Source organism: Flavobacterium sp. PS2 (genome assembly GCF_046250155.1).
In the GTDB taxonomy this organism is placed as follows: Bacteria; Bacteroidota; Bacteroidia; order Flavobacteriales; family Flavobacteriaceae; genus Flavobacterium.
Genome location: NZ_CP176426.1, coordinates 5,017,422 through 5,075,092, shown reverse-complemented (window position 1 = coordinate 5,075,092; position 57,671 = coordinate 5,017,422). Strand labels below are relative to the sequence as shown.

Annotated in this window: 45 protein-coding genes and 1 tRNA gene (1 of these 46 only partly in view); 15 read left to right on the top strand and 31 right to left on the bottom strand. The window is 31.0% G+C overall.

Annotated elements, in window-relative coordinates:
- The 4 genes in view from ACJ6WR_RS21920 to ACJ6WR_RS21905 are tightly spaced (at most 60 nt apart) and all read left to right on the top strand, a layout consistent with a single transcriptional unit that may run on beyond the window.
- Positions 1-600 carry the end of a zinc-dependent metalloprotease gene (locus ACJ6WR_RS21920; RefSeq protein ID WP_409416500.1) on the top strand. 1,998 nt of this gene lie to the left of the window's left edge, so the window shows 600 of its 2,598 coding nt (coding positions 1,999-2,598); its start codon lies off the left edge, out of view; the stop codon is at positions 598-600.
- A gap of 27 nt (positions 601-627) precedes the next feature.
- Positions 628-3,966 carry a SusC/RagA family TonB-linked outer membrane protein gene (locus ACJ6WR_RS21915; RefSeq protein WP_409416499.1) on the top strand — a complete coding sequence of 1,113 codons (3,339 nt, stop codon included), beginning with the start codon at positions 628-630 and terminating at the stop codon, positions 3,964-3,966.
- A gap of 10 nt (positions 3,967-3,976) precedes the next feature.
- Positions 3,977-5,296: a RagB/SusD family nutrient uptake outer membrane protein gene (locus tag ACJ6WR_RS21910; RefSeq protein WP_409416498.1), complete on the top strand. Its 1,320-nt coding sequence runs from the start codon at positions 3,977-3,979 to the stop codon at positions 5,294-5,296.
- A gap of 60 nt (positions 5,297-5,356) precedes the next feature.
- Positions 5,357-6,115, top strand: coding sequence for a LytR/AlgR family response regulator transcription factor (locus ACJ6WR_RS21905; RefSeq protein ID WP_039120466.1), 759 nt, complete (start codon positions 5,357-5,359; stop codon positions 6,113-6,115).
- Positions 6,116-6,535: 420 nt separating this feature from the next.
- Here ACJ6WR_RS21905 and ACJ6WR_RS21900 read toward each other — a convergent pair whose 3' ends face one another.
- The 5 genes from ACJ6WR_RS21900 to ACJ6WR_RS21880 form a co-directional block, all read right to left on the bottom strand.
- Complete coding sequence (locus ACJ6WR_RS21900; RefSeq protein ID WP_409416497.1) at positions 6,536-8,935, bottom strand: TonB-dependent receptor domain-containing protein; 2,400 nt, start codon at positions 8,933-8,935, stop codon at positions 6,536-6,538.
- Between the two features lie 382 nt (positions 8,936-9,317).
- Positions 9,318-10,379, bottom strand: a complete 1,062-nt coding sequence (locus ACJ6WR_RS21895) for a helix-turn-helix domain-containing protein (protein WP_409416496.1) — start codon at positions 10,377-10,379, stop codon at positions 9,318-9,320.
- A 271-nt stretch (positions 10,380-10,650) separates the two neighbouring features.
- Positions 10,651-11,673, bottom strand: a complete 1,023-nt coding sequence (locus ACJ6WR_RS21890; RefSeq protein ID WP_039114715.1) for an NAD(P)-dependent alcohol dehydrogenase — start codon at positions 11,671-11,673, stop codon at positions 10,651-10,653.
- A 247-nt stretch (positions 11,674-11,920) separates the two neighbouring features.
- On the bottom strand, positions 11,921-12,859 hold the full coding sequence (locus tag ACJ6WR_RS21885) for a type IX secretion system membrane protein PorP/SprF (protein WP_409416495.1): 939 nt from the start codon (positions 12,857-12,859) through the stop codon (positions 11,921-11,923).
- Between the two features lie 21 nt (positions 12,860-12,880).
- Entirely contained in the window at positions 12,881-17,728 is a 4,848-nt protein-coding gene (locus ACJ6WR_RS21880) for a gliding motility-associated C-terminal domain-containing protein (RefSeq protein WP_409416494.1), read from the bottom strand.
- A gap of 224 nt (positions 17,729-17,952) precedes the next feature.
- Here ACJ6WR_RS21880 and ACJ6WR_RS21875 point away from each other — a divergent pair, with 224 nt between their 5' ends.
- The gene (locus ACJ6WR_RS21875) at positions 17,953-19,683 is read left to right on the top strand and encodes a tetratricopeptide repeat protein (RefSeq protein ID WP_409416493.1); all 1,731 of its coding nucleotides are present in this window, start codon (positions 17,953-17,955) and stop codon (positions 19,681-19,683) included.
- Between the two features lie 8 nt (positions 19,684-19,691).
- Here the strand turns inward: ACJ6WR_RS21875 and ACJ6WR_RS21870 are convergent, their stop codons facing one another.
- The 3 genes from ACJ6WR_RS21870 to ACJ6WR_RS21860 form a co-directional block, all read right to left on the bottom strand.
- Positions 19,692-20,603 (bottom strand): GNAT family N-acetyltransferase, encoded by a 912-nt coding sequence (locus ACJ6WR_RS21870; RefSeq protein WP_409416492.1) that lies wholly within the window; start codon positions 20,601-20,603, stop codon positions 19,692-19,694.
- Positions 20,604-20,736: 133 nt separating this feature from the next.
- Positions 20,737-22,740 (bottom strand): hypothetical protein, encoded by a 2,004-nt coding sequence (locus ACJ6WR_RS21865; protein ID WP_409416491.1) that lies wholly within the window; start codon positions 22,738-22,740, stop codon positions 20,737-20,739.
- 50 nt (positions 22,741-22,790) lie between these two features.
- Positions 22,791-24,011 carry a glycoside hydrolase family 27 protein gene (locus ACJ6WR_RS21860; RefSeq protein WP_409416490.1) on the bottom strand — a complete coding sequence of 407 codons (1,221 nt, stop codon included), beginning with the start codon at positions 24,009-24,011 and terminating at the stop codon, positions 22,791-22,793.
- 307 nt (positions 24,012-24,318) lie between these two features.
- On the opposite strand from ACJ6WR_RS21860, the gene ACJ6WR_RS21855 reads away from it, so the two are divergent.
- Positions 24,319-24,477 (top strand): hypothetical protein, encoded by a 159-nt coding sequence (locus ACJ6WR_RS21855; protein ID WP_409416489.1) that lies wholly within the window; start codon positions 24,319-24,321, stop codon positions 24,475-24,477.
- Here the strand turns inward: ACJ6WR_RS21855 and ACJ6WR_RS21850 are convergent.
- From ACJ6WR_RS21850 to ACJ6WR_RS21765, 18 genes are all read right to left on the bottom strand, one after another.
- Positions 24,470-24,904 carry a response regulator gene (locus ACJ6WR_RS21850; RefSeq protein WP_039114323.1) on the bottom strand — a complete coding sequence of 145 codons (435 nt, stop codon included), beginning with the start codon at positions 24,902-24,904 and terminating at the stop codon, positions 24,470-24,472. The two genes, ACJ6WR_RS21855 and ACJ6WR_RS21850, sit on opposite strands and share 8 nt — an antisense overlap.
- Before the next feature lie 13 nt (positions 24,905-24,917).
- Positions 24,918-26,204, bottom strand: coding sequence for a HAMP domain-containing sensor histidine kinase (locus ACJ6WR_RS21845; RefSeq protein ID WP_086895976.1), 1,287 nt, complete (start codon positions 26,202-26,204; stop codon positions 24,918-24,920).
- A gap of 607 nt (positions 26,205-26,811) precedes the next feature.
- On the bottom strand, positions 26,812-27,150 hold the full coding sequence (locus ACJ6WR_RS21840; protein WP_086895977.1) for a hypothetical protein: 339 nt from the start codon (positions 27,148-27,150) through the stop codon (positions 26,812-26,814).
- 197 nt (positions 27,151-27,347) lie between these two features.
- Positions 27,348-27,704 carry a hypothetical protein gene (locus tag ACJ6WR_RS21835; protein ID WP_039114327.1) on the bottom strand — a complete coding sequence of 119 codons (357 nt, stop codon included), beginning with the start codon at positions 27,702-27,704 and terminating at the stop codon, positions 27,348-27,350.
- A 2-nt stretch (positions 27,705-27,706) separates the two neighbouring features.
- A complete protein-coding gene (locus tag ACJ6WR_RS21830; RefSeq protein WP_039114328.1) occupies positions 27,707-29,278 on the bottom strand; it encodes a hypothetical protein in 1,572 nt (523 codons plus the stop codon).
- A 1-nt stretch (position 29,279) separates the two neighbouring features.
- A complete protein-coding gene (locus ACJ6WR_RS21825; protein ID WP_165572113.1) occupies positions 29,280-29,450 on the bottom strand; it encodes a hypothetical protein in 171 nt (56 codons plus the stop codon).
- 18 nt (positions 29,451-29,468) lie between these two features.
- Positions 29,469-31,277 carry a type VI secretion system Vgr family protein gene (locus ACJ6WR_RS21820; RefSeq protein ID WP_409416488.1) on the bottom strand — a complete coding sequence of 603 codons (1,809 nt, stop codon included), beginning with the start codon at positions 31,275-31,277 and terminating at the stop codon, positions 29,469-29,471.
- A 37-nt stretch (positions 31,278-31,314) separates the two neighbouring features.
- Positions 31,315-31,710 (bottom strand): type VI secretion system tube protein TssD, encoded by a 396-nt coding sequence (tssD, locus tag ACJ6WR_RS21815; RefSeq protein ID WP_039114330.1) that lies wholly within the window; start codon positions 31,708-31,710, stop codon positions 31,315-31,317.
- A gap of 169 nt (positions 31,711-31,879) precedes the next feature.
- Complete coding sequence (locus ACJ6WR_RS21810; RefSeq protein WP_409416487.1) at positions 31,880-32,854, bottom strand: hypothetical protein; 975 nt, start codon at positions 32,852-32,854, stop codon at positions 31,880-31,882.
- Positions 32,855-32,858: 4 nt separating this feature from the next.
- Positions 32,859-33,812 (bottom strand): hypothetical protein, encoded by a 954-nt coding sequence (locus ACJ6WR_RS21805; protein WP_409416486.1) that lies wholly within the window; start codon positions 33,810-33,812, stop codon positions 32,859-32,861.
- On the bottom strand, positions 33,809-36,691 hold the full coding sequence (locus ACJ6WR_RS21800) for a hypothetical protein (protein ID WP_409416485.1): 2,883 nt from the start codon (positions 36,689-36,691) through the stop codon (positions 33,809-33,811). Before ACJ6WR_RS21800 ends, ACJ6WR_RS21805 begins: the two co-directional genes overlap by 4 nt.
- 11 nt (positions 36,692-36,702) lie before the next feature.
- A complete protein-coding gene (locus ACJ6WR_RS21795; RefSeq protein ID WP_039114335.1) occupies positions 36,703-37,191 on the bottom strand; it encodes a DUF4280 domain-containing protein in 489 nt (162 codons plus the stop codon).
- 42 nt (positions 37,192-37,233) lie between these two features.
- A complete protein-coding gene (locus ACJ6WR_RS21790) occupies positions 37,234-38,217 on the bottom strand; it encodes a hypothetical protein (RefSeq protein WP_409416484.1) in 984 nt (327 codons plus the stop codon).
- 743 nt (positions 38,218-38,960) lie between these two features.
- The gene (locus ACJ6WR_RS21785) at positions 38,961-40,172 is read right to left on the bottom strand and encodes a PQQ-binding-like beta-propeller repeat protein (protein WP_409416483.1); all 1,212 of its coding nucleotides are present in this window, start codon (positions 40,170-40,172) and stop codon (positions 38,961-38,963) included.
- A 257-nt stretch (positions 40,173-40,429) separates the two neighbouring features.
- Entirely contained in the window at positions 40,430-40,984 is a 555-nt protein-coding gene (locus ACJ6WR_RS21780; protein ID WP_409416482.1) for a porin family protein, read from the bottom strand.
- Between the two features lie 293 nt (positions 40,985-41,277).
- Positions 41,278-41,817, bottom strand: a complete 540-nt coding sequence (locus tag ACJ6WR_RS21775; RefSeq protein ID WP_409416481.1) for a DUF3575 domain-containing protein — start codon at positions 41,815-41,817, stop codon at positions 41,278-41,280.
- An 88-nt stretch (positions 41,818-41,905) separates the two neighbouring features.
- Positions 41,906-43,060: a helix-turn-helix domain-containing protein gene (locus tag ACJ6WR_RS21770; RefSeq protein WP_409416480.1), complete on the bottom strand. Its 1,155-nt coding sequence runs from the start codon at positions 43,058-43,060 to the stop codon at positions 41,906-41,908.
- Between the two features lie 501 nt (positions 43,061-43,561).
- Entirely contained in the window at positions 43,562-44,698 is a 1,137-nt protein-coding gene (locus tag ACJ6WR_RS21765; RefSeq protein ID WP_409416479.1) for a helix-turn-helix domain-containing protein, read from the bottom strand.
- A 388-nt stretch (positions 44,699-45,086) separates the two neighbouring features.
- Between ACJ6WR_RS21765 and ACJ6WR_RS21760 the strand changes: the two genes are divergently transcribed.
- The 3 genes from ACJ6WR_RS21760 (at position 45,087) to ACJ6WR_RS21750 (ending at position 48,205) form a co-directional block, all read left to right on the top strand.
- A complete protein-coding gene (locus tag ACJ6WR_RS21760; RefSeq protein WP_409416478.1) occupies positions 45,087-45,893 on the top strand; it encodes a formylglycine-generating enzyme family protein in 807 nt (268 codons plus the stop codon).
- A 441-nt stretch (positions 45,894-46,334) separates the two neighbouring features.
- A complete protein-coding gene (locus tag ACJ6WR_RS21755) occupies positions 46,335-47,471 on the top strand; it encodes a hypothetical protein (protein ID WP_409416477.1) in 1,137 nt (378 codons plus the stop codon).
- A gap of 26 nt (positions 47,472-47,497) precedes the next feature.
- Entirely contained in the window at positions 47,498-48,205 is a 708-nt protein-coding gene (locus ACJ6WR_RS21750) for a DUF6090 family protein (RefSeq protein WP_409416476.1), read from the top strand.
- Between the two features lie 301 nt (positions 48,206-48,506).
- Here ACJ6WR_RS21750 and ACJ6WR_RS21745 read toward each other — a convergent pair whose 3' ends face one another.
- Together ACJ6WR_RS21745 and ACJ6WR_RS21740 are read right to left on the bottom strand one after the other, a co-directional pair.
- On the bottom strand, positions 48,507-49,115 hold the full coding sequence (locus ACJ6WR_RS21745) for a hypothetical protein (RefSeq protein WP_409416475.1): 609 nt from the start codon (positions 49,113-49,115) through the stop codon (positions 48,507-48,509).
- Positions 49,116-49,185: 70 nt separating this feature from the next.
- Positions 49,186-49,884: a pseudouridine synthase gene (locus ACJ6WR_RS21740; RefSeq protein ID WP_409416474.1), complete on the bottom strand. Its 699-nt coding sequence runs from the start codon at positions 49,882-49,884 to the stop codon at positions 49,186-49,188.
- 399 nt (positions 49,885-50,283) lie between these two features.
- Between ACJ6WR_RS21740 and ACJ6WR_RS21735 the strand changes: the two genes are divergently transcribed.
- The 5 genes from ACJ6WR_RS21735 to ACJ6WR_RS21715 all read left to right on the top strand — a co-directional run bounded on the left by ACJ6WR_RS21735 (position 50,284) and on the right by ACJ6WR_RS21715 (position 55,410).
- The gene (locus ACJ6WR_RS21735) at positions 50,284-51,951 is read left to right on the top strand and encodes a DUF6138 family protein (protein ID WP_409416473.1); all 1,668 of its coding nucleotides are present in this window, start codon (positions 50,284-50,286) and stop codon (positions 51,949-51,951) included.
- Between the two features lie 220 nt (positions 51,952-52,171).
- A complete protein-coding gene (locus ACJ6WR_RS21730; protein ID WP_409416472.1) occupies positions 52,172-52,711 on the top strand; it encodes a helix-turn-helix domain-containing protein in 540 nt (179 codons plus the stop codon).
- Positions 52,712-52,797: 86 nt separating this feature from the next.
- Positions 52,798-53,706 carry a hypothetical protein gene (locus ACJ6WR_RS21725; RefSeq protein ID WP_409416471.1) on the top strand — a complete coding sequence of 303 codons (909 nt, stop codon included), beginning with the start codon at positions 52,798-52,800 and terminating at the stop codon, positions 53,704-53,706.
- Positions 53,707-54,006: 300 nt separating this feature from the next.
- A complete protein-coding gene (locus tag ACJ6WR_RS21720; protein ID WP_409416470.1) occupies positions 54,007-54,666 on the top strand; it encodes a hypothetical protein in 660 nt (219 codons plus the stop codon).
- 150 nt (positions 54,667-54,816) lie between these two features.
- On the top strand, positions 54,817-55,410 hold the full coding sequence (locus ACJ6WR_RS21715; RefSeq protein ID WP_409416469.1) for a DJ-1/PfpI family protein: 594 nt from the start codon (positions 54,817-54,819) through the stop codon (positions 55,408-55,410).
- A gap of 160 nt (positions 55,411-55,570) precedes the next feature.
- Here the strand turns inward: ACJ6WR_RS21715 and ACJ6WR_RS21710 are convergent, their stop codons facing one another.
- Positions 55,571-55,825, bottom strand: a complete 255-nt coding sequence (locus tag ACJ6WR_RS21710; RefSeq protein WP_409416468.1) for a GIY-YIG nuclease family protein — start codon at positions 55,823-55,825, stop codon at positions 55,571-55,573.
- 105 nt (positions 55,826-55,930) lie between these two features.
- The gene (locus tag ACJ6WR_RS21705) at positions 55,931-56,176 is read right to left on the bottom strand and encodes a GIY-YIG nuclease family protein (RefSeq protein WP_323490317.1); all 246 of its coding nucleotides are present in this window, start codon (positions 56,174-56,176) and stop codon (positions 55,931-55,933) included.
- Between the two features lie 197 nt (positions 56,177-56,373).
- Here ACJ6WR_RS21705 and ACJ6WR_RS21700 point away from each other — a divergent pair, with 197 nt between their 5' ends.
- Positions 56,374-57,153 (top strand): hypothetical protein, encoded by a 780-nt coding sequence (locus ACJ6WR_RS21700; RefSeq protein WP_323490316.1) that lies wholly within the window; start codon positions 56,374-56,376, stop codon positions 57,151-57,153.
- A gap of 101 nt (positions 57,154-57,254) precedes the next feature.
- Here ACJ6WR_RS21700 and ACJ6WR_RS21695 read toward each other — a convergent pair.
- Positions 57,255-57,327 (bottom strand) — tRNA-Met (locus tag ACJ6WR_RS21695).
- Positions 57,328-57,671: the final 344 nt, after the last annotated feature.

The window sequence follows — 57,671 nt, the reverse complement described above, 5'->3', positions numbered from 1 at the left end:
TTTTTTAACCCAATTCTGGATAAAACAAATGCATTAAAAGATTCTCCACTTGGTCCTTATGAGTATACACCTTATACCCTGGCGAGAGAATTACAATACAGTACTTTATATAGTATGCTTAGTGATGATCGCTTGTTACGAATTACCGAAAATGAATTGTATCAGCGTAATGAAGCTAAAGAAAACGTATTTACTGTAACGCAATTATTTAAAACACTACGTCAGAATATTTTTGCTCCAACGATCCAAAATAAATCATTAACGATTATGGAACGTATGACACAAAAGAATTATATCGATGTGCTTATTGTTTCTACAAACAAACTTTTTGAGAAAACAGACGGCAAAAAGATAATCGAAATACAAGATAATTTAAACATGCCTCATTTATGTAATCAATTAGATGAATCAAAAATGGCACGTAATATCAATCAATCTTCTCTTAAAAGAGTTTCGGAAGTTACATCTGATAAAAAAGGAGAATTAAAACAAATTTTACAATTATTAAGAACCAAGAAAAATATTGGAAATCAGGAAACACAAAACCATTATTTTGATTTGATTCAACGAATAGAGAAAGCTTTAAATACCACACTATAAATCTTTTATCCTAATTAAAAACCAGAAATGAAAAAATTAATTTACATCTTGACCTTATTCCTGACGGTTGTTGGGTATTCGCAAGAAACTCGAACAATTACAGGAAAGGTAATTGATTACCAAGACAAATTACCAATTCCGGGTGCAACAGTATATGTTGAAAATAGCTCGGTATCTAATAGTACAAATCAAAAAAGCGTTATCGAAAGCGCTAGTATCGGTACTATCACAGATTTTGATGGTAATTTTGAATTAAAAATATCAAGCAACACTACAAGTGTACGTGTAACCTTTATGGGATACCAATCGTATACTATTAATGTTACAGCTCAAAAAAGCTATAATATTTCTTTAAAACCAGACTTAAGCGAACTTAAAGAGGTTGTTGTAACCGGATACCAAAAAATTGAAAAAAGAAAATTGACTTCGGCTGTAGCCAAAGTTAATATGGCTGATATTCAACAAGCAGGTGTTGCAAGTTTAGATCAATTATTAGTAGGTCAGGTTGCAGGTGTAGCAGTTACTCAAGCTACTGGTGCTCCTGGTGCTATTGCAAAAATTAGAGTTCGTGGTACAGCATCACTTTCTGGCTCACAAGATCCATTATGGGTATTAGATGGTTTACCATTAGAAAGCAATGATGTTCCTAAAAACTTTGATAAAGACAATATCGACGAATTAAATAACTTTTCAATCGCTGGATTAAACCCTGATGATATTAAAGATATTACAATATTAAAAGATGCCGCTGCTACCGCAATTTATGGAGCAAGAGCTGCAAATGGAGTAATTGTTGTTACTACCAAAAAAGGTAAAAAAGGGAGCATGAAAGTAAATTTCATAGCAAATACCTTTGTTACTATGAAACCTGATTTTTCTAAATTAAATCTTTTAGATGCTTCACAAAAAGTAGATTTTGAACTAGGATTAGCTAGCAGATCAGACTTAACTTATAGAGACTCTGGCGGAGAAATTTCTCGTATACTAAATCAGTCTAATGAATTAGGGGCTTATAGAACGGGAGGTTTTTCGGCGTTGTCTTCAGCTACGCAAAATTCTATTAATAACTTAAGAAACAATAACACAAACTGGGGTGATTTATTATACCAAAGTGCTGTAAATACACAATATGGTTTAAGTTTCTCTGGTGGAGGCGAAAAATCTGATTATTACTTCTCTTTAGGAGCTTATAACGAGCAAGGTGCTACAGTAGGAACTGGATACGACAGATATAATATTACTTTAAAAAACAACTTTGAAGTTACTGATAAGTTAAACATTGGTATTGGGTTATTTGGTTCTGAAAGCAAAACAAAATCATATATAACAGACACAGATGGTTTTACAAATCCTGCTAATTACTCAAGAACAGTAAATCCGTATGTAACTCCTTATAATGCAGATGGATCTTATAACTACGACAAAGATATTAGTGGTTATTCTGATCGTTACATCCCTTTTAACATTATTGAAGAAAGAGAAAACTCTTCTTACGAATTAAAGAACAGAGCGATTAAAGCTATTCTTGATGTAGATTACAGAATTACAAAAGGCTTAAAAGCAAGTACTCAGATTGGTTTGCAATTTGACAATACATCTAGTGAGAAATTTGCGGATAAAAACACCTATTTTACCAGAAAAGAAAAAGAGAAAACGTTAAGATTTAATAATGGTAAGCCAGCTTATTTTCTTCCTGAAGGTGGAATTATCCAAAACACAAATACTGACTTTTTCCAATACAACTGGAAAACGATGTTAAACTACTCTACTGTTTTCAATGAAAAACATGAGTTGGAAGTTATGGTAGGAAGCGAATTGAGAAGAAATTACAACACTAGTATTGCAACCAAAGCATTTGGATATGATCCAAAAACGTTAACTTCAATTCAGATAATTTTCCCTAGCGCCGATCTTGCAGACGAACCTGTTTATAGAACTTATAAAAAGTCTAAAAATGAAAATGCATTTGCTTCATTTTTTGCAACAGCATCTTATACCTATGATAGAAAATATACTTTCTTCGGAAGTGTTCGTTATGATGGTTCTGACTTATTTGGTGTAGATCCAAAATACAAATACTTACCACTTTGGGCAGCTTCAGCTTCTTGGTTAGTATCTGAAGAAGATTTCTTAAAAGGTAATGAGACTTTATCTAACTTAAGATTACGTGCTTCTTACGGATTGCAAGGAAATATAGACAAAGGAACATCACCATTTGTAGTAGGAGAATATAAAATTGAAACTATTTTGCCAGGACAAACTGAGCCAAGTATTGCGATATTAAGCCCTCCGAATGATAAATTAAGATGGGAAAAAACAGAAAATACCAATTTAGGTATGGATCTGGGTTTATTCAATAACCGTATTAGTATTGTTACAGATGTTTACGGAAGAAAAAGTAGTGATTTAATTGGAGTTCAATCACTTCCTGTTGAAAACGGATTTGAGTACACAACTTTAAACTGGGCACAAGTAACTAATAAAGGTTTTGAGATTGCATTGGCTACAAAAAATATTGATCGTCCTAATTTTAAATGGACCACTAATATTAATTTCTCGCACAATAAAAGCAACGTTGATCGTATGCAAATAAGAGAAAATGCGCTTACCCCATCAATAGAAGGGTACCCGGTAAGAGCGGTATTTGCTTTAAAAACAAATGGAATTGATGAGAATGGATACCCTTTGTTTGTAAATAAAAATGGTGAAACGGTTAATACCCAAACATTCTTTCAATTATACGATGCTTTAGCTGAAGTTATACCTGGAGAGTTCTCACAAACTAAACTTGATACTAAAGAAATAAGAGATTTATTTACTTATGCTGGAGATTTAGATCCTAAGTATACAGGTGGTTTAACCAATACTTTCAAAATTCATGATTTTGATATTACAATTGCTACCACTTTTAATATTAAACAAACAGTTGTAGAAACACCTCCGTACAATGGAACACTTGTAGATCGTGGACAAAACTTTACTACTGATATTCTAAATGCATGGTCTCCTACTAATACCGGATCAAACTTACCAGGAATTGTTGGGAAAGATAGTGGTACTGGCGACTCTTGGCTGGCTTATAAATGGTATGCTGGAACAAACTCAATAAATACCAATAAATATTTAGATACTTGGGTACATGAAATGAGTTATATGCGATTAAGCAGTTTACGTTTTGGATATACGTTACCTAAAAAAGCAATAGAAAAAATGTTTTTTGATAGTCTAAGATTTAGTATTGAAGGAAGAAACTTATTTGTTATTAGCTCTGATTACAAAGGATATTTTGATCCGGAGACTTATGGAAACATCTATGCTCAGCCTATTCCTAAATCAATAACATTAGGATGTAACATAACTTTTTAATTAATTTAAGATGAAAAATATATCAAAATACCTATTCCTTTTTGTAGCTGCAATAGTTGCTACAAGCTGTGATGATTACCTGGATGTAAAGCCAGTTGGGAAAGTAATTCCTGAAACACTTACTGATTTTAGAGCTGTTCTTACTAAAGGATATGCTGTTTTCCCTTTGCACAAATCACTAACGGTTTTAAGAGGAGACGAAATGCTGCTTGAAGAAGAAAGCAATGATTTAGTATTCTACAAAGATAACTATATGTGGAATGATGCAAATCCGGATCTTATTGCTACAAAATTTCAATATGGACAACTATACAATTGTATATTTTACACCAATGTAATTATTAACGAAGCTAGTGATAAACTAGGTGCATCGCCAGAAAAAGATCAATTAGTTGGAGAAGCATATGCCTTAAGAGCGCTTGCTTACTTTGACTTAATTAACCTATTCGCAAAACAATATGATCCAGCAACTGCTAGTTCTGAGAGAGGTGTTCCATTGGCATTAGAAATAGATTTAGAGCAAGCCTATATACCACAAAGTGTAGAAGTTATTTACGGTCAAATCTTATCGGATAAAGAAGAGGCTAAAAAATTGCTTAACTTAGATACACAGGCTAAAGGACTAAACTATCGTTTTTCTAAAGCTGCATTATACACAATGGAATCTCGTGTTTACTTGTTCCAAAAACAATGGGCTCAAGCTATACAAGCAGCAGACAAAGCAATGGCTATTAACAATTCGTTAGTTGACTTAAACGTTACTCCTATTTTGCCAAACAATTATGATACAAAGGAATCGATAATGGCTCTTGAAAATACGTTTGAGAATAAATTAAAAAGATCTGCTTATCCATCTCCAACCTTAATAAATGCATATGACAAAGTAAATGACTTGCGTTATAAATTGTATTTTAAAGTAAGTGGAAGCGGATTTATATTTTTAAAAGGTGGTGAGATATACCAAAAAAATACATTTAGAACTTCTGAATTGTATTTGACAAAAGCAGAAGCTTCTGTACAATTAAATGATCTTGCGACGGCAAGAACAACTATATTAAATTTCATTAAGAACCGATATAATACCACAGGTTACGCTCAATTGAGCACAAAGATTAGTGCTATGAACCAAACAGAACTTCTTGATTTTGTATATCAGGAAAGACAACGTGAGTTTGCCATTGAAGGGCACCGTTGGTTTGATTTAAGAAGAACTACTCAAAAACAAATCGAACATACACTGAGTAACAAGACCTATACTTTGATCAAAAATGATCCGAGATATACGTTGCCTTTCCCATTAGATGCACGATTAAACAATCCAGAATTGTAAATTAAATTAGCTCCGTTTTTAACGGAGCTTTTTTTTTTAACTTTGCAAAAAAAAGGAGAAATGAAAATAGTCATTATTGAAGACGAATATCTTGCTTCAAGCTATCTGAAATCTATTCTGGAACAGCAAAGTATTATTACTATAAGTGAAATAACTTTATTGAAATCAGTAAAAGATGCTGTAGCTTTTTTTGAGAAAAATACCGTTGATCTTGCTTTTATGGATATTCATTTAGGTGACGGAAAAAGTCTTGATATCTTTGAAAAAACTACTATTTCATGTCCCGTTATTTTTATAACAGCTTACGATTCTTATGCTGTTAAAGTTTTTAAACATTTTACTATAGATTACCTCCTTAAGCCATACGAAGAAGAAGAATTATTAGAAGCGCTATCGAAATATAAAAACATAAAGGAAACATTTAATCCCAACCCTATTGTTGAATCGCTTGTTACAATTGAAAACCAAACTAACATTCAGCACCACTTTTTGGTAAATCACAGAGATAAACTTATATCTATAAACGATAGAACAATCTCCTATTTTTACGCCACAGGAAAACATCTTTTTATTTATACAAATTCAGGCAATAGTTATTTTTATAATAGCAATCTTAAGGATCTTATAAACAAACTAGACCCTACTCTTTTCTTTAAAGTAAATCGAAAATATATTTTTAATCGAAATCATATTCAGGAAATCGTCAAGCATTCTAGTCAGAAAATAGAGTTGTTATTAAACATTTCTATTCCCGATACCGATCCGATTATTTTGAGCAAAAAAGAAATTAGTAATTTCAAAAACTGGCTTGATTCGTGACTTATTAAGTTACTATCCCGAAGCTTCGGGACTGAGAGACTAAGGTTCTAAGACTGTGTACTTATATTGAGTACTTATATTGAGTACTTTTTTTTGCAACGAATTTACACAAATAAAAAATCTGCTAAATCTGCAGAATCTGCGTGCTTCTTTTTTTTGCCACAGATTAAAGAATTAAAATGATTCCAAAACTTTGCGCCCTTTGCGAACTCTGCGGTTAATTCTCCACAATCTTGTCTCCCTGACGTAGGAAGGGTCTCCGCAAGAAACTAACACAAAGTATTCTCTAGATTGTCGAGCTACTCGTGAAGATTTCTCGTTCCTCAAAATGACAACATCGGCGAGAAACTTTGCGCCCGACGCTTCGGGATTGCGTAATCCTTTGCGAACTCTGCAGTTAATTTTCGCAAAAGACAATCACTACCTTGCTCTGCTGTTTTCCGTTTGTTCCACTTCTTTTTTCTTGTAATCTGTTTTTTTGGAGTTTCCAAAACTATACGTTGCAACAAGCTTATAGTAATTTGTCGTGTATGTTCTATGATAATAAATCTCAGTTTGTCCTACGGTATAATTTCCAGAAGCATAAAATCCTTTAAAAATATCATTGGCAGAAAAGTTCAATTTTAAGGCATTATTTAAAAAATTTCTTTCGATTCCCAATGTTACTATCGAGCGACTATTTTCATCTCCCAATCCGTAGCTTTTATCACCCAGATACCAGGCAAGCAATTGAATTTTGAACACATCAGGAATGGTAAATGTATTATTTGTATAGAGATAAATTTGTGGTTTTGTTGCACCTAATGTAAATGAATAAGTGTTGTCTACAGATTTTGTGTAATTCATACTCACGGTATTGGTCGAACTCCACCATTTGCTTGTAAATGACCTTGAAATCGATGCAAAATAACTATTTTCTTTATCTAAATTCAATGATCTTAAAATATAACTATTGGGATTAATACCGCGTAAAGCAGCTCCAGAAATAGGATCGACTTTGTACGTGTATCCTATTTTAAAATCATACTTTTTATACATTGCTCCTATTTCAAAAGCATAGATTTTTTCTGGTTTAAGATTAGGATTTCCTTCGATAGTTGTAAATGGGTCCTGGTAAACAACATACGGATTGAGCGCCTGATATCTTGGTCTTGTTATTCTTGAAACATAAGAAGCATGCAACTTCAGATCATCAGAAAGAGGCATATTCAATAATACATTAGGAAAAATATCGGCATAACTTTTCCTGAATTTCTGATTCCCGCCTGCAGTTGTATTTAATTCATAATTGGTCCATTCGCCTCGAGCGCCCAAAGAATAATTAAACTTTTTTCCTAGAGAACTACTGTAATTTATATACGCAGCTCCAATTTTTTCTTCATATTTAAAATCACTCGAAAGGTCTTCATCAAATACAAATTCGGGATTTTTATCATCAGCAATCAAAAAATCAGAACTTGTTTTGATTGTTGCATAACTTACTTTTGCACCTGCTTCTAACTTTGTACTTTCATTTATTTTTTTTGCATAATCTGCCTGAGTGTTTATAATATTGATGGTATTATCGGCATTGTTTTTTAAATATCTCTCTGTATTTAAGCTGTTAACCAAACCATTTTCATCAATAAGATCTCTTGTAAAACCATTGTAATTAGAAAATTGTGTACCTACAAATAACGATGAGCCTTTATCATCTGTAATTGTATTATAATTTAAGTTTATAAACTGATTGAGTCTAACATCATTTCTGTCAACATCTGTAGCATAAAAACTATTGCTATTGTTGGTTGCAATCGAATTTCGATTGGCTACTACTCCACCCAAATCATTAATATTCCCACTATATTCCAACGAAATATAATTCGATTCAGAAAAAGTATATTGTAGTCCAAATCCAAAGTTAGAATAGTTATTAAATCTACGTCTCCAATCTGTGGTAAGTTCAGATTTCATAAATTCGGTAGGATCAGGTCTTGTTCTGGTTGTATATAACAGTTCTCTGTTTTTACCTAATTGCAGTCCATAATTACCAATAATAGAAACTTTTCCTTTATTGTAATTAAAATCTAGCAGTGTATTTGTACTTGTTCCTCCAAATTCCGAAACTGTAATCTGTTGGCTTGCCGTTCCCATAACTCCACTCTCAAAGTTTTTCTTTGTAATGATATTAATGACCGCTTTTCCTTCGGCATCATACTTAGATGATGGATTAGAAATAACTTCAATCTTGGCAATTTGCGAAACAGGAATTGCTGCAAAACGTTCGTTACTAATTAAAATTCCGTTTAAATAAATAATAGCTTCTCCTTTTCCTAATACACTAATTTGTCCTTCGGAAACAATTACATTTGGAACTCTGCCTAATAGTTCATTTACCGAACTACTGGTAGAAAGCAAAGTATTAGCTACGCTAACCTCAAGTGTTCCATTAGATCCATATTTTAGCAATGAAGCTTGATTTTTTATAACAACTTCATTTAACTGATTGTTGTTTCCATTAACGAGTATTGTACCCAAATTTATATTTTCTTTTCCATTGAAAGTAATATGCTGGAATTTGTCGGCAAATTCTACAGAAGTAAGTTTTATCAATACTTCTTTTTGATTGATATCAGATAATTGAAAAATACCATCTAAAAAATCCTGCTGTTTAATTAAAATAGAATCACGAACAGACAACAATGAAATATTTCCCATCATGGGTTCGTTGCTATGATTAGTAACTTTTCCTGACAGAAATTTTATCGATTGTGCTTTTACAGTTATAGATGATATAAATAAACAATAGATGTAAATGAAAACTAAGATTAGAATTCTCATAAAATTTAACGATTAAGATTTGACTTTTTATTAGTACAAAAGTCTATCGTAAATCGCAGTATGAGGTCATTCAAAGAGAAATCAGGAGTACGGATTTATAAATCTACACTCTGTTTTGCTGCCCTAACAGACTTTTAAAACCTGTTAGGTATTTTTTTGAGCTTTTTCTTTTAGAAAAGCTAAGATTAAACACAATACTGTCATTTCGACGCAGGAGAAATCTCCGCGAGAAGCTCACCAATTTAAGGCAAAACTGTGGGTTAGTTTCTTACGGAGATTTCTCCTGCGTCGAAATGACAAGTTTGGGATTATTTTGTGCAAAATTAAAGTTCTTTACCCCCTTGGTTTGGGACTTGCAGGAATAAAATTGAAATCAGAATTATTAAGCTAATGAAGCTTGTAACTGATAATTTAAAGGTGTTGTTCCTGTATGCTTTTTAAACGCCACAAAGAAGGTTGATTTAGAATTAAATCCTACATCGTAACCAACCGATTCTAAAGTAAGTTTATTGTTAGAAGTTATGATTTTGCACGCTTCGTTTATCCTAAATTCATTAACGTAACTGGTAAAATTCTTTCCAACGTTGTTATTTAAGAACTGAGATAATTGGTGGCTTGAAATAGTAACTTCTTTGGATAAATCTTGTAATGTAAGATTTGGGTTTTTATATAGTTCTTTTTCTACCATTACATTCTCTAGTTTTTGCAACAAGATTGTTTCTTCGGCTGAATCAATTTTCTTTCCTGAATACTTTGGAGAATTAAGTAAAAATAAATCGTCTGTTTTTTTTCGGTATAAAAGAATAGAAATTATCATATACAGAATAAAAGAAAAAATTATAGATCCACTTAAATAAGAAACAAACGGTGCATTAATCAATGCCAGAAAATAGAAAGTAAAAAGTAAGGTATTACCAAGGTAAATCATGCCAAACCACATTTCGGCTGGATTTGTTTTTTGTTTTCTGCTTACAATCTTTTTTAATACTTCTTTAATTGTAAAACCTGCAAAAACTACATATACAAACCACTGAATATAAATAAGTTTTACAAAATAATCTCTCCAAAGCTGAGGGTAAACACTATACGGAAACAGTATTCCAACAGTAATAATAAGTATTGCCCAGAAAATAAGGGTCAGTTTCCAGGATTTGGGCATTACATGAATTTCCTTAACCGAAGCTTTCATGAAATAATATAAAAACGGACCTATAAAAAAACAAGCCGAAAGACCAATTTGAAGATAGGTTTTAGGTAAGGTTGGATCAAAATATATAAATACAGATTTAGCAATTCTAATACTTAACGCTAGTAAGAGTGCGCCTAGAAAATAATTCCCGAAGTATCTTTTCTTTGTAAAAAAGAAGAAATAAATACCCAGAATAATTCCGTTGAAAGCTCCCAAAGCACTAAAAAAGAATAAAAGTTCTTTGCTAGTATCCATAATATATTTTCGTTTTATAAATAGTTATTCTGCAAACAAAGCTAAAAAAAAGATTGATGTATGCTTCAAATAAATTGTTTAAAAAATACTGTAATTCTTAATTAAGTAAAACTTACTTTTATAGTATAGTTAAATCTTTTATGTAAAGTTCATAAAAAAGCCCAATTCTAGAATCGGGCTACTTATTTCTTTTAAACTGTTAGGAGTAATTATTTTAACACATAGTCCTGAAGCTTCAGGCAATGTCATTAATGTGTTAATTCAAATCTATTTAAGGAACTAAAACAGCTCTTCCTTTTATTTTTCCTTGTCTTAATTTATCATACACTTCGAGAGCTTGATCTAAACTATATTTTTCGACTTCAATATGTATTTTCTTTTGTATTGCCAGTCCAATTACTTCCATTAACTCGGTTCTTGAACCCCAATAAGGATTGGATATGCTTACGCCAACGGGTAAACCGGTATTGTATTCATACTTTCCTCCTCCTAACCCAACAATGGTTAAATCGCTATCTAAACCTATAATTTTTGTACCTAAATCTATTGTAGATGTAGCACCAACAAAATCAAGAACGACTTTTGCTTTTTTTATTCCAGTGATTTTCTTGATTTGTTCGGCAGCATCTTTATCTGTAGAGTTAACGACATGAGCTGCGCCAAGTTGTTTTGCAAATTCAAGTCTTTCGGGAGTTATATCACAAGCTATAATTGTTGACCCGCACATTTCGGATAAAATCTGTAATGCAACATGTCCTAACCCTCCTACTCCAATAACCACAACATATTCGTCTGGCATAAGTTTATGCAATGATCTTTTTATTGCTGAATATGGTGTTAATGCTGCATCTGTAAGCGGAGCAGCAATTACAGGATCTAAATCATGAATTGGGACTAATAATCGAGAGGAAGGTACAAGCATATAATCTGCCATACCACCATTTAATCCTAGTCCACCACCATAGGCTTGCTCGGAATGATGATCACAATAGTTTTCTTGCGAATGCTGGCATGGTTTGCAATGTCCGCATCCCCAAGGTCCGTATACCAAAACCGCATCTCCTTTTTTAAATCCCTTTACATCTTTTCCAACTTCTTCTACCCATCCTGCATTTTCGTGCCCTAAAGTAAATATTGCACCAGAAACTAATCCTCCATCAATTACATGTAAATCTGAATGACAAACTCCTGCTCCACCAATTTTTAATAATACTTCATCTCCTGTAGGAGAAGGTTTTTCTAGATCGTTTATAATTCTAACATCTTTGTGTCCATAATATCGTACTGCTTTCATAAGATTTTATTTATAATTTCTATACTATAAATTTAATCAAACCTGATGTTATACGTACGTTAATGAATTATAAATAAAACCTTTAATACGTTAAAAAACAAAGCAAAATACTTTAAACTTTAACTTGCAACATAACCTGATTTCTATATTTTATTCGTAAACTAAAACTTATAAAATAATTAAAACACAATAATCTTAATCATAGATTGTGTGGATATTTATCTTTTAAGCTAAGAGAATAAAATAATCAAAACCCGAGATTATTAACAGGATCTGTAAAGCTACAACCACATTCCCGACGCATATTTTTAGACTGTTTAAATGTATATTTTAAATAAAATTGATGCGATGACGGTGCATATTTGCCTAATCCGTTTATGTTATGATCATAAGCATATCCGGCTTGAAAATCCTGAAGCAAATTAACTCCTATTATTCCAGTTATAGCCGAATCCCAACGGTAGGATGCTCCAAATCTGAACTTTTCTTTAAACTCAAAATTAAGAGCAAAATCTATTGCCAATGGTGATCCCTGAACCTCTTTTGCTAGTATGGATGGTTTAAATAACAATTCATGTGTTAGCGCAGTTTGATATCCTGTTGTAAAATAAATTTGAGGTTTTGTTACCGATAATCCTGCAACAGTTGGATCATAACTTTCTTTAATAAAATTGGGCGTAGATAATCCTATATACCAATTTGGTGTATTGAATAAAAATCCAACTCCTATTCTTGGAGATATTCTGTTTTCTATATTATTTTCAAAACTTAGATCATTTGTATTCTGTACATCAAGGCGTGTATAATCTACATTAAGGACATTAAAACCTGCTTTTAGACCAAACGAAAGCATATTTATTTCGTCTGTAAAAATGGTGTAGGAATAATCTCCTGTCACAATTAATTCTTCGGTTACTCCTAATTTTTCACTTGAAACATTCAGTCCTGCTCCCATATTCATTGTAAGCGGAATATTGACATTTAAGTTCAGACTTTCGGGCGCACCATCAAATCCTGCAAATTGTGTTCGGTGTATCACTAATACACTTCCGTCAAAAAAACCTGCAAAAGCGGGATTAAAACTCGACATATTTAGCTTATAATCGGAGAATTGAGCATCTTGTTGAGCTCTGGCAGAAAATAGTGTAAATGTAAATGCCAGTACTAGTATATAATTAAATTTCATTTGTTTTTTTGATTTTGTGAATTAAGGATTTAGATGCAAAAAGCCTGTTTTTGTAATACGCTTATTATCATGATTTGTAAAGCTAAATACATAATAATACGTTCCATACGGAAGTAAACCAGTACCGTTTCCTAATCCTTTATTACCAAATCCTTTAAATAGATTATCGTCTTGTCCGTAACGACTAGCTTCGTAAACTAAACTTCCCCAACTATTAAAAATTTCTAGTTTATTATCAGGAAAAGTTGTGGCTCCTTCTACAAAAAAGGAATCATTTTTTCCGTCACCGTTGGCAGAAATTCCGTTATAGACCACAACATCACAATACCTAATAATAATCTCTATTTCTAGCCTTTTAGAACTTTCGCATTCTGCTCCTATGTAGGATGCATAATATTTATGTTTATCTTCTAAGATTGTAGTCGATGCAAGAGGAACACCTCCTGTTGCAGTTTCGTACCACAAGACTTCTTGTTCATTTGTAATAAGATCTGTAATTGTTGCTTCTTTTTCTTTACATATATACTGCACATCATTGCCTGTGGGAGATAATGCATCTTTAACAATAATTGTAACAGGAATACGATTACTATAACAATTACCATAATTTGTAGCTGCATAATAGGTTCCGCTAATTATACTTGTATTTAATGAAAGACTTTGGGCTGATGTAGCATCAATAAACCATTTTAAATTAGTACTATCATTTACAGCTATATCCCTTATTGTAGGCGCATCTATTAAACAAAATTCTTGTGTAAGACTCGGGAATGTTGGTTCCGGAATAGGAAGAATTGTTACAATCGCTGTTGCTGAACCTCTGTTTCCTGATTGATCTATTACGGTAAGGGTTACTGTATTGACTCCTATATTACTACAATCAAAAGTGGTTTTATCGAGTAGCATTTTATCGATAGTACAATTGTCTGTAGAGCCGTTATTTATCTCATTAACAGTAATACTCACAGTTCCTGTTACTTTGAGCTGAACTGTAATATCCTGCGTTACCACAGTTGGATTTATCTTATCTTCTATAGTTACTACAGCAGTTCCAGACGCTGAATTTCTATTAAAATCTGTAACAGTAAGTGTTACGATATTTGTTCCAATATCACTACAAGTAAAAGCTGTTTTATCGAGTACCAACATATCGATACCACAAGCATCATTAGAACCATTATTAATCAGCGCTGGAATTATTGCTGCATTTCCTGTAGCATCTAGCTGGACAGTTATATTTTGGGTTATAACATTTGGGGCAATCAAATCCTTTACAGTAACAACAGCAGTTCCAGTCGCTGAATTTCCATTTTTATCCGTAACAGTAAGTGTCACATTATTTATTCCAACATTCGTACAATCGTAAGTTGTCTTATCAAGAATCATCGTATTAATACCGCAATTATCTGTAGAACCGTTATCTATTTGCGTAGCATTAATAGTTGCATTTCCTGTAGCATCAAGTTGAACAGTTATACTTTTTGTAATAACAGTTGGAGCTATTTTATCTTCGACAGTTACTGTAGCAGTTTCTGATGCTGAATTTCCATTTATATCTTTTACGGTAAGTGTTACTGTATTTACTCCAACATTTGTACAATCGAAAGTGGTTTTATCTAATATCATGCTATCAATACCACAAACATCACTTGAACCATTATCGATATCAGCTGTGCTTATAATAGCGCTTCCTGTGGCATCAAGCTGAGCTGTTATATTTTTTGTTATAACAGTTGGAGCTATTTTATCTTCGACAGTTACTATTGCAGTTTCTGATGCTGAATTTCCATTAATATCGGTAACGATTAGTGTTACCGTGCTTGCTCCAATATTCGTACAATCAAAAGTAGTTTTATAAAGGATTATTGTGTCAATACCACAATTATCACTTGATCCATTATTTATTTGAGCCGCGGTTATAGTTGCATTTCCTGTAGCATCTAGCTGGACATTTATATTTTGAGTCACAACAGTTGGAGTTATTTTATCTTCGATAGTTACTGTTGCAGTTTCAGATGTTGAATTTCCATTAATATCGGTAACGGTAAGTGCTACTGTGTTTACTCCAATATTAGTACAATCAAAAGTGGTTTTATTGAGGATCATTGTGTCAATACCACAATTATCACTTGATCCATTATTTATTTGAGCGGCAGTTATAATAGCTTTTCCTGTAGCATCAAGCTGAACTACTATATTCTGTGTAACAACAATTGGAACTATTTTATCTTCGATAGTTACTATTGCTGTTTCTGAGGCTGAATTTCCATTAACATCGGTAACAGTTAGTGTTACTGTATTTACTCCAACATTTATACAGTCAAAAGTGGTTTTATCTAATATCATGCTATCAATTCCACAATTATCTGTAGAACCATTATTGATATCGGCTGCAGTTATAATAGCGTTTCCTGTGGCATCAAGCTGAAGAGTTAAGTTTTTTGTTATAACAGTTGGAGCTATTTTATCTTCGATAGTTACTGTAGCCGTTTCTGATGCTGAATTTCCATTAACATCGGTAACGGTTAGTCTCACTGTGTTTACTCCAATATTAGTACAATCAAAAAAGACTTTATCGAGTATCATCATACTACCACCACAAACATCATTAGATCCATTGTCTATATCTGTAGCGTTAATACTTACTTTTCCTGCACCATCAAGCTGAACTGTTATGTTTTTGGTTACAACATTTGGTTTTATTTTATCTTCGACAGTTACTATTGCAATTCCGGTTGCCGAATTTCCATGTCTATCAGTTACTGTAAGCGTTACCGTATTTGTTCCAACATTCCTACAATGAAAAACAGTTTTATCGAGTGTCATACTGTCAATACCACAAGCATCGTTCGAACCATTATCAATATGAATGGGTGTAATAGTTGCACTTCCTGTGGCATCAAGCTGAACTGTTATATTTTGGGTTACAACATTTGGTTTTATTTTATCTTCGACAGTTACTGTTCGTAATGTTGAAGTTAAATTTCCGCTTTTATCTTTTATCGTAAATATTACCGTATTGGGTCCAATATTGCTACAATTAAAAGTTGTTTTATCAAGTACCATCTCAACGATACCACAATTATCATAAGAACCATTGTCTATTTGTGTAGCATTAATTGTTACATTTCCACTAGCATCTAGCGGAACAATTATATTTTGAGCTATAGCGGTTGGGACTATTATATCTTCGACTATTATAGTTGCATTTTCTGTAGTGCTGCAATCTTTTTCATCTGTTACAGTTACAATATAAGTACCAGGTAACAATCCTGTGGCTGTGGCTGTAGTTTGCTCAGGAATGGTGTTCCAACTATATTTATAGACTCCAGTTCCGCCCGTTACACCAACTGTTGCTTCCCCATTAGCATGTGTACTACAATCTGCATTTATTTGGGTATCGATTGTAGCAACAAGTTCATCTGGTTCTGTTATTGTAAAATTTTGAGTTGCCGTTTCGTTATTACTATCGGTTACTGTTACGACATAATTCCCTGGACTAAGATTTGTTGCCCTTGTACCATTTCCGCCTGACGGTGACCATGAATAAGTATAAGTAGGTGTACCGCCTAAAGTAGTAACCGAAGCTGAACCATCGTTTTTTCCGTTACATGAAACATTATCTTCTGATGCTTTAACTAATTTAAGTATATCGGGTGTGGTAAATGGAGAATGGAATATTGTTGAATAAGAGGAACCTCCATCTTCTGTAACGAAATAAAAGTCATAAGATGTATTAAGCGTGAGTCCTGTAATTGGATATGATTTTTGTGTATTGGCTATAAGAGCCGAACTACCACTTGCTGCAACATTTACACCTCCATAATTTACCCCGCTTTTTATTTCAGCTATTGTTGGTCGTGGTGATCCAGCAGGAACAACTACATAATAACCTGTTACATCGGTTTGCGATAACGTTTTAAAAACTGCCGATGTATATTTTATATCCGTTATTGTTCCACTTGCATTAGCGATATCTTTAATTATTTCTTCTAATTCTACAACTTTACCCGCAGCATAATACCACTTAAATTCATCACTCTCTCCTACCGCAAGATCATTTAATCTAACAAAAAAACCATAAGAACCATCAGTGGCTCCACTACTAATAGCACTTGTATTTGGGTTTTGATTAATTACATAGTTCCATTGGCAACACATCTGAATAATAGTATTGGCACGATCAGAATTTGAAAAAATTATGACACCTTCTTCTCCCGAAAAAAGTTTAAGTGCTTTAGCACGATCACTACTTATAGTTAAAGGAACAAAAGCATCACCAACTATATTTCCTCTTGTTTTTAGCGGGTTGTCATTAGTCCCGATAAAATCATCTTTTGTCCCTGACCAATATCTTACATTACTTACTGGAGCTGTACCTATATTCTTAATTTTTACATTAATTATGATAAAACTTGAGTTTTGTTCTAATGTATATGTGTTTTCGACCTCTAATAAAGATCCATTAATTGTAATATTTCCTTTGGAAACAATAGTACCATAACCTTTTGGCGACGTAGTAGTTATAAACTTTGAATAATCAATTGTTTGGCTTGTTAAGGTTCCATTAATCGACGAAAATCCATTTGTATTCCATTCACTAGAACCATCCCCATCAATATAATAGGCATTATCAAAAGGATAATCCTGATAAGTAAGCTTTGCCCATAATGATGATGTAGAATTAAAATAAAAAGGCTGCTGTAAATTTCCTGCAGGATTTACAGAGTTTTCTGCTCCTGTACCAAAACGAAGTATATCATTGTCTAATACCTTTTGTGCGGAAACTTTGTTTAGTAAAATAAATAACATGCATATGACTATATATGACTGTTTTGACATTACTTTATCAAAGTATTTTTTTTTCATAATTGATTTGATTTATTGCCTGAAACGGCTCTCTGAAGTGTGCGCAAAACTAATCTAGAAAGGATTCTTATTATAAAATATGGGGTGGACAAATGGGGGACAAATGATGTATTCGTCTTTAAAAACCTTATAAATAGTCATTTATAGCATATCTATTTTATACTAAATATTACTTCTCATGGATTCATATTTTTGTATTTTAGCAAATCAATGATTCCTTACGCATGGCTTATATTATAAAAAGAACAGGAATTCTATTCACTGTTTTTATTTTTACTTTTTTATCTAAATCATATTCCCAAACGCTAACAATTCCGTTACAAGATTCACGTGAAAATATTGAGCGCATCATTCTTCAGGAGAAAGATTTTCAAAAAGACTCTGTACAATTAAAAAAGTTTTTGGCTCCTTTACTGCAATCTTCGAGTAAGAAATATAATATCCTTTACTATGCCTTGCTGGCAAATGGCTATTCTAGTTTTTTTGATAAAACAAATTCTCTAAGCGATACTTATTACTTACTTTCTATCCAAAAAGCAAAAGACATAAATGATCCTTCGCTAGTAATCTGGACAGAAATGAATTATTCTAAATACCTGTATTATTACAGAGAAATAGACAAGCTTATCCCAACTTTATTAAAAACGATTGATGCTACAGAAAGCATAAATCCCAACAAAATGATTCTTCCAGGAGAAACTTTTAAAATTTTTGGTTGGATAATGACTACCATTGATGATGAAGACTTGGCTGTTAAATTTTTAAAGAAGTCCTTACATTATACTAAGACTAATTCTCCAGAATATGCAAGTGTTTTAAATGCCATAGGAGTATATTATTTTAAAGAAAAAAACTTTCCTGCGGCAATGTATTATTTTGATAAAACCATAGCCGTCTCTTTACCTATTAGTGACAATATACGCTATGCAAAAGCACTTGGAGATAAAGCGCTCATTTACGAAAAAAAGGGAGATTATAAAACTGCTCTTGAGCTTTTGCAAAAAGATATCGATTATTCAGAAAAATATAAAGACGAGAAAAACAGCATGTATGCCTCTATTTTAATGGCTAAAATTCTTTTAAAAGAACAAGATACATCCAGAGCAAATGCATTATTACAAAAAGCCGAAAAAATTGCTTTGTCTAAACCTTATTACAATAATTCTTTAAAAGATATTATCGAATTAAAACTGAATATATTAAACGGAAAAGATCCTGAAAAAGAATTATCATTAAGACGTGAACTTAAAAAAATAGAAGAATCTTTACTTAAAACAGATGGCGAAACTGCTTTAACAAGGGCAAATTGGTTTGTACAGAAAGCCAAATATGAAAATAGGGTCAAGAATACACAACTGCAATATGAACAGGAAAGTAAGATGAAGAATATCTATATACTGCTTGTTATTTTGGCGATTTTATTATCAATTTTTATTTTCTTCTCTTTTAAGAAAAGACTGAAAAACAACAGCTTAGAATATGATAAAAAAATAATAGATCATAAAATAGAAAAAAGAAACTATGAGAAAAAACTTAATGATGCAAACCTCGATCTTGATGCACACATTAAATTTTTACACAATAAAAATATTCAGATTTCTAAATTAAAACTAGAACTCGAAAATATAAAACAATCTCCGTCTTATCATATAGAAAAAGGAAAACTACAGGAATTGTTGGACTCTCATTTAATGACAGATGAAAACTGGAATACTTTTAAACGAGAATTTAAAAAAGAATACAATGGTTTTTATGAAGCTTTAATGAAGGATTTCCCAGAGTTAAAGGATTCTAATCTTAAAGTTATAATGCTCCAAAAATTGCGATTCAGTAATTCCGAAATTGCAAGTTTGCTCGGTATTACATTAGATGCCGTAAAAAAGAGCAAACAACGCTTGAAGAAAAAACTTGGAGATAAACACAATCTATTATTTGAGATAATCGATATGTCGTAATTGTAATATTATGTATGAGATAATATCGGAATCATAAGTTTTTGGTTATTGAATAAATCTTCTAATTCTGGTGAAACAAACAACGTCAGATCTTCCTCTTTATGAATTGTATAATTATAATCTGCATTTAAGGGACTGAATCCAAATAGTACTGTATCAACATCTGGCGTTGCTAAAGCAAGAATTATATCTTCTATATTTTGTTCTTCCAGCTGAAAAAGCTGAAGTATAGTCATGGTGTTTTCTTCTTTTTGTACAATGGCAATTGTCTTTAAGGATTCGATATAATATATAGAATCTTTAAACCCAAAATCAGGATAAGCATAACAATAAAAAAATGTCAGACTACGGTTTTTAGTATTGAATGATGAAGTTGGTATTGAATTATCTACATAAGTTTCTAATAGCTTACGTTGGTCCAAATCATCTAGATTTAGTTTTCTTACTTGATGACTACTTTCTCTAAACTCTATTTGTTTACTCGCTTGAAATTCTTGTACTGCTGAAAAATTAAATTTGGGATAGAAGTTCAAAACAGAATCATTGGCAAATAGAAACATTCCGCTTACTTTTTCCTTATAATCTTGCAAAATTCTTTCCATCAAATAACGGGACAATCCTTGTTTTTGATAATCATGACGAGTCATTACCGTTCCTAATTGAGCCAAAACAATTGATTCGTTTTTAACAATAGTTTCAAATGTACTTACTGTAGTGTGAGAAACTATCTGGTCATCAATAAACAAAGAATAAATGATACAGTTATCGTCCCAATATCCGGATTTGTAATAATTTTCAAAGTCAAATCCCCATACTTCATTTGTAAGTTGATTAAACTTTTTACGCAGATTATCGTCAGATTGATATTGAATATATAATGTAAATACTTGTCTGTTAAGGGTAATTTTTTCTGTCTGCATTTCTCTTTTTTTCAAAATTACAGAATTATTTCATTTTCTGCCTCTTTACTTTTTCCTTTTATTTCGAAAAAACAGAAGAATATTATATTTAATATACACTAAATAAACACTTTATATAAGGATACAGAATAACCTATTTATCAAATAATACCTTAATAGTATCTCCTTCATTAATAACCTTATCTAACCATATTTTTTTCTTATCCGAGATTATAATTTTTAATTTCTTTTTTTCTCTTTTCACAACAATATCAAAGTCTTGCCCAAATGCATGAATATTTCGCAATTCCATTTCTGGCCATGATATTGGAAGACGAGGTGTAAAATCAAAGCCTTTTAAACTCGTTGGGCGAATACCAAACAATCCTTCGGTAAAAACTCTGCAATATAAACCACTTTCTGCCGATAGATGACGCTGATTTCCTTCGGGATAAGCTTCTACAGGATAAGGAACATGATCTCCTAATAAACGACGCGTGGAGTAATAATGCAAAAAATCTATTGCTTTTTCGGTTTCTCCTGCTGCCAAAACACCTCTTAAAGCATATAAAGTCGACCTGTCCCAGAAAGTTTTATCTCCCGAAAGACTAGCTAGCCCATCTTGAGTCCATAGTTTGGGTGAAAATAATGCTGCAATAGTTCCTTCTTTTCTATTATAAATACCCATCGTTAATGGGGTGCATATCCATGCGCGTAAAACATCATTTTCTTTATAGTATTTATAGGTTTGATACCCATCGATAGTAGAACCAAAATATTTTTCGATTGCAGATTTTAAGTTTTTTGCCTGAGTTTTATAAGTTACAAGTTGTGCTTCCTTTTTCCCTAAAGTAGCTCCTAAATATATTGCTGAGTTAAGTGCGTCATAATACAATGATGATGTATTAAGATTTGCTTTTCCAGCAGGGAAACGCCCTTCTAATTCATCTGAATCTGAGGTAACAACACCTTCCGTATTTAGTTTTAAATTGCAATATTCAAGACACCATTCTATCAATGGCCATAATTGTTTGGCTTCGTCAATACTACCTTTTGCAAGAGCATAACGTGCAGCTCCATAAGCAATCATAGCAGCATCTCCCCGATCCCCTGCTCCATCCCAAATATCTGTACCTTCGGCAACAATCGAGCTTGGAATTGGTTTGTATTCTTTATTAATAAATCGTGCAAAATGAAGATAAGCGTTCAGAGACGCTTTATCGCCATAATCATATCCCAAAAAAGGAAAAAATGGTCCTATATACTCTGCTTCATCATTTGCCCAAATTGCAGCATAATACGCTTCTCCGCCCGGTCCATGCATTGGCCCGCCTTTGGTTTCAAATATACTTTCGGCAGCCCTTAATTTTGCAAAAGCAAATTCAGTATTCAATATAGTATCAGGTGTTTCTAAAACCAATTTATTCGATAATTCTTTAACCAATTCCAGACGCTTCATTTTCTCATTTTCAGCATTCAGTTCTGGTAACGTTTCATTAGATTTTCCAGCAAAATAAAGAACCGAAAAGCTAATTATATCATTTGGTTTTAGATTAAAATAACCATCATTTAAAACTTTAGATTGAATAGTATAACTTCCTTCAGTTCCATTTATTGGGTCTGTATTATAAATGGTATTCGATTTTGGAATTTCCACAGTATATCCTTTTCCAGAAATATTTTTGATAGTATATATTTCGCAATAACTTGCCTCTGTCGTTGTTGGAAAATATTGTCGGGTTAACTCTAGTGTTTTACCAACTTTACTTTTTACTAATAATGTTCCGTTGAGGGTAATCGAAACTACTTTTTCGTTCTCGATAGCCTTATTGTTAACGGTTACTAGTTTTAAATGATCTTGTGCAAACCTGCGGGTAAGGCTAGCGTGAGTATTGTTTGGGATTGTCCTTAACATAGGCCATACCAAACTTCGGGTTACATGAAAAGAACTATCCGCAGCAACTCCATATCTAATTACTGAGGAAATTTTCTTTCCGCTCATCTCAATATGGTCGTCATGAGGTATATTATTGATGTTCCATGAGATAGCTCCATCGGTAGTAATTTGCCAACGATTATTTTGTTGTGCAAATGATTTACCTGATATAAAGCAAACTATAATGATAATGAGTTGTTTTTTTGTAAATGCAGTATTCATCAATTGAATTAAAGTTTTAGAATTGTCTTATTTGTTTTTTTTATAGAAAATTATGCTTTGCTTAATCGATACATCAAAACACCGTGAGGTGCTATAGTTTCTTTTAATATTTTGGAAGTTGTCCCTGTATTTTTTTTACTCCAAACATCAAATAAGTTGTATACGTTCTTATTATCCAAGGTATATTTATAAATAGCATCTACAATGTTTTCTTTACTCCAATCAAAACTAACAGACTTAGATTCGGTTTTACGATTTATAAAGCAAATAGCCCAATCTCCGTTTTTAAGAGGTTTACACCAAACTTGCAATCCGTCTTTATCTAGATATCTAAATCCTTGTATTCCTAATTCATCCTGATCGATATTCAGCACCTCTTTGTTAGTAAGAATCTCCAAAGTTTGTTTAGACATCTTTCGGATATCATTACCCGCAATTAATGGTGCAGCCATCATACTCCAAAGAGAAAAATGAGCTTTATCTTCATCATAAGTCATTCCGTTACCTACTTCAAGCATATCTGGATCATTCCAATGTCCCGGACCAGAATATTTACGAAGATTAGACTGCAAATCTGCAATATGCATCACACTTAGAGAATTCCACGTTCCTTCATCATGCACCGAATCAAATATTTGATATATATCTTCAGTAGTACGCCATAACTGACCAACTCCTTCGCCCCACTCCCATGGCTTGTTTACTCCCCACTCACAAATACTAAATACAATAGGTCTTCCTGTTTTATTCAAGGCATTACTCATAGTAGTATAAGCTTCTTTGGCATTTATACCCGTGGCAAAGCACCAATCGTATTTTAAAAAATCAATTTCCCATGCTGCATAATTTCTAGCATCCTGATATTCATAACCGCGTGTTCCTGGATATTTCTGGCAGGTTAATGTTCCTGCACAATTATACAATCCAAATTTCAATCCTTTAGAATGAACGTAATCGGCAACGACTTTTATACCATTAGGGAACTTTTTAGGATCAGGCACAAGATTACCCTGATTATCTCTTTCCATTGCCATCCATCCATCATCAAGAACTAAATAAATATAACCTGCATCCTTCATTCCTGAGGAAACCATAATATCGGCAGTTTCCATTACCATTTTTTCGTTAATATCAGTATGAAAAGTATTCCAGCTATTCCATCCCATTGGTGGTGTCAACAACAAATGATCTGTTTTTTGTGCATTTAATTGCGAACAAAAAATTATAATAGCCATTAAAAACAAATTCTTTACTTCTAGATATCTCCTCATTTTTTAAGTTTACTTTTTTAAGCAAACCTACATGCAATCTAAATTTAAGGCATATAGTATATTAGCTTTAAATTATACTATTTTATCTGATTTTTAATTTTTTGGAATGAAGAAATAATAAAACAATTCACAAATCATTTTATCATTGATTAGAGAGATATTGGAAAATTAACTTGAAGAGTAATACCTAATAATTAAAAAGTATCTGTTATAAACCAAATTTATATTTCGTTAAATTTATATTCTAGAAAACAGCATCTTTATATATCTATAAATCAATATTTTGAAACTAAAACACTTAAATCATATGATACTACAAAAAATAAAAACTATTGACTTTAATCAAACCCTGATTGCTGTATTATTCTTAATCCTATTTCATACAGTAATTTTTGCAATACCAAAAGACACCCTTGCTTATAATGGTTTTGGCTACCTCACGCTTTATAAACCTAGGATTATATAAATTGTTTTTTTAATGAAAACTCAAGTTTTATAAGTTCAAATTTATCTCTATCGAGTGGTTTGTTAAGAAAACGGATTACCGATGGAATATTTTCTACACGCTTAAGATCATCAGGATGTGTAGAAGAAGTAATCATTATGATAAAACAATTTCTTCTTATTATTTCAGAGAATTTTATGTATTCTTCCAGAAATTCAAAACCATTCATTCCAGGCATATTGATATCAAGGAAGATCAGCTGAGGGAGTAAATCAGGCGTACTTTCTAATGAAAGAAGGTATTCGAGAGCATCTGGTGCTGAATCTAATAAAACAATTTCTTCGGCAAAACAATACTTCTCTGCCATACGATTGGCAATATAGCGATCTGTTGCGTTATCATCTACAACGAGAATTTTTTTAAACGGTGGTGTTGTTGTCTGTTCCATAGATTAAGTTAATTTACTTGTTTGGAATTTTAATAGCAAAGGTGGTTCCTTGGCCAATTTCAGATTGAACTTTTATATTTCCATTGAGTTTATTTATTGCTTCTTTTACAATGTAAAGTCCAAGACCCGAACCAACTGATTCTTGAGATACGCGATAAAACATATCGAATATTTTTGAGTGTAATTCTTTATTAATACCAATACCATTATCCTGCACAATGATATTAGTCTCGATATTAGAAGTTACTATTTTAATATTTATAAATGGGTTTGAAATTTGTGCGTTTTGATACCGAATTGAATTCGAAATAAGATTATTTAAAATTGTAACCAAACGATTTTTATCAGAGTACACAGGAGTGTCACCAATTATATCTACTTTAAAACCAACCCTCCTATTGCTATCTCCCATGAATTTTAAATTTTGGGTTACATCATCAAGAAGTTCATTAAAGTTTATTTTTTCCTTATGAACTTCCATGCGTGAATTACGAGAATAAACAAGGATATCGGAAATAAAGCTATCGAGTTTTTTAGCATTTTCTTTTAACATCTGGAGATGTCCCAGCATTAATTCTTCGGCGGTATCATCCTGTGCAATTTCAATAAGACCTAACATTGAATTTAAAGGAGCACGCAAATCATGCGAAGTACTGTATACAAAACGATCCAGTTCGTAATTTGCGGTTTTTAATTCTTGATTCTCAATTTCACGCTTTCTAAATGTTTGATTGATATGTGCTTCACTATATTTTTTAAATTGATAAGCCCATAATCCGCAAAGGCCAAAAATAGTTGTTGCCAATATTATATGAATAATAAAGGTTTGCAACGACATATAATCTAACTGAGTAAAAAAAACATTGCTAACTCCTTTATATTGCAAATAACCAAACAGTGCATGATGAAATATTACAACTAATGTAAGCGGTATTTGTAGTTTCCAGTTTTGATAAGTAATAAGTATTGCACTTGCTACAAATGCTGTAAAATGCATTTCGAACATACCATGCATTTGATAAATGTATTGACACATAAAAATACCTAATATCGTACTGAGTACGTACTGATAAAAGTCTGATTCTGGCAAAGCAAATTTTGAAGAATAATAAGCAACAAGTAGTAAACTGCCTACTCCTATTGCTATTTGCCATGTATCATAATAAAAGGCCAGTAATAAACCGACAATGAAAAAAATTAAAAGAAAATAATTAATCAAATTATCAGATTTTCTTTTAATTGCCAAAAGGAATTCTTGAATATGTATCGACTGCTCTATATCTTCTATTTTTTGCTTCATACTATTTTTGCGATTTGGTAATTCACATTTGAACGTTTTTAAGGCAAAGGTAAATAGGTTTAAAAAGTGTATGAAAAGGAGGTTAATCCTTTAAAATTAATATCCCTTTCTGGTATGACAACTTTATGTAGGTTAGAGAAAGTGATATGTTGTAATGTTGATAAAAAGATTCAACTTAAGAACGGAATAAAACAACTTTTTTACTTCAAGCTTTTGCAAGTGAGTTTGCTGAGAATAAGTTTATAAAGTAAAAAACCATATAAACTTTAGCTAATTTATGAAAAAAATAGCAAAGTAAGATTTTGTTTGTTATAATATACTTGAAAATTATGAAGAGAGCTTATTAAAATAAATTAACAGCTTTAAAATTATACTTGATTAACCCAGAGTAAAACTGACATTGAAGAGATATTTTAAAGGTTTGATTTTATCTCTGGGATTTTCGCCTAAATAAACTTCTTAACTTTCTTTTACATTATAGTAAAATACAGTTAAAGTGTGAACTATAAATCTGATACAATATCTAAAATATCTTTCAAAAGTTTTATTACTTCACCGTATTCAACTTTCATTTCAAGAAAAAATTTAGAAAGAGTAAAAACTAAACTTATACCCAATCTAGTGTGAATTCTAAAACATAATGGATTAATGTAATTATTCCGCTTAAAATAATAATGGCTAAAATCCTTGCAATATTTTGATTTAGTTTAGTTTGTATTTTTCTTTTAATATAGTATAAATCGATTAATACAAATGGAATAAAGGAAACCAATCCAATAAATCCACCTATCCAAATTATTATAAATCCATATAGTGCATTAAATATGGAAAAGAAACTTGTTGCATCAATAGGTTTTCCTAATTCAATTCTCATCCATACCATTCCTGAAAGTATACTTAAAAGAAGCCATATTACGTATTTGATAATTGTTATTGTAACTTTCATTCTCAATAATTATGGTTTATATACAAAACGGCAACTCCACATAACTCTACTCTCACAAACCCTTTCATAAATCTACTTTTTCCGTATTCTGAGTTAACACCTGAATGTATATCATAGGTTTGTCAATAAATACTTTATTAGTTTAAATTCAATGAGGTACATAAAAATTTGCTAAATACCTGCATGTTTTATTTTAATCAGAGTCCTAAAAATCTACTTATAAAAGATTGTGGATTATCATGATCTTGAAATATCGCGCACAAAACAAACCAATAAACTATTGCTAAAACTACCGCAAATAGAATAATTAGCACCAAAGAAAGTAGCCATTTATTCTTTATTTTTCTAGTTAAAAAATAAATTATTAAAAAAGAAAAAGTAGGGATCAATGCCCCAACAAGTCCAATATAAATTGAAATATTCATCAATGATTTCATTGGCATAGCAGACATATCAGACAAAAGATGATCTGATACATACCAATAGGTTATTCCTATCGTAGAAATAACAAAGATTATAATACTATAGAGAATTAGTTTGTAAGTGCTTTTCATAATTATTTCTTTTTATAACCTGTATTTATGCCTGAACTAAAGGAACTTCTTAGATCTGCTTCTACTTTTTCCCAAAATTGAGTATGACTTAAACCGTGGGATACAGTTGCAAAATAAGGAACTCCACCTGGTCTAATCGCCATATCTATTTTTTTATCTTTATCTGAAACAAGATTCGCATGATAAAGAGTTACTAGCTTTTGATAGTTTAGTATATTTTTTCTTAAAATCTTGATTTGAGCATCTAAGTCACCTGTTACGGCATATTCTGCATAATCTAAATAGCTATTAAACGTTGTAAGGGTTGCTGGTACTAAAAACTGGCTGAACAAACGCATTAATAGTTCTTCTAAATTATTTCTTTTTAAAGCACCTTCAACTCCTGTAGCAAAACCCTCAAATTGAGCCTTTTTTCCTCTACTGTGATAGGAATCATTAGTCGTAATATTTCTATCAACAACAGTTAAACTTCCTGCTTGTTTTTTTGGTGACCAAGATGTATCATCAATACTATCAGTCAAACCATGACTTTCTGCAAATACTTTTGCTAATAATTTTAAGATATAACTATCTTTTACACCCGTTTTTATATCAAACAAGATATTTAATACAGCTACCCCTTGGGTAAGATTCAAATTGCTAACTAACTTACTTTTTCCATATCCACTATTTATGCTACTAAAGTTTACGTGTACATCATAAGTCCATTTTAAAAGGCTTTTAAGCAAAACAACAAACTCATCTCTTTCTTTATCTAAAGTGACTTTAGCAACGTTTATACTTTTAATATATTTAATGAATTGATTTGTCAAAATATTAACTCCAAGAAATACTTTTGCCATTTCTCTCCAAATAATAATTGCCTCTTCCTCATTCATTCTAAAATCGACAACATTATCTTGTAATGCTTTTTTATCTACACTTGCCAATACTTCCATCCCTCTTTTAAAACTGTCAGAATGAAAATCTTTAAGAAAAACTTCTAGATTTATCAATGTAAAATCTGCCACAAAACGTTGGGTAATATCATACTCATTATGAACATTAATGATTTTACACTCCTTGTGTACTTTAGCGTGATTTAACTGATGCTTTTTTTGAAAAAAAGGTGTAGATAAATAAGTAATACTTTTTATTTTCCAAAATTTAGGAAATCTTTTATCAGTAGCAATCAAATTTGTAAATTGATTAATCACATTACCGCCATGAGAGTGACCAATTAAGTGTAAGTGGACTTCTTTATTCTTGTATTTAGGATAAACTCTAACAAATAAATCTAACAAACGATCTGCAGCAATAGTTCTTTCCTCTGTGTTATTATCCCCAGACCAACTTAAAAATGTATCTTCAATATGTAAATCATGAAATTGAAATTTCAATTCTTTTAACTTTCCCCAAAAATTTTCGTTACTAGCACGCCAATAATCCTTATTAGCTTCGTGTTTTAATCCTTTGGTATTTATAGGGTCAGTAGTACCCGGTACAAACATAACAATATCAGTTATTTTACCATCGGATTTCACTACTACTTCTGGTTTTTTAAACCTCGGTTCTCCAAGTATTACATTCCCCATACTATTGTTTATTACCTTTTAGTTGTACCTTTTTGTTCGAAATCAATGTAAGATTTTTATCGGTTGCAACGATTTCAACTTTCTCAGCTGTTTCAATAAACTTCTGCGAAATGCCATAATACTTGTTGTCAACTGTAGTATAAAAATTTTTAGCGGTTTTAGTAATTGCCATAAATAATTTCTTAGATAATTAAAACATATTCGATTTCTCTGCACTATTTACATCTACCGTTTTGGCACTGCTTTCTAAAAGCATACTTTCTTTGGTACTAAAAATGGTAACTTCTTCAGCATGCTGAGTCGATTCTAGAGAACTTCTTATATGTGTTTTTTCTATTATCTCTGTTTTATTATTTGCATTCTCAGTAAAATCTCCCGCAGCAGTTTGATTGATATCTTTTGCCGCAATTTGTATGATATCTTTGTCCGCAGAATTTTCTATGTTTTCACCTGCTGTAATAGTTACATTTTTACCTGCCGAAATAGCAAAATCCTCTCCAGCATTAAGTGTAAAGTTCTTAGGAGCATTTGCACTTATATTTCCTTTCCCATCCATTTCCCAAGTATTCCCACTAGGATCTTCAATTAAAACACTGCCTTCGGCATCATTAAAAACCATTTTAATTCCTGAGCGGGTATGGATAGCTTTTAAATCATTTTGAGCCGATCCGTAACCAGATGCCTCTTTACCATTGTATTGTGTTCCTAATATATATGGATTCTGTGCATTAGCCCCTTCAAAACCGACCAATACTTCTTCTCCTATTTCTGGGATAAAATAAAATCCTTTACCTACACCTGAGTGGGGCTGTATCATACGTATCCATTCGCTTGTGGTAGTACCACCTGCCCAATAAAACTCAACTTTAACTCGTCCTAATGCTTCAGGATCATTATTGTCTTTTACTTTAGCTGGTTGCGTCTCTGCTTTGGCAAAAACATGCACATCAGTATAATCCGGAGCACCTACATCCGAAGGAATTGCTTTGAACTCACATGAATAATTTCCATGTACTTCAGAATGGTGTATTGCTTCTGTAACAATAAGTTCATGCTCTACAGTTTGGTTTACTATTGTAAATACCTGTCCTATTCCTAAAGGCAAGTAAGATATCCCGCTATAATAAACACTATTGGCATCGTTTCCTGCGGTTTGCAATTGAACCATTTCGTCTATTTCTTCTCTGTTTTGAGCATTGGTTGTATAAGCACCAGTACTTAGATCACCTTGAGTGACGGTTCCTTGATTAAATCCTACAATTGAGGAGAAACTATCTTTACTACCTGTACTTGTTTTTAAAGCCGAATTTCGAATATTGTTTGCATTTTTATAGTCATATGCAGCCAACGAAATTTTGTGTGCTGTCATATTAGTCTGTATCTTAAAGCTATGCAATGAAGCTCCGTTGATAAGTTTTATTTTACTAGTTTTAGTTTGTCCGAACTGCATACGCATACCATCAAAATAAAACCATTGTCCATAACGTGTTGCCAATCTTTTCAGAAATTCAAAACTGGTTTCATTATACTGTGCCATATATTTAAATTCCTTAAGATACGTAGACCTTATAGAATCTCGTTGGTAAAACTCTCCTGGTCCTTCACCTAAAATTCCCAGTACAATATCGTCCATTCCTCTTTCTAAATACGTTCTGGATTTTTTCATATCGTCCAAAACAATAGTGTGGCTTATTCCTGTTACATGCAAACCAACTGGGCTACCATGAAGATCTACAGAAGAGAGTTCTGTAATTATTCCTTTACTCATAAGTCGAATTCCAGTAAGACTTTTAAAAGTAAAAATAACTTCATCTCCTAAATAACTCCTTAAAGCTTTTGCCTGATCGGCTGGTTTAATAATTGCTTTACCTGTATATTGCCAGATAAATGAAAAATGATGATGATCGGCCATTTTTTGGGATAGCTTTAAATCATAATAAACAATGTTTTGAGAAAAACTTCCTATAGTAATATGTACTTGTTCTGAGAAATGTGCCATAATAATATGTACTTATTTTTAATAAATTTTTTAAAATTTAATCTAAAGCAATCCAGTTGTTTGAGAATTTAGCATCTCCAAAAGTCAATTCTTTAGCCACTAATTCCATGGTTATTTTCATTGGTACTTCGGTAGTACTTGTAAATTGCTCTTCGTAATTGATACAGAAAGCCTTAACAAACTTAAGTTCTTTCATTTTGCTCAGTGCATCTCTTCTGTAAAAAACAATTTTTCCATCCTTAGTCAAATCACTATTTAACATCCATGACAAAAAATTAGTATTTTGGTTGGCTTCAATAATCATTTTTACCACACCGCCCTTGGCAGCCCCAGTTGGTTTACTTGTGGTATCAATTTCTTGTTTAAAATTAATATTAAATTCAAGAACATTATATTCTTCCCCATCGATTTGTAATTTGGATAAAAAACTCATTTGTCTTTTTTTTAGGATTATTTATTGTTAAAACTTTATTCGGAATATTAAATATATAAAATTAATCTCTCAAAACTATACTATCTAATAGCTTCATACAATACCCACTTTTAGTGATATTTACTTAAAAATGAACTTACAAACTTTAATTTTAAATAAGTAGATCTTGTTATCTTATAACCTCTAATGGTCCTCCGGCTTTAGGACGATATAGATACATATCATACCATACTGCCTTACCTCTTTCTGGATCTTCCCTCATTAATGCTGAGTAATCAATATAATATCTATCTACTTTTACTAAAGCAACCATTTTACCATCACCAAAAAATTGCATTTTATATTGATTGAAAATAAAAGGTTTACTATCATTTACGTTATCTATCCATTCATTTACAATTTTTTGAGGATCATGAACTATTGGAGTACCAAACCATTCATTCTGATAATCAGCTTGCGTTATTTCAAATTGTCTTTTGTAATATTTTCCCGCTATAGCATTCACATCTTTGGCTTTGTAATATCCTATCATTTCTTTGTAAAAAGTCTCTACTTCTTTCAACAGTTCGTCTTTATTTTCTTTGCTTAAATCTATTCCATTTTTCCATCCTTCAATATCTTTTTCATAAGCAACTACAGGAGCATCAAATTCTAAGTTCACTTCATAATAAGGTAGTCTTCCTTTTTGTTTGGGTAATTCATATTTTAATGCTTCTTTAAAGTCTTTTACTTTTTCTTTTCCATACTCGCCGTAATTAATACTTAATTTCAACACCACATTTTCCATATCAATTTCCTTTGCCATATTGTAGTTATTATCTACAACTGGAGTCATCCGGATTGTTAACTTTTGTTTCCCAAACTTCAACAGTGCTTGATTGATTCGGGTCAAACCTGATAAATTACCAGGGTCATATTGTTTATATACTGGTAAATCATTTACTAATGCTTCAAAAGTAAAATTGTTAGCTTTATCTATATTAAGTGTATAACTTGGATTGTAATTATAAGTTTTCACCTTTTTATATATATTTACCACCTTCTTTACGTTTTCCTGATTCATAATCTCCTCTTTTTTTATTTCTTTTTGTGCACATGAAAATAAAAAAACAAAACATAAAAGTGTGCTAAATAGTGTTTTCATAAATTTAGCGAATTACTTCTAAAGGCCCTCCAACTTTAGGACGGTACAAGTACATTATGTAAGTTTGAACATTCCCTTCAGCATCTTCGCGTATTAAGTTTGAAAAATTAAAATAGTATTTATCTGTTCTTACTAAAGCAACCATTTTTCCATTTCCATAAAATCGCATGGCGTAATCCTCAAATACAAAAGGCTTAACATCATTTACATCTTTTATCCATTCTTCTATTAGCATTTGAGAATCTTCAGGCTTATTTCTGTATCCCATTTTATCTAATTCTAATTGCCTTTTGTAATATTTTCCAGCAATAGCATTTACATCCTTGGCATCATAATATCCTATTATTTCTTTGTAGAAATTCTCTACTTCTTTCAACAGTTTATCTTTATCTTCTTTAGTTAAATCTACACCGTTTTTCCATCCTTGTATATCATTTTCATAAGGTAGTACTGGAACATCAAATTCTAAATGTACTTCATAATAAGGCAGTTTTCCTTTTTGCTTGGGTAGTTCATATCTTAGAGCTTCTTTAAAATCTTTTACTTTTTCTTTTCCATATTCTCCATAATTAATACTAAGCTTCAATGCTATATTTTCCATGTCAATCTCCTTTGCCATAATAAAATTATCATCTTTTAAAGGAGTCATTCGGATTGTTAGTTTTTGTTTTCCAGAATGTAGTAACGCTTCATTAATTGGCATAGAACCTGTGAAATTCTTTGAATTATAATTTTTTATCAATTGTTCATCATTTACCAAAGCTTCGAAAGTAAAATTGGAAACCTTTTCAATATGCAGGGTATAACTAGGCTTATAATTGTACTCTTTTACTTCTTTGTAAATATTTGCTACTTTTTTTATGTTTTCCTGATTCATTATGTCTTCTTTTTTTATTTCTTTTTGTGCACAACCTGTAATGCTGCAATTAATTAATAATAGAACAATTATTTTTTTCATGATATTAAATATATTTTATCTGTTTCAAATTTGTAATTCAAAAAGGTAACCTCTCCTTCTATAGATCCTCCTATTTCAAATAAAGGTTTACTATTCTTTAAATTTACACTATCCCCTTTTTTAAACTGGGCTATACCCGTTGCTGAAAACGAAAGTTTAATTCCTTCAAATTCTAATTCTTTCTTGGCGAAAAACCCTTTATTATCAATTCCGTAAAAATCAGTTACACCAATTCCTGCTTCAGCTCCAGCTCCAAATCCTAATTGCAAAATAGCTTCGTATCCAAGTGTTTTATATGTATTCGCAATGTTTATTTTAAATTCCAGAGCTGTTTTAATACTGGTTTTCCCCTTAGCATTAATTTCTTTAAAACCTGCCAGCCTATTATATTGAAAATCTACAGTAGTGTCTATTTGTCCTGATACCGAGAACTCACAAGTTATAGCACTTGAATCGTCTGCTAATATGTATAATAAGGCATCAATAGCTTTTAATACTGCATAAGCAATAGGGTGTCTTCTGCATAAAAGTTCTAAAATATCCCATTTTATGGAGACTCCTAAAAGAGGACCAGCTTTTAGCATTAAATCTATACCCAATCCTTGTCTTCCTGCTAATGCTGGATATTTTTTGGCGTCAATTTGCTCATAATACCAAGAACCTGCAAATGATAATTTAGGATATAATATTTCATATTCTACAGTTTTTCTTTTGAGCTTATCCATCAAGCCATCAATACTTTTTTCTTGCGTTGGAGTATATCCTTTCTGATCATAATCCCCTTCTATAATACCTATGGCTTTTCCAGCTAATAAAATTACTGGTCTTAACTGTTCGTAAATTTGCTTTACGAAATTTTCAGTTAATTCATTTTTTATGTCTCCACCATAATGTTCTTCTTCTAAAGACACAGTCATTCTTTTCATAATCTCAAGCAACTGCTTAAAACTTGTTCCTTTGTCTACTGGTGCGACTTCTGTTGTTTTAGGTTTTAGATCATATTTTTGAGTAAAGTACTTTTCAGCATTATCTAAGGTTTCTTTTCGTCTTAAATTAGCCTCATTAATTTTTTTGCCTTTCTCGGTGGTATCGTTTTCATTAGCTCTAAAATTAGCCTCATCCTTTTCTTTAGCATTATCTTCAAAGGTTTTTAATGGTGCAAAATCCCCTCCTTTTCTATTTAGTTTTTCAATATCTTCCTTCTTTACATTAAAGCCAAATTTTAATGTCCATTTAATGTCGGGATAGATTGCAATATTTATATTTTGCTGAAAAGCACAACTTTTTGCGACTGCAGTAAGAGTATTTATCTTATCTGCGCTTAAATTGGGCAGCCAGAAATACTTCATTGCTTTATAAAAAGTTGTTAGGGCATTAGCGTCCTGTGGGATATCGTAATTATAAAACGCATCAAACTCAATTTGTTTCTGCCTAACGGTTACAATTCCTTTTTCTGAAGCAACACTTTCTTTTTGCGTTGTCTTCGCACCCATCGTCGAAGTTTTATTACTCGATTCGGTTTTTACTAATTCTTTTTCTTCTTTTTTTACCTTATGCTCTGCTTTGGAGCTTGGATCTATTTTTAATTCATAATCTTTTGGAATAGTTAGTATGATTATTTCCTGAGTATTATGTTTTGGTTTTCTTTCGCATTCTAAGGTTTGAAAATCAAAGTCTAAAAGGTATGTTTCTTTCTTCCCTGTAACTATTTCTATTCCAAGATCTTTTATTGCTCTTTGTTCATCTTTTGACGAATCAAAAAGGATTGTAGATCCTGCTTTGTCTTGCTTTTTTAATTCAATTTTATCGTATCTACATGGGCTGAAACTAGCAATATTAGTTTCTACTTTCCCAACAAGAACAGGATTATTGGTAGGTTCTGTAACAGTCTCATGTTTTTCTCCCTTTATTTCTACTTCTAAAAAGCAATTTTCAGGTATTTTTAAAAATTTCCCTGTTTCTTTTGATTTTACTGTAGGGAAAATTTTCAAGGAACTTCCTGCTTTAGCCATCCATTTTGCATCAATTAAAACAGGAATTCTAACTTTCTGAACATGTGATTCTGTTTTACCTTTTACTTTTATACCTCCAGAAATTCCAGTTTTATTTACCTCATTTTCAAGTAATTTATGTACTAACACTTCACATCCAAAGTTATCCTTATTAGAAATTGGCAGTAAATCATTAGGATCTGCAGTGTCTTTATCCCATAATCCAACCTCTAAATCTTGTCCATACATATGAGTTGTATAAATGTTTAAAAGAATTTTAGAGCCAAATTTCACCTTTCCTGTAATTGGTTTACAATCAAGATCTGTCCATGCGATACGTACAATTTGAGGGATACCAGTAGCACGAACATACAATCCGTGTGGTGTTTTTCCAGTAGCGGGATCATTTTTAGTAAAAACTTCAAGCCAGGCAAAGCCACCACCAACCAGAATCTCCGGAAAAGAAATGTCATTTTTATAATCTTTGGGTATCCCAATAGTAAAGTCGCTGTTATGTGCTATTGTTTTACCTTTCATTCCGTTACCTACAACTTCCCAAGACCAGCTTATAGTTTTAAGCTCTTCAAGAATTTTTTCGTTAAAGGCTTTCTTATCTTCAACGTATTGTTTTTCTTTCTCTACTACTTTTTCATGTTCCGCAACGTATCTCTTCCTGTCATCAATGTCAGGCATTTTCAAAACTTCCTCTTGAGTTAATTTTTTAAAAGCACCTGGTTTTTTTGGAGCGTTTTCATGAAGCCCAGCTGTGGGTATAATTTCAACGACAAACACTCCTGCCTTAGACAAGGTTAAGCACCCCATCGCTTTATCAAATTTTTGGTCTTTAGTAAGAGGTAATACTGGAACAAGATGTAGATTTTTACTCATAATTTACTCTTTTAAGCTTTATTTTCAATCATTAAAACGGCATTATCTAAATCTTCAAAGTCCACTGCAGGGAAAATTTCATTTAACACCTCGGGTTTACTATTCTCCACATTTTGTTTAGTCACTTCAGCAGTTTGACCATGATCTGTTATAGTAATACAATCGGGGGCTCCCATTGGGCATGTCCCTTTACTGTCTTCTAGTAATAGTTTTCCTTGATTAGATAAAACTATTTTTTCATAAATACCACTCCATTTGGTAATTTGGGCTAGGCACGGTAAGTAATCACTTCCTGCAGGTTGCTTCTTACACTTACCAAAGGTGTTTTTCTTAAGTGTTTGCCCTATATCTTTATCACTGGCAATTAGCTTTTTCGATCCGTCTTTGTCATTCGCATAATGTTTTGTATGCGTTTTAACCATTAATTTATCAGTTTTAGGCTCTACACTAAATTTACATTGGCAAGTAGCGCCTTGTACTACAATATGTTTTTCACTCATAATAAATAGTGTTATTTTCTTTAATTCTTAATCTGCTTTATTTTAAAATAATTTAAATATGCTCCAAAAACTATTCTTTTCTTTAACCGGCTCATTTTCTTCTTGCCAATATGATGCACGCTTCTGCTTAGATTTCGAATCAGGTCTGAAAGAACTATTTTCAGGTAAATGATAAATTTCTATTTGGGTTGTTTTCTGTATTTTTTCTGTAATTTTTGTTTTGTAAGTTCCTATTATAGAAAATATACTTTTATCTTCTCCATATAATTTATATTGCACTTCCATATCAGAATTTAAAGGCTCTACTTTAAAACCAGCCATATCCGATTTTGGATATTCACATCGATTCAAAACTTCATTTATTGTCCTCTTGTCTGCAGATTTTCCTTTAATATTAATGTAAATCTTATCTGTTGCAGAGTAGTATTCTTCAATCATTTGTTGCACATCATACTTTATGATTTGGTTTCCAAAAACAGGTGATTCCCAAACAGAATTATGTGCTTGATCTAAATCATATTTTATATATAGTGGTTTGAAGTAAAGATGGAAAAACCACATTTTAGAGATTGATTCTGTTAGTAGCTTCTTATTAACTAAAACAGACTCAATTTTTAGAAGTATTTCAGAAATTATATTTCCTTGATAATATTGTGACAACCTTTCTTTTATAGGAAGCCATCTATCTTTAATAGCATTATGATTTATGATATCTAGAATATCGCCTTCTTCGCTAACTTTTACCCGAATCGGAAAAATCGCTTGTGAACAGTTATCTGCTATTTGTTCTATTTTCAAATCAGGGGCTAGATTATCTATATAAACTTGTTCTCTATTTATATCAAAAGAGAAATTACTACTATTATAACTTTGAATACATACTATGTCTACTTTATAATGGATGGTGCTAATTAAATTGTCATCCTCAAAATTTTGTAGCGTAAAGCCATAAACTCTATTTTCATCAAAAGGATTAAATTGTATTGTATTATCATTTTCTAACAATACTTTTTTTAAGTCTGACATATTTTAAATTATCCTAGCTAAATTATTTTGTATTTAATCACACATTGAGTTTATTATTCTTTATAATCTTCAAAACAACATGTCTTTGTTATTTGTTAAATATTCATTGATTACTGCAATATGTTTCCCAATTATTATAAAAATATGTAAGATTTATATTGAATTTAAAGATACATATTTTTCTTACACTACAAAATCAAACAATAAAAAATAATAATTTTTTAATTAACATTATAGATTTTTTAGAGTATTATTATTTGGTATAATCTATAAATAACCCCCTATTTTATTGACTAAAGTGGGTTTCAAAAAGCGCATTTATAAAGCAAAAAAAAGAGTAAAAAAAATTGGATCGTTAAGCAAACTAAATGCTATTTTTTCCATTTATTAAAATAAATATCATTGACAAAACAGTTTTTAAAAATTCTGATAAATTATTAATCTGATAAAAGTGTACCAACTTTTATATAAAGTTTTAGGCTACTTTTTATTTGAATAAGTTTTGAGTGATTATCCTATTTATTTCCTGTAATTCCGTTCAGAAAAACAAAAAGGAAATTAGTGTAAACGAAAAAAGCTCCAGATTTCTCTGAAGCTTTTTTCGTTTTAATAGCGGGAAATATCAAAAAACCTAACCTAATTATTAAAGATTATAATAGGATAATCTATTTGAATTTGAATTTGAATCTTAATTTTATTTCGACAAAAGATTATTAATACTGAGAGAGCTTCCCTCCTCTTTTTTATCGAACTAATTGTATATATGCGCTATAGATATCGTCCTTAAGAGAAGTTCGCATATAATATACGTTTTCTTCTTTATCTTTTAAATTATATTGAATTAAACCCGCATCACAATAATAATAAAACAAGTTGTCATCATCAGGAAATTCAATATTAGAAACAGGTATACTTGTTAATTTTATTTCGAGTAATAATTTACCATCCGTTAAGTCTAGTTTAAAAAGTTTTCCTTTACGAGTATATCCCCAAAGTTCATTATTTTGCTCAGTTATGTATTCGATATTGTCGCCTTTAAAATCAGTTTTCCATATCTGAGTTCCTGTTTTTGAATCAACAGCGTATACAGAAGAAACTGTAGAACCTTGTGCGGCAAAATATACTTTTTTGTCTTGGCAAAATATACGTTCCTTGATATTATATTGATTTTCCTCTAATTTAAATTGCCATAAAACATCTAGCTTATTCGGAGTTAAGGCAAAAAGCACATCTTTTTCATTTGCTATAAATACATTTTCGTCATCTGTTACAGGTTTTCCGGTCATAGCTTCCTCAAAGCTTTTTTGGTTAAGAACTTTTCCTGTATTTGCATCAAAACTATAGACATTCGATGCACTTTGAGTGAAAATTTTATTATCAAAAAAGAGTACTGGAATATCGTTATTTGGAGAATCTAACTTGTAGCTCCATGATAAACTACCATCTTTTATATTAAGAGCGTACAGATTACTACTTTGATCTTGATTTTGACCAGTTATATACAGTTTTCCTCCATTTATAATCGGAGTTTGATCTTTTAGAATAATTTTATCTGTAATGTTACCTAACCTTGATTTCCAAAAAGGATCCCCAGTTTCGTTATCTATTGCAAAAATTTCACCGTTTATAAATGGAACGTATATGACTCCATCATGTATTGTTACTTTATTTGCACACATTTCAGTATTAGCATCTGTAGGTTTTACAGTCCAATTAACATCTTCGGAGTCAAAATCATATGAAAAAATAGTACCGTCGTAATCATAAAGTAAGATTGCTTCTTCATCTAATGTTACTTTTTGAAGCGGACTTATTACCTTATTAGTGACTGCTTCGTTAGGAGGCAACTTATCATTAGAATAATTAGTTTTATCAGGTTTTGAAGTAGTTGTAATTTGCCCAAACATATTTATGACAGTAAATACAAATAAAATAGTTATTAGTTTTTGTTTCATTTTTGTTTCAGATTGTAATGTTTTATTTGGTTTTTGCATTTTATTCTTAAATATATTTAGTGCAAACAAATATAAACGAAAAAAGCTTCAGATTTCTCTGAAGCTTTGTCTTTGTAACCCTAACGAAACAATTCTCTAACCTATTTGTGGATGATATAAAGATATTGAAATGGTTAAGTGATTAATTCAAAATTTTTGTTCCCAAAAAATGATGAGTTAATACTGTTTGCAAAATATTTTTATTGAATTATTAAGTTTTAGAAAAAGAAGTAACCAACAGATAATTGAAATACTCCATTTTTATTTTTGATGGAAGAACCTTCTACATTATTAATATCGGTTAATCCCAAATTATATCTTGCGCCAAAATTAAGTCCGTTGTCAAGTTTATAGCCTAAACCAAAATTAACACCAAAATCGAAAGTATTAAACGAATCTTTTACATCTGTTTTTTCATTTTTAGCTCCAAGTAAAAACCCTATTTGAGGTCCGGCTTCAACACTTAATCCTTTTGTTACATAATATTTTCCCATTAAAGGAATGTTCAGATAACTTAAGGCAACTGTGTTATCATTAAAACTATATCCCTGACCAGAATACATTAATTCAGGTTGAAAAGAGAATTTTTCGGAAATTGGAATTTCTGATACAACACCAAAATTAAATGATGTTACAAGATCGATATCTTTGGTATTATCTCCACTGATATTTGCAAAGTTTAAACCTCCTTTAACACCAAATTTGATTTTTTGAGCATTAACATTTGTAAATCCTAAAACTGTAACAACAGCTAGTAATAAAAATTTTTTCATAAAAATTGATTTGAATTATTTGACTGCAAAATTCAGTTAAGAAAAATCAGAAAAGGTATCAAAAGCTTAAAAATGGATAAATTGGTACTTATTTTGGGGGTATTTTAACATTATTTGTGTTGTGACCAGTTATTTTTTTTAAGCTTTATAAAAAGTCGTTTTGAAGTAAACCCGGATTCTAATTTCTCCGATGGCACGAGTTTCCCCTTCGTGAATGCAAAGTTGTTTCATGGGTAATCTACAATAAAAAAAACTCCAGATTTCTCTGAAGTTTTGTTTTATAACAGGAAATACTAAAATCTATATCCAGCACTTAATCCAAATTTTGCAACAATAGTATGGTCTGTTTTATTTGCATTGAATAATAGGCCACCAAAACCAACATTCACTTCAAAAAGAAATCCGCTTTTACTCACCCATTTCCAGCCTCCGCCGGCACCAAGAGCAAAATCAATAACATCGGGATTTTCGGTATATATTGAATGATCTTCTGAAGCGTATATTTTTTTGCCATCTATTGAAGTCAGCATTCCAAATCCTTCAACAAACCAGCCTGATGCATATTTTTTACCCAAATATCTTCTGTAATACGGAGATATTGAATAGTTTAAATCTTCTTCATTCTTTGTATTGTCAAACACATAATAAAAAGAAAGTCCTAATGACGAATTATGATTTAAATGTCTTTCGTAACCAACCTGAAAAGATTGCCATAAAGGAGCAATTGCATTTAATTTAATTTCATTATTTTTCTGATATGAATCAGTTTCATTTTGAGCATTAGCAGAATAAAAGACAAACAAAATGATTAGTAGTAAAAAGTTCTTTTTCATAAAAAGTGATTTGAATTATTTAAATCCAAAATTCACGTAAGAAAAGTTAGAAAAGGTTTCAAAAACTTAAAAATGAATAAATTGGTACTTATTTACTGGTATTTTTATATTCATTTGGTGTCTGACCAGTAACTTTTTTAAAGGCCTTATAAAAAGTCGTTTTTGAAGTAAACCCAGATTCTAATCCCATCGCTAGCAAATTGTAGTTTTCATATTCAGAATTTGAAATCATTTCCTTGACAGCTTCAACTCGATATTGATTAATGTAATTAGCAAAATTATCCTCTGTTATCGTGTTTATAATTTGTGAAACATATCCTGCGCTTATACCTAGCTTTTCAGCGACTTTTTCTCTGTTTAATGTACTGTCGGTATAAATGTGCTGCTCTTTACAAAGAACTTCAAGTTTTTGAAAATAAAGATTCTCTGCCGTAATAGATTCTCTGCATTCTTCCGGGGTATTATTTTCTTCTGTTGGGCTTTTTTCTATAATTTGGAGACTGGGAGACGAAACAGCTAAATTGGTATTTAAAAAATTATAGATGGCATCTTTGTTTTTGGCAAGCCTATATTTGTAAATGCCGATATAAGCTGTCCAGTGCATTATTAATGTTGCCAATATAGCCACCCCACTCATGGTAGAAGAAATATCTAATTGAAAAAACAGGCCAATCAAATAGGTAGTTAGCCAGACAAATAAGATCAAATACATGATAGTCAATAAGGTAATGACCCATTTTTTCTCTTGAGGATCTTTTAAATGTCTTATCATAAAATAAGAGTAAAGAGGTAGAAACAGGATGGTGATAACGGCCAATAAAATCTGAATCAGCTGAAGTATAGTGATTAGGAACATGTAGGACTCAGGAATTTTATAAATTCCTGCTACATGATCAAGTTGGATTGTAATATTAAGAGTGCTGGCAAAGACAAATGGAATATAACACAAATAAATTTTTTGCCTGTTTTTTACCGCATCATCAATGCGGTTTATAATAAACAAAAATGTGAAAACAGGTAATAGAAATACCCAATCGATAGCATCTATAAAACGTATTAAAGGATAGGATGTGAATACACCTTCAATTTCAAAAACATAATTTAATAAAACAATGGAAAGTGTAAATAGTAAGTATGCCAGATATTTATTTGAATTACTATTGAATATAGAAGACTTTAAAATAATTAAGCCTAAGACTATTCCCTGGAAAATCGCAATATTTAAAAGTGTTGTATAAATCAATTTTTTAATATAAAAGTTGTTTTTATGAGACGAATTTATATTAATACTGATGAATTTTCTTAGGGGATTAAGAAATGATTAACTAAAAGGCACTCTCCGAAGAGTTCTCATGCAAGCCTATGCACATGTTTCCTGACTTCATGCCTGCAATCAGAATCAGACAATATTTTATAAATCTAAACAAACAAAAAAAGCTCCAGATTTCTCTGAAGCTTTGTTTAGTAACGGCAAGTATTGAAATATCTAACCAACTTATGAATGATTTTATAAGATTATTTGTGAATAATTTATATTTCTTTCGTCAGCCTGTCTAATTCTCTTCATAAAGTGGGAAATCTATATTCTCCAGCCATCCTTTCAACTTTTGTAAATGCATCGTTTAAATCAATACCGATTGAAGTAATAAAAAGTTTTTTTTCATAAAAAGTAATTTGAATTATTTCAATCCAAAATTCACATAAGAAAAGGTTTCAAAAACTTAAAAATGGATAAAGTTGGTACTTATTTACTGGTATTTTTATATTCATTTGGTGTCTGACCAGTAACTTTTTTAAAGGCCTTATAAAAAGTCGTTTTTGAAGTAAACCCAGATTCTAATCCCATCGCTAGCAAATTGTAGTTTTCATATTCAGAATTTGAAATCATTTCCTTGACAGCTTCAACCCGATATTGATTAATGTAATTAGCAAAATTATCCTCTGTTATCGTGTTTACAATTTGTGAAACATATCCTGCGCTTATGCCCAGTTTTTCAGCGACTTTTTCTCTGTTTAATGTACTGTCTGTATAAATGTGCTGCTCTTTACAAAGAAGTTCTAGTCTTTGAAAATAAAGGTTATCTGCCGTGATAGATTCCCTATATTCATCTGGTATACTATTTTCTACAATTTGCATATTGCTATACGAAATAGCTAAATCTTCATTTAGAAAATTGTAAACCGCATCTTTGTTTTTGGCTAGTTTGTATTTATAGATACCTATATAAGCTGTCCAGTGAATTATGAATGTTGCAGATAAAGCCAGGATGCTCATAGTAGCAGAAATATCAAATTGAACAAATAAGCTGGTTAGATAGATAATAAGAAAAGCGAGTAACAATGAAGTAACAATTGTTAATAAGATGATTATCCATTTTTTTTCCTCTGAATCTTTTAAATGCCTTATCATAAAATAAGAGTAAAGCGATAGAAATGGGATGAATGTAACGGCTAAAAAAAGATGAATCAGACCAAGTATATTGATTAGATTGATGCCTGACTCAGGAATAGTATAAATTCCTGCAACATGATCAAGATCTTGTGTAATAGTAAGCACAGCGGAATAGGCAAATGGAATAAAACATAAATAAGATTTTTGTTTACTTTTTACAGTATCATCAATCCGGTTTATAATAAACAGGAATATGAAAGAAGGGATTAGAAATACCCACTCGATGTGATCGATAAAGCGTAGAAAAGGATAGGGAGTAAATGCATCTTCAATCTCAAAAACATGATTCAGTAAAATAATTGAGAGTGTAAATAGTAAGTATGCCAGATATTTATTTGAATTACTATTGAATATAGAAGACTTTAAAATAATTAAGCCTAAGACTATTCCCTGGAAAATCGCAATATTTAAAAGTGTTGTATAAATCAATTTTTTAATATAAAAGTTGTTTTTATGAGACGAATTTATATTAATACTGATGAATTTTCTTAGGGGATTAAGAAATGATTAACTAAAATGGCACTCCCAAAGAGTTCTCATGCAAGCCTGTGCTAATGATTCCAGACTTCATGCCTGTAATCTGAATCAGACAATATTTTGTAAATCTAAATAAATCAACAAAGCTCCAGATTTCTCTGAAGATTTGTCATAGTAACGGTAAGTATTGAAATATTTATTGATTTTTTTTGAGGATTATTATAGTATTTTAGCATGCGCATCCTATATGATTTATAATGAAAATTATATATTTGAAATAAAAAGGGTGTAATAATTATCACACATATAAATAAGTTGACAGTAATTTAAAACAGATATTATGACAAAACAGACATTTATAATCTTTCTTGGACTTTTGATGCTAAATTCTTGTAAACAAGACAATTCTGACTATGTTTTTGTGGAGGGTGGAACTTTTGAACAAGGTAAAAACCAATTCATCATTAGCCCAAAAGGAGACACAATAAATGGTTTTACAAGTCCACACCGAATGGTAGAGCTTGATGACTTTTACATAAGTAAATATGAAATAACTGTTAAACAGTTTAGAGAATTTTGTAAAAAAACAGGCAGAAAAATGCCTGAAGCACCTATTGAAAATGCCCACGGAATAAAAGTATATTATAAATGGATAGACGAAAACCCAATGCTTGCAACTTGGGACGAAGCAAATGACTTTGCCAAATGGGCAGGAGGAAGATTACCAACTGAAGCAGAGTGGGAATATGCCGCTAAAGGCGGAAAGAAAACTAAAAACTACAAATATAGTGGTAGTAATAATCCAATCGAGATTGGATGGGTAAAAGAAAACTCAGACAGCATCTTTCATAAAGTTGGTCTACTTAAACCTAATGAACTAGGAATTTATGATATGACTGGAAATGTTGGTGAATGGGTTTTTGATTGGTATAATCCTGAAAAAGATAGTTTAGTAAGTACAAAAAATCCACAAGGACCGGCCGAAGGAGCTTATAAAATTTCGAAAGGAGTTAGTTGGTTTTACGAAACCCAAAGCACTGATGGAAAGCCATTAGAATATGGAATTCATATGCCAGAAGTTAGGTACCAATCTCCAAAAGGCACACGAAATGACGGATTTGGATTTAGAATTGCAAAAAATAAATAAAACTACCGCTAACAGTTATTACAACCGATTTGGACAATAAGCCTTAATGGAAAGTAGGTTTTATATTTGGGATGATTTCTTTTAAGAATAAAAAGAAGGCACTTTATTATGAAATATAAAACTATTGAAAAGATTAAATAAATTCACTAATTATAAAATTATAGCTTAATTTTTTTCTTCTTTTGTTGATATATTCACATTCATTTTATGTATCAAAAACATCAAGTAAAATAAAAATCCCTTTGATAATTTATAATGGAAAAATTATATATTTGAAAATAAATAGCATACAATACTTATCCTTTATGTCTACCCAAATCCGGGTCGCTTTTTGTGGTTCTGTCACACATATAAACAAGTTGGCTGCAATTTTCGGGAACCTTAATAGTAAAAAAAAAAAACAAAATAAACCAAAATAAACCAAAAAAAAGATAATACAACATGAAAAAAAAAATACTCTTACTTCTTACATTATTCATTACAAATTTTAACTATGCTCAAAACATATTACTTGACAGTTTAGTTCAAAAGAATGGTTTCCCTTTCCAAATTGATAAAAATATTTCATTTCAGGGAAAAGGATGGGATGTTTTACTAGATGAAATAAAACAATCTAATTCGGTTTTGTTGGGAGAAAGTCATTTTACAAACGAAATTCCTTATTTCACAAATGCTATTATCAATGAGGTTAAGTTTGATAATTATTTTCTTGAGGTTGATCCTTATTCAGTAGATATAATCGAAACAAATATTAAATCTCTATCTGCCGAACAGCTTAATTCTTTTGTTAAAGAATATAGTACAAACTTTTCTTTTTTGGAGTTAGAACCCGAATTTAATTTGCTTAAGGATTTAGTTAAACGTAATACCAAAATATATGGTGTTGAACAAATTAGCATTTTTGCAGATCAAATGATAATTTCAAATTTAAAAGAAACTTCGAAAAATAAAAAAGTGATTGAGATATATGAGCAAATGCTTCATAATTCCAAACTACTTGTGTCTAAAGAAGGGCATGAAAAATTCTACCTATTATCCGAAGATTGCCTTCAAAAAATAGATTTGTTGTTGAAGTTAAAACTTTCTGATAAAGAGCGAAAACAAATTGAAGCATTAAAGTTAAGTAGAGAGATTTATATTAATAGAAATCATCCCTTAAGGATTCAACTGATGAAAAGTATCTTGCTAAACCAAATGCCCGATTGGAAAAACAAAAAAAATCTTTTCAAATTTGGTGCAGTTCATCTACCAAAAGGGGAAACCATATTAACAAAAACTGATATATATGATATAGGCAGCTTAATTTCTAATATTGAAGAAGCAAGTTGGAAAAAATCGTTACATATAATGCTTGTTGGAAAAGGAGAAGACGAAGAGGATAATACTAGTTTTAAATCTTTTCTAAATGTGTTAAAAGATGATCAATGGTACTGTTTTGATTTAAGACCTTTAAAGAAATCTATTTTACAAAACAAACTAAAAGTAGATGATATATACTTATCGAGAGTTATAAAGGGGTATGATTATCTTATTTATATTCCTAAAGTAACTAAAAGTAAAGAAATCTCGATAAAATAATAGGAAGATATTTTAATAAAAAAAATATGCAAGAAGAAATAACGAAACATTCAGAAAAAATTTATAAAACTGTGAAAAATTCAAAACATACATTGGGAGAGAAAGTGAAGGAAATCATTATAGAAATTTTTATAATCGTTTTTGCTGTAACACTTTCAATATCGTTACACAGTTGGAGCGAACACAGGCATCAACAAGAAGAAGTGACAGTGTTTCTTGAAAATTTAAAGAATGATTTGCAAAATGATGTAAAAAACATCGACATTGAAAAGGAAGCATACAAAAAGTCAAACATAAGCTATGAGAAAATTTTAGCACTAACACCTCACCAACTTGACAGTATTTATAAGTCTAAAAATAAAGTTGATTTTCCAATTTATTCGCATGGACCAAAAATGAATATTGGTAATTATGAAGGTTTTAAATCTAGTGGTAAAATTGGCTATATTGAAGACGAAAAATTAAAACAGAAAATCTTAAATTATTATCAAATATATGTACCGGCAATTAACGAAGTCGATAAATATTATAATGATTTTTTGTTTAAGTGTTTTGATAAAATGATAGAAAATGCGGATAAATCAGAACAAGAGTTATATTCAGACCCAAAATTTAAAAAGACAATTGAATTTCTTGTAAAACTAGGTAAGAATAATATAAGGGTTTACGACAAAAATACAAAACCACTAACAATTGAACTTATTAAAGAAATTGAAAAAGAGTTGAATAAATAAAAAATGGCACACAACCGCCGTTTGACAATGTGGCGGGTTTAGCCTTAATTTGAAGTTGGGCTATTTGGAATGATTAGCAGATATAATGAATGAGTATAATTTAATTTCAAGCCCTCTGTACTAGAGGGACGTTATAGGCAATCTTAAATAAACGAAAATTACTTGATATTTGTTACTTATTGGAATGGATGAGAAGTCGGGAGACTTCTCATCGCAATCATGGCAATAGGAACACTTCGGAGAGCAAGTGGCATTACTATAACGTAAAAATAGAATTAAAGGTAAGTCCTGTAAGATAAATTTAAGGACGAAACAATTTCAAATTATTTAAATTTAATAAATCTAAAACCTGGGGTGAAACTTTCAAATCGGATCGAAACTTTAAAACACCTTTTATGAAATGTCTATGTAATTCTTTTGCATTGCGTATTGAAAATGGAGTATTGAATATAATGGCTTTATAAATTATTGTGTTTGTAGCGTTATCGAAATAATATACACAAATATCAAGACTTACATCTTCACCCTCTGATAAAACTACATCATAATTTTTCGGATTGGGATTTGGGGATAAAGACTTAAAAGTTAGAGATTCAATAACTATTTCATTATTATAATGGTGCAAACCATTTTGATCAACTATTACTTTGGTAATTTTATTTTTTCGGATAGTAATTGTATGCTTTACTATGGCATATATCAAAAAAGATAGCAATAATATAGATAGCACTACAGAATAAAATTTAAATATAACAGATAGTTTTTCAGATTCAATGATAACTACCTCTGAAATAATTATTCCTAAAATTGTACTCACAAAAATAAATGCTCCTAAAACCTTTACTATAAAAGTAATTTTATTTGATTTTAATGATTCAACTTCCGAAAATTCATTATTCTGAAAATCCATTTTTTGTTAGAAGTTAGAAATTAAACATTATAGCTTTTGGAGTAAATTTAAGAAAGATAAATTTATTATTCTATTCATACTTACTCAAATCTAGATTAAGAATATTCCCTACTCTGCTAAACTCTTCATTAATCTTTGCATTCAAGATTAGTTGTTCGTTTTTTATTGGATGATTAAAGATTAACTGATGTGCGTGAAGCATCATTCCTTTCATCTCATAATTCTCCAACCATAATTTATTTTGCTTGTTACAACCATGTGGACGGCTTCCTAAAATGGGATGAAAAATATGTTTGAAATGTTTTCGTAATTGATGCATACGTCCGGTTTCAGGAATCGCTTCTACCAAACAATATCGTGACGTTGGCTTATTATTAAACTCTAACTCAACTTCGGCATTTTGCAAACGGTGAAAGTATGTTATTGCATTTTGTTTAATGTCATCATCATTTATTAAATCATAATCAATCGTTAGTTCTTCGGGTGACCAACCACGTAAAATTGCTAAATATTTTTTTTCGACTTCGCGTGTGGCAAAACGATCATTCATAATTTTCAAAACCTCTTTGTCCAACGCAAATAACAAAACACCAGATGTTTTACGGTCTAACCGGTGAATAGGATAAACGTGTTGCCCTCCTATTTGATTTCTCAACTCCTGAATAGCATAAACTTTTGCATCGCGGGCATAAAATGATTTGTGAACCAATAATCCACTTGGTTTATTAATTGCAATAATATATTCGTCTTGGTAAAGAATTTCTAACATTTGGCAAAAGTAAAAGAGATTTCGATTAAAATCACTTTTATGACTTATTTGTTTCTATGCTTTTCTTTTTTATTCTAAATCGAAAAACACAATAAAAGATTCCATTGCAAGAAGTGCTATTAAAATTGCATCTCTAGCTCTCCGAAGTATACATGTCTCCTGACTTCACACGTACAATCTTTATCAAGTAAATAAAAAAAGATGGTAACAGCGATTTAGCAATATTAGAGTTTTAGGCTTAATTTAAAGTTAATCGTGCCTTTTAAGATTTGTGTTTAACGAAAAAAAAAACTTAATTTAGTCCCAAGCCTGCTGTAGTCCCAGAACATTAGGTATTAACACAACATCGCTAGATCAAAACAAAACTCGACAAAAAACAGAAACTCTACAAAAACAGAAATGAATACAATCGAAAAAATAATTATCGACAATATGACGAAAGGTATTGTCGAAGTAACAAAAAATGACTTAAAAAATCATATCGGAGAAACCGCATATTCTGAATGTGAAATTCAGGAAGGCTATCACGATTATCTCAAAATTCAATTCAAAGGACAGAAGATAGGACTGTTTATATACGATTTCGATTGGGACAAAACTCCTTACTTTAAACTCGAAATTTCAGAACCCATCGATAATCTGTCGAAAGAGAATCTTATTGACAATGTAATTCCTATTCTGAAACAACAAATTTCTGATTTATTTTTTGACAAAGCCAATCAGCCAATGTTTAGGTATTGTATTAAGTTAATTTTGGAATTTGAATATAAAAGCGGTTCATACAAGGAAACATTTTTCATTGAAGATGAAGAACGAAAATTAGAGCTTCAGAAACGGATGAACAATTATATCACAAAAGTTATTTACAATCTCGATAGAAAAGTTAAGGATGCAAGAGAAATAACTGTGTTTTCGGGCAACCTAGTAAATTTTAATTTGATGGGTTTTTCACCAATGAAGCTTATTGAAATAATAGAACACTGTTTAAATCACACTTTCAAAGACATTAAAAACAGAAAATCAAGCGAAGATTTCGAACGAAGTATTTTGCATATGCTCAACAACTGGGTAAAAGACGAATTTAAACCATTGCATTTCGATATTTCTGGAAATTTCTCTGAAAAAAATGCAATCAAAAATGATTTTAAAAAAGAAAATGTAAACGCCGAACAACTTTCACTTTGGGTTTACACTTCCTTTTTGAGGATTAAATTTAAAGATTACGCTTCAGACGCGCTGAAAGATTTAGAAATAGCAAGCAAGGATTTCGGTTCTGAAACTGCAAAAAAATATCTTAATTTCGGCACAGGACTATTTGCCCAAGAAGATATTCATTATAAAAACAAAAATATAGAATGTAAAGCCAATGATGTTTTTTCTACAATTTCCGTTACTATCAAAAACGAAACTTCGGAATGTTACCAAAAGGCTTTAGATTTTATAATCAATCTACTTCAAAAAGGGTTTCCCAACAGTTACTCTATTAAATTTTCTTCAAAATCCGAAAAACAATTTTTACCAATTAAAGGAATTGCAAAATCTTCTACCAACAGATTTTTTACCAATTGTTTGCAATATCCTGAACTACATGATAAAATCGAGCAATATGCATTGGTTGCTATGAAAGAATTCGAGTGGTATAATGACGTAGAAGAAGGCGAAAAAAGTTGTCTACCTGGAAGTTATGCCGTATTTGGGTTGGGATTGACTTCCGAAAAATATTTTCCATTAGTTCATAAATATTTTGAAATATTAGACGATGAACATCAAATGGTTCATAAGTACTTTATTAATAACCTAATTGACAAATATGAAGTTACTAAAAAATCAATCGTTCTGATTTGTGAAGGTATCCTCTCTGCACAGTTTGAAATGACTTATAAAAACCTTGCAACATTGATGAATAAAGAACCAAATTTAGAACTTTTAATTAACGAGTTGGAAAAACTCGAAAGTTATGAAGTTGAAGAGATTATTTATTCGATTTGGGGAAGAGATTATACAAAAACAATCCCAAAACTTGATTCACAATTAAAAGAATTGTTGCTCGAACAACTCAAGAAATAGCTACTACAGCAAACATCGGTTTGGTAATATGGTGTCTGAAGTACTTCTATAAAGTATTTGTACAAGGCTCAAAAGCAGGAATTCTATTAAACTTTTGTACTAAAGACATTGATAGTGCAGATTTGTGTTTAACTAAAAAAAAAAACTTAATTTAGTCCCAAATCTGCTGTAGCTTCAGAACCTTAGCAGAACGTTCGCCAGAATCGCAAATAAAACGAAAATGAAATCAATAGTTCAATATTTAAGAGAAGAAAAAAACTTAACCCAAACTGAACTTGCCGAAAAAAGTGGACTTTCGCTAAGGACAATTCAAAGGATTGAAGCAGGAAACATTCCAAAAGGATTTACATTGAGGGCACTTGCAAATGTCTTCGAAACTCAACCTGAAAAACTAATTCCTTCCAAAGAAATTATAAAACTTGACAGAGCAAAATTGATTAATTTTTCTAGTTTATTTGGCCTTCTGATACCTTTTGGAGGAGTTATATTCCCATTAATTTTGACCTACAAAACAAAAGATACCAAAAACAAAGAGCTTGGAAAAAATATAGTAAGTGTTCAAATTCTAATTACAGTTGCGCTTGCTATTTCACAAATAGCAAGCCCATTCATTCAAAAAGAATTATCACTACATTTTCCACTTTTTATATTTCCATTGTTATTAATTATTTGTCTGAAATTATTCGTAGTTATTGTAAATGGTATAAGTTTAAACACAAAAAACGATTTGAATAAAAACCTAAAAATCAATTACTTATAAACTTAATCAGTAGATTGACGTAAAATTGGCGTATTCCTTTTGCAAAGAAATTGTTTTGTAAAACAGAAATTTGTAAAAAAAATCTAATGAAAGTTTTAAAGAAAATTGTCTTGACCATTTTGGTCGTTTTGATTTTAGCTGCACTTGTAGGCTATATTTATTTTGATCAAAAATTCACTCCAGAAAAAAATTATTTGACAGTAGACAATGAAAGTGGTTTTATTCCATTTACATGGTTGGGTACAGAAAAAAATGTTTTGTTGCTTCCTTTACATTTTTCGAATGATACAATAACTTATTATTTGCAATTTGACACGGGTTCGCCTTATACCATATTTTATTCAAATTCAATAAAAAAAATCAGTCAAATCTCCGTAAATAAAAAACTTGCAAAAACTTCTTTCTATATTGGAAAAACAAAAATTACTTCAGATAAATTTAAAATTTATGATTTCGGAAATGATGATAATGATTCCATAAAAATAATTGGGACTATTGGTGCAGATATTTTAGAAAATAGAAAAACAATCATCAATTTTAAAGAAAATTATATTGCTTTAAATCTATCAAAAATGCCATCTCAATTTCAAACTAAATTGTTTGATTTTAAATTCAAAAAAAGAAAAATAATAGTTAGAGGTTTATTAAAAAAGAAAGAGGAAAATTTTTTATTTGATTCCGGTACAAGTGCCTATGAATTATTAACTGACAAAGAAGTATGGGAAAACTTGAAATTACCTAACTCAAAAATAAATATAGAAAAATCACAATCGTGGAATAAAGTTTTAACTGCGTACACAGCAAACTGCAACCAAAAAATTCAATTCCCCAACCACGAGATACCTTTAAATAATGTTACTTACGTTAAGGGATTTTCACAAGCCCAATACTTAATAATGAAATTTTCTGGCATGACAGGATTACTCGGAAACAAAATATTTTTAAACAATAGTTTGTACATTGATTGTACACAAAACAAAATGGGAATCGAATAAAAAAACTGCTAGCGCACGAATCCCGCTCTTGAACACGACGAGGTGTTGACAAAGATGGTTAAAAACATAAAAGCTCCAGATTTCTCTGAAGCTTTTTGTCTTAGTAGCGGGAAGGATTCAAATATCTAACTAAATTCTAAAAGATTATTATAGTATTGTCAAATGTGTATCTTAATGATTTATAAAGAATAAATTATAATACTTATCATATATATACCCCAATTTGATAGTTTTGTATTGTTTTGTCACACATATAAATAAGTTGTACTCTAATGTATAAAAATCTAAACCTAAGCGTAAATGACAGAAAAAGAACAACAAGCAATAGATAATATTAAAAAAAATAAATGGTGGATTTTAAATAGACAAGATCGTTTTGAATATAACGGAACAATTGTTGAAGATGGTCAAAATCCTAATGAAATAGTATTTCTAAGTCTATCCTCTAAAAAAGAAATTGATGATAATTGGTTGGAGAAAATTGGACAAATTACGAGTTTAGAATCTTTGCACATTGATTCAACTTCAATTACAGACATCGGAATCTCTCATTTAAGCAGTTTGAAAAATTTGAAAAATTTAAACCTTCGAGGGACTAGAATAACGGATGATTCAATTATGGCTATATCTTCTTTAGAGAATATTAATTATTTATGGCTTAACGACACCTTAATAAAAGGTCAAACTTTAAATTATTTGAAGAATTTACCACTTTTGACTAATTTGTTTTTAGGAGGAACAGAAGTTAATGATGAAACCCTTATGAATATTAAAGATCTTAAAAACCTCGAATATTTACAACTCTTTGACACAAGTGTAACCGAAAAGTCATTTACATTATTTAAAAATTTACCAAATTTAAAATCATTAGATATAACTAGGACGAAAATTTCTGAAGAAAGCGCCGAAAATTTAAAAGTCCAATTACCGAATCTCTTTATCCACATTCAAGATTGGTAAAAAACAAAAGCATACAATAGCGTAATTGTCTTAATGAAATATTGGTTTTGTATTTAGGATGATTTGACAAATCCGAAGAGTGGACTTAATTTAGTCCTAAACTTCATGTAGTACCAGAACGTTGGCGATAACTTTAAAAGATACCAAACAATGAACATAGCAGTTTTACTATTTGACGACTTTGAAACCTTAGATGTTTATGGGCCTGTAGAAGTTTTTGGACGACTTGAAGACTTATATACTATTAAGTTTTATTCGTTAAATGGTGGGCAAATAAAAAATAAACATGGAGTTTCTGCCTTGACTGCGAAATTAGAAGATGTTAACGAGGACTTGGAAATTTTTATAGTTCCTGGTGGCTTGGGTACAAGAAAAGAAGTTGAAAATAAATTACTCATAGATAAAATAAAAGAAATATCAACATTCAGCAAATTCGTGTTGACGGTTTGTACAGGAAGTGCACTACTAGCAAGGACTGGACTTTTAGACAATAAAACAGCAACTTCAAATAAACGAGCATTTGCTTGGGTAATTACAAATGGGACAAATGTAAATTGGAACAAAAAAGCACGTTGGACAATTGACGACAAATATTATACATCATCGGGTGTAAGTGCTGGAATAGACATGGTTTTGGGTTTCATAAGTGACCAACACGGAATTGAATTTGCAAGACGAATTGCATTTGAAATAGAATATAATTGGACAGAAGATAAAGACAACGACACTTTTAAAGTAGAATAAAAACCATCCTGTTGGCGTGAGCGTCCCGCTCGTAAACGCGACGAGATATTGACAAAAAGGGTTAAAACAAAAAAGCTCCAGATTTCTCTGAAGATTTGTCTTAGTAACGGGAACAGGACTCGAACCTGTGTCCGCCGCGGCGGATATGAGCCCAACGGAGTTATAATTTAGAAATTAGATTTTTAATAAACTCCCTTCCAATTCCGGATTTTAGATATTTTTCTCTTTTCATAGCTTCGGATTTAGAACTAAAAAATTCAACATGAATTACTTCCCAAGGTCTGAATTTTATAGTATATCCTTTTGTTTCAAGAAAATTGTGGGATTTAAATCTTTCAATTAAATTAGAAGTATAACCAGTATAATTTTTATTAAACTTTTCTGAATATAAAATATAAACAACAAATTCATCCATAATAAAAAGCATAAAAAAAGCTCCAGATTTCTCTGAAGCTTTGTCTTAGTAGCGGGAACAGGACTCGAACCTGTGTCCGCCGCGGCGGATATGAGCTCAACTGAGTTATAATTTAGAAATTAGATTTTTAATAAACTCCCTTCCAATTCCGGATTTTAGATATTTTTCTCTTTTCATAGCTTCGGATTTAGAACTATAAAATATTACTTCCCAAGGTCTGAATTTTATAGTATATCCTTTTGTTTCAAGAAAATTGTGGGATTTAAATCTTTCAATTAAATTAGAAGTATAACCAGTATAATTTTTATTAAACTTTTCTGAATATAAAATATAAAAAACAAATTCCTCCATGATAAAAAGCATAAAAAAAGCTCCAGATTTCTCTGAAGCTTTGTCTTAGTACCGGGAAGCGTTCAAATATCTAACCAGTTTATAAATGATTTTTTTGAAATTTTATGTGCATAAATTGTATTAAAAATTATTTTCTATATTAGCTTGAAGAAAAATAAAATCATCAGAAGAGGATATAGAAAAGCAAACAACTAATTATGGAAATAATAATACGAAAATCATACTTGTTTTGGGATGGCGATGCATACAAGTATGGTGGATTCGGAGAAATAATAGATAAATGTTCTTCTGTTTCTGAGGCTGAAATTTTAATTGAAAAACTAAGCATTAATTTTTTGAGGAATATCAATCCTCTTATTAAAGATTATGTTTTTTCAAATAATAATTATGATAAAGATGTTGAACTAATTGAAAAGGTATCTGCTTTTTTTAAACAAGAATTTCAATTAGATTTCAAAACTGAGTTTTGGTTACCTGCAAACGCAACAGACAAACAGATCTTGGAATTATCGAAACTTTTTCCTTTTCCTTTTTATTCACTAATTAAAAAAGTTAATGATACTTTTTTCATAAATGAACTTAATGCAACATTCTGGAGCGAGAGTGAAATAATTGAAATAAAAAAAACTGAGTGGGATTTTACAAATATTTGTTTGGGAATGAAGGGACAAATAAAACACCTTTATAATGATATTGAAAGTGCTAGAAAAGATGGGATTAAAAGAATGCTTTCAAATGTTAGAAACGAAAATAACCATCAAATTTTTAGCAAAATTACGAATTTAAAAGAACTGAAATTTGTGCAAGAATGGCATAATGAAATTGATTACTACGCTGAAATTTTACCCAACAATAAGCAGAGTAGAAAGACAGAAGAAGTTATTGAAAAAATTAAAAGTACTGTTAATGTAGAAGATATTTTTAAGACGATTGAAATTTCATTTGAAGAGGCACTTTCATTTGAAGAAATTCCATAGAAAACTCTCATCTGCTGTTAAATCTGATAATTACAATTAAGTAAAACTAATTAAATTTTGCATAAAAAAAAGCTCCAGATTTCTCTGAAGCTTTGTCTTAGTAGCGGGAACAGGACTCGAACCTGTGACCTTCGGGTTATGAGCCCGACGAGCTGCCTACTGCTCTATCCCGCGTTGTTTCGGGTGCAAAGATACATAGTCTTTACGGTTATACAATGAAAAAAATGAATTATACCCGATAACGCTGATTTGCAACCTTATGCACAAACGTTTATCTCATCCTAGAATAAGTTTACTTATTAAACTTCAAGATACTTTACTGCATAAAAAAAGTTTCAAATAAATCTGAAGCTTTTTTTAGTACGGGAAGCATTCAAATATCTAACCAGATTATCTTAGATTATTCTAGTATTTTAGCATGTACATCTTAATTATTTTTTGCTTTTTGTTTGCATGACCACACATATAAGTACCAAAAAGTATCTATCAAATTAAAAGTCTGTTTGATAATTTGTAGT

Excerpts from the sequence above, each read along its gene's own strand:
- ACJ6WR_RS21915 (WP_409416499.1), top strand. The coding sequence starts at position 628 with ATGAAAAAATTAATTTACATCTTGACCTTATTCCTGACGGTTGTTGGG.
- ACJ6WR_RS21910 (WP_409416498.1), top strand. The coding sequence starts at position 3,977 with ATGAAAAATATATCAAAATACCTATTCCTTTTTGTAGCTGCAATAGTT.
- ACJ6WR_RS21905 (WP_039120466.1), top strand. The coding sequence starts at position 5,357 with ATGAAAATAGTCATTATTGAAGACGAATATCTTGCTTCAAGCTATCTG.
- ACJ6WR_RS21900 (WP_409416497.1), bottom strand. The coding sequence starts at position 8,935 with ATGAGAATTCTAATCTTAGTTTTCATTTACATCTATTGTTTATTTATA.
- ACJ6WR_RS21895 (WP_409416496.1), bottom strand. The coding sequence starts at position 10,379 with ATGGATACTAGCAAAGAACTTTTATTCTTTTTTAGTGCTTTGGGAGCT.
- ACJ6WR_RS21890 (WP_039114715.1), bottom strand. The coding sequence starts at position 11,673 with ATGAAAGCAGTACGATATTATGGACACAAAGATGTTAGAATTATAAAC.
- ACJ6WR_RS21885 (WP_409416495.1), bottom strand. The coding sequence starts at position 12,859 with ATGAAATTTAATTATATACTAGTACTGGCATTTACATTTACACTATTT.
- ACJ6WR_RS21880 (WP_409416494.1), bottom strand. The coding sequence starts at position 17,728 with ATGAAAAAAAAATACTTTGATAAAGTAATGTCAAAACAGTCATATATA.
- ACJ6WR_RS21875 (WP_409416493.1), top strand. The coding sequence starts at position 17,953 with ATGGCTTATATTATAAAAAGAACAGGAATTCTATTCACTGTTTTTATT.
- ACJ6WR_RS21870 (WP_409416492.1), bottom strand. The coding sequence starts at position 20,603 with ATGCAGACAGAAAAAATTACCCTTAACAGACAAGTATTTACATTATAT.
- ACJ6WR_RS21865 (WP_409416491.1), bottom strand. The coding sequence starts at position 22,740 with ATGAATACTGCATTTACAAAAAAACAACTCATTATCATTATAGTTTGC.
- ACJ6WR_RS21860 (WP_409416490.1), bottom strand. The coding sequence starts at position 24,011 with ATGAGGAGATATCTAGAAGTAAAGAATTTGTTTTTAATGGCTATTATA.
- ACJ6WR_RS21855 (WP_409416489.1), top strand. The coding sequence starts at position 24,319 with ATGATACTACAAAAAATAAAAACTATTGACTTTAATCAAACCCTGATT.
- ACJ6WR_RS21850 (WP_039114323.1), bottom strand. The coding sequence starts at position 24,904 with ATGGAACAGACAACAACACCACCGTTTAAAAAAATTCTCGTTGTAGAT.
- ACJ6WR_RS21845 (WP_086895976.1), bottom strand. The coding sequence starts at position 26,204 with ATGAAGCAAAAAATAGAAGATATAGAGCAGTCGATACATATTCAAGAA.
- ACJ6WR_RS21840 (WP_086895977.1), bottom strand. The coding sequence starts at position 27,150 with ATGAAAGTTACAATAACAATTATCAAATACGTAATATGGCTTCTTTTA.
- ACJ6WR_RS21835 (WP_039114327.1), bottom strand. The coding sequence starts at position 27,704 with ATGAAAAGCACTTACAAACTAATTCTCTATAGTATTATAATCTTTGTT.
- ACJ6WR_RS21830 (WP_039114328.1), bottom strand. The coding sequence starts at position 29,278 with ATGGGGAATGTAATACTTGGAGAACCGAGGTTTAAAAAACCAGAAGTA.
- ACJ6WR_RS21825 (WP_165572113.1), bottom strand. The coding sequence starts at position 29,450 with ATGGCAATTACTAAAACCGCTAAAAATTTTTATACTACAGTTGACAAC.
- ACJ6WR_RS21820 (WP_409416488.1), bottom strand. The coding sequence starts at position 31,277 with ATGGCACATTTCTCAGAACAAGTACATATTACTATAGGAAGTTTTTCT.
- tssD (WP_039114330.1), bottom strand. The coding sequence starts at position 31,710 with ATGAGTTTTTTATCCAAATTACAAATCGATGGGGAAGAATATAATGTT.
- ACJ6WR_RS21810 (WP_409416487.1), bottom strand. The coding sequence starts at position 32,854 with ATGAAAACACTATTTAGCACACTTTTATGTTTTGTTTTTTTATTTTCA.
- ACJ6WR_RS21805 (WP_409416486.1), bottom strand. The coding sequence starts at position 33,812 with ATGAAAAAAATAATTGTTCTATTATTAATTAATTGCAGCATTACAGGT.
- ACJ6WR_RS21800 (WP_409416485.1), bottom strand. The coding sequence starts at position 36,691 with ATGAGTAAAAATCTACATCTTGTTCCAGTATTACCTCTTACTAAAGAC.
- ACJ6WR_RS21795 (WP_039114335.1), bottom strand. The coding sequence starts at position 37,191 with ATGAGTGAAAAACATATTGTAGTACAAGGCGCTACTTGCCAATGTAAA.
- ACJ6WR_RS21790 (WP_409416484.1), bottom strand. The coding sequence starts at position 38,217 with ATGTCAGACTTAAAAAAAGTATTGTTAGAAAATGATAATACAATACAA.
- ACJ6WR_RS21785 (WP_409416483.1), bottom strand. The coding sequence starts at position 40,172 with ATGAAACAAAAACTAATAACTATTTTATTTGTATTTACTGTCATAAAT.
- ACJ6WR_RS21780 (WP_409416482.1), bottom strand. The coding sequence starts at position 40,984 with ATGAAAAAATTTTTATTACTAGCTGTTGTTACAGTTTTAGGATTTACA.
- ACJ6WR_RS21775 (WP_409416481.1), bottom strand. The coding sequence starts at position 41,817 with ATGAAAAAGAACTTTTTACTACTAATCATTTTGTTTGTCTTTTATTCT.
- ACJ6WR_RS21760 (WP_409416478.1), top strand. The coding sequence starts at position 45,087 with ATGACAAAACAGACATTTATAATCTTTCTTGGACTTTTGATGCTAAAT.
- ACJ6WR_RS21755 (WP_409416477.1), top strand. The coding sequence starts at position 46,335 with ATGAAAAAAAAAATACTCTTACTTCTTACATTATTCATTACAAATTTT.
- ACJ6WR_RS21750 (WP_409416476.1), top strand. The coding sequence starts at position 47,498 with ATGCAAGAAGAAATAACGAAACATTCAGAAAAAATTTATAAAACTGTG.
- ACJ6WR_RS21745 (WP_409416475.1), bottom strand. The coding sequence starts at position 49,115 with ATGGATTTTCAGAATAATGAATTTTCGGAAGTTGAATCATTAAAATCA.
- ACJ6WR_RS21740 (WP_409416474.1), bottom strand. The coding sequence starts at position 49,884 with ATGTTAGAAATTCTTTACCAAGACGAATATATTATTGCAATTAATAAA.
- ACJ6WR_RS21735 (WP_409416473.1), top strand. The coding sequence starts at position 50,284 with ATGAATACAATCGAAAAAATAATTATCGACAATATGACGAAAGGTATT.
- ACJ6WR_RS21730 (WP_409416472.1), top strand. The coding sequence starts at position 52,172 with ATGAAATCAATAGTTCAATATTTAAGAGAAGAAAAAAACTTAACCCAA.
- ACJ6WR_RS21725 (WP_409416471.1), top strand. The coding sequence starts at position 52,798 with ATGAAAGTTTTAAAGAAAATTGTCTTGACCATTTTGGTCGTTTTGATT.
- ACJ6WR_RS21720 (WP_409416470.1), top strand. The coding sequence starts at position 54,007 with ATGACAGAAAAAGAACAACAAGCAATAGATAATATTAAAAAAAATAAA.
- ACJ6WR_RS21715 (WP_409416469.1), top strand. The coding sequence starts at position 54,817 with ATGAACATAGCAGTTTTACTATTTGACGACTTTGAAACCTTAGATGTT.
- ACJ6WR_RS21710 (WP_409416468.1), bottom strand. The coding sequence starts at position 55,825 with ATGGATGAATTTGTTGTTTATATTTTATATTCAGAAAAGTTTAATAAA.
- ACJ6WR_RS21705 (WP_323490317.1), bottom strand. The coding sequence starts at position 56,176 with ATGGAGGAATTTGTTTTTTATATTTTATATTCAGAAAAGTTTAATAAA.
- ACJ6WR_RS21700 (WP_323490316.1), top strand. The coding sequence starts at position 56,374 with ATGGAAATAATAATACGAAAATCATACTTGTTTTGGGATGGCGATGCA.